58 protein-coding genes and 1 tRNA gene (2 of these 59 cut by a window edge) are annotated in these 55,126 nt (G+C 59.2%); 34 read left to right on the top strand and 25 right to left on the bottom strand.

The annotated features are described in order from the left end of the window. Together thyX and AABB31_RS21285 are read left to right on the top strand one after the other, a co-directional pair. A protein-coding gene (gene thyX / locus AABB31_RS21280; RefSeq protein ID WP_342076260.1) for an FAD-dependent thymidylate synthase crosses the window boundary here: on the top strand, positions 1-380 show its 3' end. Its footprint begins 526 nt before the window's first position; only the last 380 of its 906 coding nucleotides appear in the window; the start codon falls outside the window, past its left edge; its stop codon occupies positions 378-380. Further along, positions 377-1,660, top strand: a complete 1,284-nt coding sequence (locus AABB31_RS21285) for a hypothetical protein (RefSeq protein WP_342076259.1) — start codon at positions 377-379, stop codon at positions 1,658-1,660. Before thyX ends, AABB31_RS21285 begins: the two co-directional genes overlap by 4 nt. 677 nt (positions 1,661-2,337) lie before the next feature. On the opposite strand, the gene AABB31_RS21290 is transcribed toward AABB31_RS21285, so the two are convergent. The 3 genes from AABB31_RS21290 to AABB31_RS21300 form a co-directional block, all read right to left on the bottom strand. Then, positions 2,338-3,981, bottom strand: coding sequence for a CTP synthase (locus AABB31_RS21290; RefSeq protein ID WP_342076258.1), 1,644 nt, complete (start codon positions 3,979-3,981; stop codon positions 2,338-2,340). A 158-nt stretch (positions 3,982-4,139) separates the two neighbouring features. Next, positions 4,140-4,493, bottom strand: coding sequence for a preprotein translocase subunit SecG (secG, locus tag AABB31_RS21295; RefSeq protein WP_342076257.1), 354 nt, complete (start codon positions 4,491-4,493; stop codon positions 4,140-4,142). A 76-nt stretch (positions 4,494-4,569) separates the two neighbouring features. Beyond that, positions 4,570-4,965 carry a DUF6524 family protein gene (locus AABB31_RS21300; RefSeq protein ID WP_342078922.1) on the bottom strand — a complete coding sequence of 132 codons (396 nt, stop codon included), beginning with the start codon at positions 4,963-4,965 and terminating at the stop codon, positions 4,570-4,572. A gap of 143 nt (positions 4,966-5,108) precedes the next feature. Here AABB31_RS21300 and AABB31_RS21305 point away from each other — a divergent pair, with 143 nt between their 5' ends. After that, on the top strand, positions 5,109-6,401 hold the full coding sequence (locus AABB31_RS21305; protein ID WP_373635297.1) for an adenylosuccinate synthase: 1,293 nt from the start codon (positions 5,109-5,111) through the stop codon (positions 6,399-6,401). Next, positions 6,401-6,622 (top strand): DUF2842 domain-containing protein, encoded by a 222-nt coding sequence (locus AABB31_RS21310; RefSeq protein ID WP_342076255.1) that lies wholly within the window; start codon positions 6,401-6,403, stop codon positions 6,620-6,622. The genes AABB31_RS21305 and AABB31_RS21310 overlap by 1 nt, the downstream gene beginning before the upstream one ends. Positions 6,623-6,696: 74 nt before the next feature. Here the strand turns inward: AABB31_RS21310 and AABB31_RS21315 are convergent, their stop codons facing one another. Further along, positions 6,697-8,286 (bottom strand): hypothetical protein, encoded by a 1,590-nt coding sequence (locus AABB31_RS21315; protein ID WP_373635298.1) that lies wholly within the window; start codon positions 8,284-8,286, stop codon positions 6,697-6,699. Between the two features lie 220 nt (positions 8,287-8,506). On the opposite strand from AABB31_RS21315, the gene AABB31_RS21320 reads away from it, so the two are divergent. Next, positions 8,507-9,169, top strand: a complete 663-nt coding sequence (locus AABB31_RS21320) for a thiamine diphosphokinase (protein ID WP_373635299.1) — start codon at positions 8,507-8,509, stop codon at positions 9,167-9,169. Here the strand turns inward: AABB31_RS21320 and AABB31_RS21325 are convergent. Both AABB31_RS21325 and AABB31_RS21330 read right to left on the bottom strand, forming a co-directional pair. Beyond that, positions 9,114-10,025, bottom strand: coding sequence for a DMT family transporter (locus AABB31_RS21325; protein ID WP_342076252.1), 912 nt, complete (start codon positions 10,023-10,025; stop codon positions 9,114-9,116). The genes AABB31_RS21320 and AABB31_RS21325 overlap by 56 nt on opposite strands. Before the next feature lie 55 nt (positions 10,026-10,080). Next, a complete protein-coding gene (locus AABB31_RS21330; RefSeq protein ID WP_342076251.1) occupies positions 10,081-11,454 on the bottom strand; it encodes an L-serine ammonia-lyase in 1,374 nt (457 codons plus the stop codon). A gap of 223 nt (positions 11,455-11,677) precedes the next feature. Between AABB31_RS21330 and rpiA the strand changes: the two genes are divergently transcribed. From rpiA to AABB31_RS21350, 4 genes are all read left to right on the top strand, one after another. Then, positions 11,678-12,466 (top strand): ribose-5-phosphate isomerase RpiA, encoded by a 789-nt coding sequence (gene rpiA, locus AABB31_RS21335; RefSeq protein WP_342076250.1) that lies wholly within the window; start codon positions 11,678-11,680, stop codon positions 12,464-12,466. A gap of 12 nt (positions 12,467-12,478) precedes the next feature. Next, positions 12,479-13,834: a glutathione-disulfide reductase gene (gene gor / locus AABB31_RS21340; protein WP_342076249.1), complete on the top strand. Its 1,356-nt coding sequence runs from the start codon at positions 12,479-12,481 to the stop codon at positions 13,832-13,834. Positions 13,835-13,914: 80 nt separating this feature from the next. Further along, complete coding sequence (hflK, locus tag AABB31_RS21345; protein ID WP_373635300.1) at positions 13,915-15,066, top strand: FtsH protease activity modulator HflK; 1,152 nt, start codon at positions 13,915-13,917, stop codon at positions 15,064-15,066. After that, positions 15,066-15,947 carry a protease modulator HflC gene (locus AABB31_RS21350; RefSeq protein WP_342076248.1) on the top strand — a complete coding sequence of 294 codons (882 nt, stop codon included), beginning with the start codon at positions 15,066-15,068 and terminating at the stop codon, positions 15,945-15,947. Before hflK ends, AABB31_RS21350 begins: the two co-directional genes overlap by 1 nt. Before the next feature lie 56 nt (positions 15,948-16,003). On the opposite strand, the gene AABB31_RS21355 is transcribed toward AABB31_RS21350, so the two are convergent. Then, entirely contained in the window at positions 16,004-16,684 is a 681-nt protein-coding gene (locus AABB31_RS21355) for a cyclic nucleotide-binding domain-containing protein (RefSeq protein WP_373635301.1), read from the bottom strand. A 224-nt stretch (positions 16,685-16,908) separates the two neighbouring features. Between AABB31_RS21355 and AABB31_RS21360 the strand changes: the two genes are divergently transcribed. Next, positions 16,909-18,390: a Do family serine endopeptidase gene (locus tag AABB31_RS21360; RefSeq protein ID WP_373635302.1), complete on the top strand. Its 1,482-nt coding sequence runs from the start codon at positions 16,909-16,911 to the stop codon at positions 18,388-18,390. Between the two features lie 58 nt (positions 18,391-18,448). Here AABB31_RS21360 and AABB31_RS21365 read toward each other — a convergent pair whose 3' ends face one another. Genes AABB31_RS21365 through AABB31_RS21375 form a run of 3 tightly spaced genes read right to left on the bottom strand, consistent with a single transcriptional unit; the run spans position 18,449 to position 21,980 of the window. After that, complete coding sequence (locus AABB31_RS21365) at positions 18,449-18,832, bottom strand: GFA family protein (RefSeq protein WP_342076246.1); 384 nt, start codon at positions 18,830-18,832, stop codon at positions 18,449-18,451. Beyond that, entirely contained in the window at positions 18,825-20,924 is a 2,100-nt protein-coding gene (locus tag AABB31_RS21370) for a TRAP transporter fused permease subunit (protein WP_342076245.1), read from the bottom strand. Before AABB31_RS21370 ends, AABB31_RS21365 begins: the two co-directional genes overlap by 8 nt. 54 nt (positions 20,925-20,978) lie before the next feature. Further along, positions 20,979-21,980, bottom strand: coding sequence for a TAXI family TRAP transporter solute-binding subunit (locus AABB31_RS21375; RefSeq protein WP_342076244.1), 1,002 nt, complete (start codon positions 21,978-21,980; stop codon positions 20,979-20,981). Between the two features lie 319 nt (positions 21,981-22,299). Here AABB31_RS21375 and AABB31_RS21380 point away from each other — a divergent pair, with 319 nt between their 5' ends. Both AABB31_RS21380 and AABB31_RS21385 read left to right on the top strand, forming a co-directional pair. Beyond that, entirely contained in the window at positions 22,300-22,623 is a 324-nt protein-coding gene (locus AABB31_RS21380; protein WP_342076243.1) for a 2Fe-2S iron-sulfur cluster-binding protein, read from the top strand. Further along, positions 22,620-23,366 carry an FG-GAP repeat domain-containing protein gene (locus AABB31_RS21385; protein WP_373635304.1) on the top strand — a complete coding sequence of 249 codons (747 nt, stop codon included), beginning with the start codon at positions 22,620-22,622 and terminating at the stop codon, positions 23,364-23,366. The genes AABB31_RS21380 and AABB31_RS21385 overlap by 4 nt, the downstream gene beginning before the upstream one ends. A 6-nt stretch (positions 23,367-23,372) precedes the next feature. Here AABB31_RS21385 and AABB31_RS21390 read toward each other — a convergent pair whose 3' ends face one another. Beyond that, on the bottom strand, positions 23,373-24,134 hold the full coding sequence (locus AABB31_RS21390) for an adenosylcobinamide-GDP ribazoletransferase (RefSeq protein WP_342076242.1): 762 nt from the start codon (positions 24,132-24,134) through the stop codon (positions 23,373-23,375). Between the two features lie 67 nt (positions 24,135-24,201). On the opposite strand from AABB31_RS21390, the gene cobT reads away from it, so the two are divergent. After that, a complete protein-coding gene (gene cobT / locus AABB31_RS21395) occupies positions 24,202-25,212 on the top strand; it encodes a nicotinate-nucleotide--dimethylbenzimidazole phosphoribosyltransferase (RefSeq protein WP_342076241.1) in 1,011 nt (336 codons plus the stop codon). On the opposite strand, the gene AABB31_RS21400 is transcribed toward cobT, so the two are convergent. Further along, a complete protein-coding gene (locus AABB31_RS21400; protein WP_342076240.1) occupies positions 25,209-27,083 on the bottom strand; it encodes a cation:proton antiporter in 1,875 nt (624 codons plus the stop codon). The genes cobT and AABB31_RS21400 overlap by 4 nt on opposite strands. A 104-nt stretch (positions 27,084-27,187) precedes the next feature. Then, positions 27,188-27,646 carry an Lrp/AsnC family transcriptional regulator gene (locus AABB31_RS21405; RefSeq protein WP_342078919.1) on the bottom strand — a complete coding sequence of 153 codons (459 nt, stop codon included), beginning with the start codon at positions 27,644-27,646 and terminating at the stop codon, positions 27,188-27,190. Between the two features lie 129 nt (positions 27,647-27,775). Here AABB31_RS21405 and hppD point away from each other — a divergent pair, with 129 nt between their 5' ends. Further along, positions 27,776-28,870, top strand: coding sequence for a 4-hydroxyphenylpyruvate dioxygenase (gene hppD / locus AABB31_RS21410; RefSeq protein WP_342076239.1), 1,095 nt, complete (start codon positions 27,776-27,778; stop codon positions 28,868-28,870). Here the strand turns inward: hppD and AABB31_RS21415 are convergent. Both AABB31_RS21415 and AABB31_RS21420 read right to left on the bottom strand, forming a co-directional pair. Next, a complete protein-coding gene (locus tag AABB31_RS21415; RefSeq protein WP_342076238.1) occupies positions 28,867-31,602 on the bottom strand; it encodes a hypothetical protein in 2,736 nt (911 codons plus the stop codon). The two genes, hppD and AABB31_RS21415, sit on opposite strands and share 4 nt — an antisense overlap. A gap of 121 nt (positions 31,603-31,723) precedes the next feature. Beyond that, entirely contained in the window at positions 31,724-33,016 is a 1,293-nt protein-coding gene (locus AABB31_RS21420; RefSeq protein WP_342076237.1) for an O-acetylhomoserine aminocarboxypropyltransferase/cysteine synthase family protein, read from the bottom strand. An 89-nt stretch (positions 33,017-33,105) separates the two neighbouring features. On the opposite strand from AABB31_RS21420, the gene AABB31_RS21425 reads away from it, so the two are divergent. Next, entirely contained in the window at positions 33,106-33,519 is a 414-nt protein-coding gene (locus AABB31_RS21425; protein ID WP_342076236.1) for a VOC family protein, read from the top strand. Between the two features lie 39 nt (positions 33,520-33,558). Then, entirely contained in the window at positions 33,559-34,476 is a 918-nt protein-coding gene (locus AABB31_RS21430; protein ID WP_373635306.1) for an endonuclease/exonuclease/phosphatase family protein, read from the top strand. 10 nt (positions 34,477-34,486) lie between these two features. On the opposite strand, the gene AABB31_RS21435 is transcribed toward AABB31_RS21430, so the two are convergent. Further along, a complete protein-coding gene (locus AABB31_RS21435; RefSeq protein WP_342076233.1) occupies positions 34,487-35,470 on the bottom strand; it encodes a hypothetical protein in 984 nt (327 codons plus the stop codon). Between the two features lie 74 nt (positions 35,471-35,544). On the opposite strand from AABB31_RS21435, the gene AABB31_RS21440 reads away from it, so the two are divergent. Continuing rightward, positions 35,545-36,618, top strand: coding sequence for a sensor histidine kinase (locus AABB31_RS21440; RefSeq protein ID WP_373635307.1), 1,074 nt, complete (start codon positions 35,545-35,547; stop codon positions 36,616-36,618). Between the two features lie 75 nt (positions 36,619-36,693). Here the strand turns inward: AABB31_RS21440 and AABB31_RS21445 are convergent, their stop codons facing one another. After that, positions 36,694-37,587 (bottom strand): hypothetical protein, encoded by an 894-nt coding sequence (locus AABB31_RS21445; protein ID WP_342076230.1) that lies wholly within the window; start codon positions 37,585-37,587, stop codon positions 36,694-36,696. Positions 37,588-37,738: 151 nt separating this feature from the next. Between AABB31_RS21445 and hisB the strand changes: the two genes are divergently transcribed. Genes hisB through AABB31_RS21460 form a run of 3 tightly spaced genes read left to right on the top strand, consistent with a single transcriptional unit; the run spans position 37,739 to position 39,472 of the window. Beyond that, a complete protein-coding gene (gene hisB / locus AABB31_RS21450; RefSeq protein ID WP_373635308.1) occupies positions 37,739-38,326 on the top strand; it encodes an imidazoleglycerol-phosphate dehydratase HisB in 588 nt (195 codons plus the stop codon). Continuing rightward, a complete protein-coding gene (gene hisH / locus AABB31_RS21455) occupies positions 38,323-38,961 on the top strand; it encodes an imidazole glycerol phosphate synthase subunit HisH (RefSeq protein WP_373635309.1) in 639 nt (212 codons plus the stop codon). Before hisB ends, hisH begins: the two co-directional genes overlap by 4 nt. 40 nt (positions 38,962-39,001) lie before the next feature. Beyond that, positions 39,002-39,472: a lytic transglycosylase domain-containing protein gene (locus tag AABB31_RS21460; protein ID WP_342076228.1), complete on the top strand. Its 471-nt coding sequence runs from the start codon at positions 39,002-39,004 to the stop codon at positions 39,470-39,472. A 52-nt stretch (positions 39,473-39,524) separates the two neighbouring features. Here the strand turns inward: AABB31_RS21460 and AABB31_RS21465 are convergent, their stop codons facing one another. Continuing rightward, the gene (locus tag AABB31_RS21465) at positions 39,525-39,914 is read right to left on the bottom strand and encodes a DUF2147 domain-containing protein (RefSeq protein WP_342076227.1); all 390 of its coding nucleotides are present in this window, start codon (positions 39,912-39,914) and stop codon (positions 39,525-39,527) included. Between the two features lie 142 nt (positions 39,915-40,056). Here AABB31_RS21465 and hisA point away from each other — a divergent pair, with 142 nt between their 5' ends. Genes hisA through AABB31_RS21480 form a run of 3 tightly spaced genes read left to right on the top strand, consistent with a single transcriptional unit; the run spans position 40,057 to position 41,504 of the window. Continuing rightward, the gene (gene hisA / locus AABB31_RS21470; protein WP_342076226.1) at positions 40,057-40,776 is read left to right on the top strand and encodes a 1-(5-phosphoribosyl)-5-[(5-phosphoribosylamino)methylideneamino]imidazole-4-carboxamide isomerase; all 720 of its coding nucleotides are present in this window, start codon (positions 40,057-40,059) and stop codon (positions 40,774-40,776) included. 6 nt (positions 40,777-40,782) lie between these two features. Next, the gene (locus AABB31_RS21475) at positions 40,783-41,247 is read left to right on the top strand and encodes a DUF2867 domain-containing protein (RefSeq protein WP_342076225.1); all 465 of its coding nucleotides are present in this window, start codon (positions 40,783-40,785) and stop codon (positions 41,245-41,247) included. After that, complete coding sequence (locus AABB31_RS21480) at positions 41,247-41,504, top strand: hypothetical protein (protein WP_342076224.1); 258 nt, start codon at positions 41,247-41,249, stop codon at positions 41,502-41,504. Before AABB31_RS21475 ends, AABB31_RS21480 begins: the two co-directional genes overlap by 1 nt. Before the next feature lie 2 nt (positions 41,505-41,506). Here AABB31_RS21480 and AABB31_RS21485 read toward each other — a convergent pair whose 3' ends face one another. Further along, on the bottom strand, positions 41,507-41,953 hold the full coding sequence (locus tag AABB31_RS21485) for a DUF302 domain-containing protein (protein WP_342076223.1): 447 nt from the start codon (positions 41,951-41,953) through the stop codon (positions 41,507-41,509). Between the two features lie 100 nt (positions 41,954-42,053). Here AABB31_RS21485 and hisF point away from each other — a divergent pair, with 100 nt between their 5' ends. Both hisF and AABB31_RS21495 read left to right on the top strand, forming a co-directional pair. Beyond that, on the top strand, positions 42,054-42,812 hold the full coding sequence (gene hisF, locus AABB31_RS21490) for an imidazole glycerol phosphate synthase subunit HisF (RefSeq protein ID WP_342076222.1): 759 nt from the start codon (positions 42,054-42,056) through the stop codon (positions 42,810-42,812). Beyond that, on the top strand, positions 42,809-43,114 hold the full coding sequence (locus tag AABB31_RS21495; protein ID WP_342076221.1) for a phosphoribosyl-ATP diphosphatase: 306 nt from the start codon (positions 42,809-42,811) through the stop codon (positions 43,112-43,114). The genes hisF and AABB31_RS21495 overlap by 4 nt, the downstream gene beginning before the upstream one ends. A gap of 10 nt (positions 43,115-43,124) precedes the next feature. Here AABB31_RS21495 and AABB31_RS21500 read toward each other — a convergent pair whose 3' ends face one another. The 4 genes from AABB31_RS21500 to rlmB form a co-directional block, all read right to left on the bottom strand. Then, positions 43,125-43,592, bottom strand: coding sequence for a CoA-binding protein (locus tag AABB31_RS21500; RefSeq protein WP_342076220.1), 468 nt, complete (start codon positions 43,590-43,592; stop codon positions 43,125-43,127). Positions 43,593-43,761: 169 nt separating this feature from the next. Next, positions 43,762-44,211: a YHS domain-containing (seleno)protein gene (locus AABB31_RS21505; RefSeq protein ID WP_342076219.1), complete on the bottom strand. Its 450-nt coding sequence runs from the start codon at positions 44,209-44,211 to the stop codon at positions 43,762-43,764. 108 nt (positions 44,212-44,319) lie between these two features. Then, positions 44,320-44,631, bottom strand: coding sequence for a hypothetical protein (locus AABB31_RS21510; protein WP_342076218.1), 312 nt, complete (start codon positions 44,629-44,631; stop codon positions 44,320-44,322). Positions 44,632-44,644: 13 nt separating this feature from the next. Beyond that, positions 44,645-45,424 carry a 23S rRNA (guanosine(2251)-2'-O)-methyltransferase RlmB gene (gene rlmB, locus AABB31_RS21515; protein WP_342076217.1) on the bottom strand — a complete coding sequence of 260 codons (780 nt, stop codon included), beginning with the start codon at positions 45,422-45,424 and terminating at the stop codon, positions 44,645-44,647. Between the two features lie 233 nt (positions 45,425-45,657). On the opposite strand from rlmB, the gene AABB31_RS21520 reads away from it, so the two are divergent. Then, positions 45,658-45,741: transfer RNA gene (locus AABB31_RS21520), tRNA-Tyr, on the top strand. Positions 45,742-46,333: 592 nt separating this feature from the next. Here the strand turns inward: AABB31_RS21520 and AABB31_RS21525 are convergent. Continuing rightward, complete coding sequence (locus AABB31_RS21525; RefSeq protein ID WP_342076216.1) at positions 46,334-46,549, bottom strand: DUF1127 domain-containing protein; 216 nt, start codon at positions 46,547-46,549, stop codon at positions 46,334-46,336. Between the two features lie 248 nt (positions 46,550-46,797). Between AABB31_RS21525 and AABB31_RS21530 the strand changes: the two genes are divergently transcribed. Together AABB31_RS21530 and AABB31_RS21535 are read left to right on the top strand one after the other, a co-directional pair. Beyond that, positions 46,798-47,871 (top strand): Mrp/NBP35 family ATP-binding protein, encoded by a 1,074-nt coding sequence (locus AABB31_RS21530; protein WP_342076215.1) that lies wholly within the window; start codon positions 46,798-46,800, stop codon positions 47,869-47,871. After that, on the top strand, positions 47,868-48,356 hold the full coding sequence (locus tag AABB31_RS21535) for an N-acetyltransferase (protein WP_342076214.1): 489 nt from the start codon (positions 47,868-47,870) through the stop codon (positions 48,354-48,356). Before AABB31_RS21530 ends, AABB31_RS21535 begins: the two co-directional genes overlap by 4 nt. Before the next feature lie 26 nt (positions 48,357-48,382). On the opposite strand, the gene AABB31_RS21540 is transcribed toward AABB31_RS21535, so the two are convergent. Further along, positions 48,383-48,670, bottom strand: a complete 288-nt coding sequence (locus AABB31_RS21540) for an SH3 domain-containing protein (protein WP_342076213.1) — start codon at positions 48,668-48,670, stop codon at positions 48,383-48,385. 669 nt (positions 48,671-49,339) lie between these two features. Here AABB31_RS21540 and AABB31_RS21545 point away from each other — a divergent pair. The 6 genes in view from AABB31_RS21545 to murF are tightly spaced (at most 10 nt apart) and all read left to right on the top strand, a layout consistent with a single transcriptional unit that may run on beyond the window. Beyond that, positions 49,340-49,855 (top strand): cell division/cell wall cluster transcriptional repressor MraZ, encoded by a 516-nt coding sequence (locus tag AABB31_RS21545; protein ID WP_342076212.1) that lies wholly within the window; start codon positions 49,340-49,342, stop codon positions 49,853-49,855. Between the two features lie 3 nt (positions 49,856-49,858). After that, positions 49,859-50,833: a 16S rRNA (cytosine(1402)-N(4))-methyltransferase RsmH gene (gene rsmH / locus AABB31_RS21550; RefSeq protein ID WP_342076211.1), complete on the top strand. Its 975-nt coding sequence runs from the start codon at positions 49,859-49,861 to the stop codon at positions 50,831-50,833. After that, complete coding sequence (locus tag AABB31_RS21555; RefSeq protein ID WP_342076210.1) at positions 50,833-51,189, top strand: cell division protein FtsL; 357 nt, start codon at positions 50,833-50,835, stop codon at positions 51,187-51,189. Before rsmH ends, AABB31_RS21555 begins: the two co-directional genes overlap by 1 nt. After that, positions 51,186-52,967 carry a penicillin-binding protein 2 gene (locus AABB31_RS21560; RefSeq protein ID WP_342076209.1) on the top strand — a complete coding sequence of 594 codons (1,782 nt, stop codon included), beginning with the start codon at positions 51,186-51,188 and terminating at the stop codon, positions 52,965-52,967. Before AABB31_RS21555 ends, AABB31_RS21560 begins: the two co-directional genes overlap by 4 nt. A gap of 10 nt (positions 52,968-52,977) precedes the next feature. Further along, on the top strand, positions 52,978-54,465 hold the full coding sequence (locus AABB31_RS21565) for a UDP-N-acetylmuramoyl-L-alanyl-D-glutamate--2,6-diaminopimelate ligase (protein WP_342076208.1): 1,488 nt from the start codon (positions 52,978-52,980) through the stop codon (positions 54,463-54,465). Next, positions 54,462-55,126: the beginning of a UDP-N-acetylmuramoyl-tripeptide--D-alanyl-D-alanine ligase gene (gene murF, locus AABB31_RS21570; RefSeq protein WP_342076207.1), read on the top strand. 763 nt of this gene lie beyond the right edge of the window; only the first 665 of its 1,428 coding nucleotides appear in the window; it begins with the start codon at positions 54,462-54,464; the stop codon falls past the right edge of the window. Before AABB31_RS21565 ends, murF begins: the two co-directional genes overlap by 4 nt.

A 55,126-nucleotide genomic window follows, 5' to 3' on the forward strand; every position in this document is an offset into this window, starting at 1 on the left:
ACCACTACGCCGAAATGATCGACCAGGAAGGGCAGCGGGGGCTGGCCCGCGAACTCGCCCGCATGAACCTGCCCGCCAATATCTATACGCAATGGTATTGGAAGGTGGACCTGCACAACCTGTTCCACTTCCTGCGGCTGCGGGCAGACAGCCACGCGCAATATGAAATCCGGGTCTATGCGGAAGAGATCTGTAAAGTCGTCGCCGACTGGGTACCCGCGGCCTACGGCGCGTTCGAGGACTACCGGATGGGCGGCGCCACACTCTCGTCTAAGGCGATTGACTGCGTAAGGCGTATGCTAAAAGGTGAGGAGATAACGCAGGAAACCTCCGGGATGTCTAAGGGCGAATGGAGGGAGTTTGAAGAGGTGATTGGGTGAGAGTATACAAGACCGATGAAGTGTTTGGTGTTTCTAGAGATAAACCCATTAATTATGTAGTGCGCGACTCGGTAGATGAGAAGCTAATCAACGACATTACTCTGAATAAGCATGTGATCATCTACGGTAGTTCCAAACAGGGTAAGACCTGCTTGAGAAAGCACTGCCTCGATGATAGTGATTACATTTTGGTTCAGTGCCAGAATCGTTGGGGTTTGGAAAAACTCGCTGAAGCCATCTTGAAGGAGGCAGGCTTCAAGGTGGAAGTATCTGAAACGAAAACGATTGAGCAAAAGAACAAGCTCGTTGCGAAGATTTCTACTGGGCTAAAGGCTTTGGGTTTTTTTGAGGTCGCTTCAGAAACAGGCGTAGAGACAGAATCTAATGAGTCGAACTCTAAGCAGTTGGCTCCCATAGAACTGGATCCATCAGATCCAAATGACTTGGTTAATGCGCTGGAAGCGATTGGGTTTGATAAGTTTATCGTGCTTGAAGACTTTCACTACTTACCGCAAGAAACCCAAGAGAGCTACGCGTTTTTTCTGAAGACGATACACGAACGCTCCGGAATTTGCTTCATAATTGTGGCTGTTTGGCGCGAGGAGAACAGAATAATTCTTTTGAATGGCGATTTATCTGGCCGCGTTGTTTCAGTTGACGCTGATGAATGGAAGACGGATGAACTGAGGAAGGTAATATCTGAAGGCGAGAGCCTCCTGAATGTTAAGTTTAAGGAAGAGTTTAAGACCGGCCTAATTAAAGGCAGCTTGGGGAGTGTCTATATCGTGCAAGAAAGCTGTTTGCGAGCATGCAAGGCGGGCGAAATCTACCAAACTGAGGCAATGCAAAGGACGGTTGAATCCCATCGTTTAGCTGAGAGCTTCATTGAGGAGGTTGTCGCAGAATCTGGACCTAGGTACTCCACATTTTTGACCAACTTTGCGGCTGGCTTTCAAGATACGGCGTTAGAAATGTATAAGTGGTTACTCCACCCGGTAATAACCAGTTCTATTTCCGATTTAGAAAAAGGTTTGGGCTATCGGCAAATCCGCGAAGCTCTAGAGGCTGTGCATCCAAGTGGTAGCGAGCTAAACGCGGGAAACGTGACACAGGCTTTGTCGGCAATTCCGGCGCTGCAAGCGAAAAAGAAGATTAAACCATTTGTTCTCGACTATGATCAGGCGAACAAGAGGCTTTCAGTTGTAGATCGTGGATTTCTGATCTGGCTATCTACTCAGGATATTGATGCCTTGTGTGCTGATATTGGAATAGCTTCATAGACTCAAACACCCGCCCGGCATCGCCGGGCAGTGCCCGGACCTCCCCCACGGGGAGGGCGCTTCTACATCGTTACACCCTAAAGCATCGTCTCGAATAAATTCCAAGTCCCGTCAAACAAACCCGTTGGCGCGCCATCCCCGAGGTCCGGGCGCTGCCCTCCCGTTGCGCACAACATCAACCACGGCTTTCATGGCAAACCAATGCTTCCGCCGCGCGAAAGCAGCGTCCGGGCCGGCGCTCCGCCCGTTTGGACCTGAAATGGTCCAAACCCTCCCCCACGGGGAGGGCGCCTTTGCAACGTCGCACCCCACACTGCCGTCACCGATAACAACTAAGCCCTGCCAAACAAACCCGTTGGCGCGCCATCCCCGAGGTCCGGGCGCTGCCCTACCGTTCTGCACAACAACAGCCGTGGCTTTTATTGCCACCAAGCGCTTCCATTGCGCGGGGGCAAGACCCGAGCCGGCGCTCCGCCCGTTTGGACCTTAAATGGTCCCCGGACCATTTCCGAGACCGTCCAAACCCTCGCCAACAGGGACGGCGTTTTTGCAACGCCACACCCCACACCGACGTCACGAATGACCGCCAAGCGTCGCCCAACAGACAAGTAAATGCGCCATCCGCGCGCGGCCCTTCGGTTTTGCAAACCACCAGCCGCTGCGTTGGTTTTATGTTCTCAGACCAGCCGCGACACCTCGACCGCGGCACGGACGAAATCGGCGAAGAGCGGATGTGGCGCGAAGGGTTTCGATTTCAGTTCGGGGTGGAACTGAACGCCAATGAACCAGGGGTGATCTTCCCACTCGACGATCTCAGGGAGCTTTCCGTCAGGCGACATGCCCGAGAATTTCAGCCCGGTTTCTTCCAGTTTCTTACGATATTTGATGTCGACCTCATAGCGGTGGCGGTGACGTTCCTCGATGCTCAACCCGTCATAGACCCGGGCCACATGCGACCCTTCGGTCAGGGTGGCGTCATAGGCGCCCAGCCGCATGGTGCCGCCCTTGTCGTCGTCAGCCTTGCGGGCGACCGTGTGGTTGCCCTGCACCCATTCCTTGAGGTGGTAGACAACTGGTTCGAAACGCTTTTTGCCCGCCTCGTGATCAAATTCCTCTGACCCGGCGGTGGTGATACCCGCCACATTGCGCGCAGCCTCGATGACGGCCATCTGCATGCCCAGACAGATGCCCAGATAGGGAATTTTCTTTTCGCGGGCGAATTGGGCCGCCTTGATCTTGCCCTCTGTCCCGCGCTCGCCAAAGCCGCCGGGAACAAGGATCGCGTGATACCCTTCCAGGTGGGGCGTGGCGTCTGCGCTGTCGAACAATTCGGCATCAACCCATTCGATCCGGACCTTGACGCGATTTGCCATGCCGCCATGGGTCAAGGCCTCGGCGATGGATTTATAGGCATCCTCCAGCTGGGTGTATTTGCCGACAATGGCGACTTTCACCTCGCCTTCGGGGTTGTGGATGCGGTCAAACACATCATGCCAGACATCCAGTTTGGGCGCCGGCGCGGGCGAGATGTCAAACGCATCAAGGACCGCCTGATCCAGGCCCTGCTTGTGATAGGCCAGCGGGGCCTCGTAGATTGATTTCAGGTCATATGCGGCGACGACGCAGTCCTTGCGCACATTGCAGAACAGCGCGATTTTCTCGCGTTCCTTTTCGGGGATCGGCTGTTCCGAGCGGCAGACCAGAACGTCGGGCGCGATCCCGATGGATTGCAATTCCTTGACGCTGTGTTGTGTGGGTTTTGTCTTTAGCTCGCCACTGGCCGCCAGATAGGGCAGCAGCGTCAGATGCATAAAGATGCACTGACCTCTTGGCTTGTCGTGGGAAAACTGGCGGATGGCTTCAAAGAAGGGCAGGCCCTCGATATCGCCCACGGTGCCGCCGATTTCGCAGAGCATGAAATCAACCTCGTCTTCCCCGATGGCGATGAAGTCCTTGATTTCATTGGTCACATGCGGAACCACCTGAATGGTTTTGCCCAGATAATCCCCGCGTCGTTCCTTTTCGAGCACGTTGGAATAGATCCGCCCGGAGCTGACCGAATCCGTCTTGCGCGCTGGGACACCGGTAAACCGTTCATAATGCCCAAGATCCAGATCGGTTTCGGCCCCGTCATCGGTTACGAAGACTTCCCCATGTTCAAACGGGGACATCGTGCCCGGATCCACATTCAGATAGGGGTCGAGCTTGCGCAGCCGTACGGAAAACCCGCGCGCCTGCAAAAGGGATCCCAGCGCCGCCGATGCAAGCCCTTTGCCAAGCGAGGATACCACGCCACCGGTGATAAATATGAAACGCGCCATAGCAGGGAGCCCCCGTGAAAATTCCAATAAATGTGGGAAAGCGAATGTCTTAAATTCGCACCATCACGGGATTTGACTACTACCGGATTCGGTTCAATTGCGCAACCGGCAACCCAACATCCTGTTGCCAAACGTGGCCCGGCGGCAACCCCTAGTGGTTACTCGCCCGATGGGACCAATGGCGCATCATCACCCACGGATGGCGGCAGCAGGCTGTCACCCAGATCAGGCACTTCAACCCCGTCCGCCGATGGAACGCCCAGCCGATCAACCACCGAAGACCCGGCCGTGTTGCTGGCCGAGATCAGGGTCAGCGAAATCGAGGTGCAGATAAAGGCGATGGCGAGCATCCATGTAAACTTGCTCATCGCGGTTGGTGCGGGCCGCCCGCCAGTGGCGCCGCCGCCACCGCCGCCCATACCAAGCCCACCACCTTCAGAGCGCTGCAACAGCACGGTACCGATCAGGCTAAGGGCCAGGATCAGATGAATGATGAGGACGACGTTTTCCATAGAGGGCCTTTCGGGGCATGCGCGAACAAGCGGTATCTAAAAGCTACGGACCTATCCCGCAACCCCCCTGGTCCCCTTATTCGTCAACGTCATCTATATCCGCCTGACCCGTCAGCCTGCGTCTGACAATCGACCAGGACAGGCCAACTGCCAGGACAATCGACAGGGCAACAATCACGATCCAGGTGTTGATTGTCGGGTTGTCCAGGCTGATCACACCCTGATCGAACAGGACCCAGAGGATTGTCGCGACAACCGCCAGGATCAGGACCATCCCGAATATCCCGATAGAGCGTAGGGTGGCCCGAAGATAGATGATGTATCCCACCAGCAGGATCAGCCCGAAGAGCACGGTCACGGGCAGATTCGTGTCTGCATTGGCCATGCTCCACCGGACAAAGTTCCATTGTGTGGGATTATAAGTCGCGGCCAGCAGCGCAAATGCAAACACCCAGCGAATGGCGAAACCCATGATAAGCCTCATATCCTTTGATTTGGCGCGGACAATGGCGGGCGTGTGTCGCCCTGTCCAGCCCGGCTGCGTCCAAATTTCAGGTTTCGCCTGCGCGGGCGCGGCGATATAGGACGGGTCGGACATCGAAAAGGATCGCAGTGATGGCAAATGTGGTGGTCGTTGGCGCCCAATGGGGTGACGAAGGCAAAGGCAAGATCGTGGACTGGTTGTCCGAACGGGCAGATGTCATCGCCCGCTTTCAGGGCGGCCATAATGCCGGGCACACGCTGGTGATCGACAAGCAGGTCTACAAGCTGCACGCATTGCCCTCCGGTGTGGTCCGGGGCGGCAAGCTATCGGTGATCGGCAACGGGGTTGTGCTTGATCCCTGGCATCTGATCGAAGAGATCGCAACCTTGCGCGCCCAGGGTGTGGAGATCACGCCGCAGACATTGATGATTGCCGAAAACACCCCGCTGATCCTGCCATTCCATGGCGAACTGGACCGCGCCCGTGAAAGCCAGAATTCGGTGGCCAAGATCGGCACAACCGGTCGCGGTATCGGCCCTGCTTATGAAGACAAGGTCGGGCGGCGCGTCATTCGCGTGGCTGATCTGGCGGATGATGCGACGCTGGAATTGCGTCTGGACCGGGCGCTGATCCATCACGACGCGCTGCGCCGGGGACTGGGCCTTGCGCCGATTGATCGCGACGCGGTGTTGGCGAAACTACGCGCCGTTGCCCCTGATATTCTGCAATATGCCGCCCCGGTCTGGAAAGTCCTGAACGAGAAACGCAAAGCCGGCAAACGGATCCTGTTCGAGGGCGCGCAAGGCGCGTTGCTGGATATCGACTTTGGCACCTATCCGTTTGTGACGTCCTCCAACGTGATCGCCGGGCAGGCCGCGACGGGTGTCGGCATGGGGCCGGGGGCCATCGACTTTGTCCTGGGCATTGTCAAAGCCTACACAACGCGTGTTGGTGAGGGGCCTTTCCCGACCGAATTGGAAGATCAGGACGGCCAAAGACTGGGCGAACGTGGGCATGAATTTGGCACGACAACCGGGCGCAAACGGCGCTGTGGCTGGTTTGATGCCTGTCTGGTCCGCCAGACCTGCGCGACATCGGGTGTTTCGGGGATTTCCCTGACGAAACTTGATGTGCTGGACGGTTTCGAAACGCTCAAGATTTGTGTGGGCTATATGCTGGATGGCGAGAAACTGGACTATCTGCCGACGGCTGCGGACCAGCAGGCGCGCTGCACACCGGTCTATGAAGAAATTGATGGTTGGTCGGAATCCACCGAGGGCGCGCGCAGCTGGGCCGATCTGCCCGCGCAGGCGATCAAATATGTGCGCCGGATCGAAGAGCTGATTGATTGCCCCGTTGCACTGGTCTCAACCTCGCCAGAGCGGGAAGATACGATCCTGGTGACGGATCCGTTCGCGGACTGATGGCGATGGGCTACAAGGCACGTAAGCGTCTGGCGCTCTTTGTTCTGGCTGTTGGTTTGCCGGCCTATATCGTGCTGGCCGCGACGGTGATGAGTGAGGCGGGCCGCTTTCCCAAAGCGATCGAGTTTTTTATCTATGTCGCCTTGGGGATCGGTTGGATATTTCCCTTGAAATGGGTGTTCACGGGGATTGGTCAGCCCGATCCCGATGAGGATGCTTGATCCAAAGGCGCGGTCCTGCGGACCGCATGCGATTTTGAAAGAAAAAAGGCGGGGTTATGACCCCGCCTTTTTTGCTAGCCTTGTGCAACTTTATCGGTGCCTGGCCGAAAGCGCGTGTCCTCCGAGACCCGGAAGCGCCCGTTGCTTAATTTGATGATCCTGCTTTGGCGCAGCAGCCGTCCGAATGAGCGCAGCCCATCTTCGCGGCTGAATTCATCTGCTGCGGCAAGCTGGACCTTCTTCATCACCTGTGGCCGCGAAAAGTCCTCTTCCCCTTCGACATATGCGATATAGGCTGCTGCTGCTTCGAGGAGGTCACCAAGTTCCGTCGCACCATGTGCCGTTGCGAATTCCGCAAAGCCTTCGGGCTGATCGGTGTCGACTTCCTTGACGGCCGCGATCTGGCGCAGCCGGTCGGCAGGCTGGGAAGGGGTGTCGTCTTCGACCCGCTGCGTCGGTACCAGTTTCAGCGGCGCGCCGCCTTTGTCCGCCTCGGCAGTATCGTCGTCGCGCTGAACCTCGTTTAGGTCTTCGCGGAATGCGTCTTTGGGATCGGCCGGTTCGGTCTTGTCCCCCAATTGCCGTGCTGCTTCGGTTGCCGCGACAGCCGCCCGCAATTGCGCAAATGCATCCCGATGCCGGCGTCCTTCGGGTTCGTTGAGCTTTTCATCGGCCCGCGACATGATCTGCGACATCGCATCATCATCGTTCTGCGGCAGGTTCTCGCGCTTGGACAGGTTTTCGCGTCGGCGCGCAACTTCGTCCTTGGCTGCGGACACGATATCAAAATCATCGTCCTCGGCCTCGTCGGTGACAGCCTCATCCGCTGTGGTCTCTTCTACCTCGCCGGGTGTATCTTCGGTCGCAACATCTGCGTCTTCTTCGTCGACCTCGTCACTGTCCTCGGCGTTGGAAAGGACCAGCGGGCTGGCATCTTCGGCCTTGAAGTCGAAATCATCGACCAGATCTTCGGTCTCGGGTTCATCCCGCTTTGGGGTGGCGCCGGTCAGCGCGGTCAGCCGGTCAACAACGCTTTCGCGCGAGACGGATGCCGGGGTGGCGGCCATGTCTGGCTGATCGGTGTTGGCTGCCGGTGCCGCACTTGGGGCGCGACCGACGAGCGAGCGGATACGCTGCAACTTGGCCGCGACGCTGTCATCCTGGTCCGAGGCAGCCTGTTCCGTTGCCGGATCGTAAAAGGGGGTTTCTGTATCGTCTTCGGCGCTGTCATCCGTAGCGGGTACGGGTTCTTGTTCAGCGGACGCGTTGTCGACATAGTCGATTTCTTCGGCTTCAGTCGCATCTTCGTCGGTAAGTGCTTCTGCAGCCTCGGCATCGTCTTCGGCCTGCATTTCGGTGGCATCATGTTCCGCGGCCACATCCGGTGCGTCCTGATCATCGTCAGCAGACAGGATGTCATCCTGATGCACCACAAGCGGTTCGCGGCGCGGTGTCAGGCGCAGACTGGGGCGGGCGGCCGCGTCTTCGTCCGGGCGGTTGATCCGCAGGCTGACGCCTTCATCTGTCATTTCGGCGGCAACAGGGGCGCCATCTTCCTCGACGACCAAGGCGCTGAGCGTGTCGAGATCGGGGGCTTGCGGTTCCATGTCCATGAAACGTTCGTGCCCTGCCAATTCGTGAAAATAGGCGACCACGGTCTTCATCGTTTCGACCGAATCTTCGAAGCCTTCCAACCGGCACGAAAAGGTGCCGTAAGAAACACTCAGAACTTTGTTGTTATCGCCCATCATTACCCGCTTTCTACAGTTTTTTGGCACAGCGCTGCTCGCCATTTACTGGCCTTGCATGCGGAGCATCATCGCGTTGCATTCAGGATCATTTTGTGACCGTTTTGAGGAATGTTTGTGAAGTGAGGTGAATAAAGTGTCAACGCAGGGAATTGTTTCCGCTGAGGATATAGTTTGTCTAGTTGGGGGCGCGCCATTTGACGAGGCAATGCTGCCGCGCGTTTCCGGCTTTGTTTCCAAGTATATAGCGGTTGACGCAGGGGCAGATGCGTTGCGCCGTGCGGGGCTGACGCCCGCGATGGTGATCGGTGATCTCGATAGTCTATCCGCCGACGCCCGCGCCACATTTGCTGACCGGCTTTGCCACATTCAGGAAACGGACACGACGGATTTTGAAAAGGCGCTCAGCCGTGTGGATGCGGCAGGCTTTGTTGCGCTGGGTTTCACGGGCGGCCGTCTGGACCATACATTGGCGGTCTTGAATGTCCTTGCCCGGTTCCAGACCAAGCCGGTAATTTTGCTGGACGCTTCTGATGCAAGCTTTCTGGCGCGCCGCGGCGTGACCCGGTTGGCGCCGCCGGCGGGTAGCCGTATCGCCTTTATGCCATTGGCTGAATTGCGGTGCAGCGTGGCAGGTGCCCACTGGCCTTTTTCCGACCAGCTGATGCATCCGACCGGGTTTATCAGCTCGTCCAACGCGGTGGCTGGGTCTGTTGTGATCCGAACGGATGGCCCGTTGCTTGTCAGTCTGCCGGCTGCGCAGTTTGAGACGGCTGCGAAAGCCGTCTTTCCCGAATGATGATATAGAGGCCCGCGGCCATTGTGATCGCGATCCCAAGCGCGGCCAGACCGTTTGGCAGATCCGCAAAGACCAGCCATCCGATCACCGTACCAAACGGTATTTCCAGATATTGCATCGGGGCCAGGGTTGATGCGGGCGCAAAACGCAGGCTCCACGTCATGAACAGGTGGGCGAGGGTGCCGATGATGCCGAGTGCGGCGAGCAATAAAGCGGTTTGTCCGTCAAGTGCGGCACCAAGCCCGGCGGTTGTTTGTGGGACAAAGAACAGAACCGGCGCGAGGATCAGCATCGCCTGCACCCCGCTGATCGCCTGCAATTTGATTGGGTCCAGCGCGCGCGCAATCCGCCGTGTGACCATCATGAACAGCGCAAAGACCACCGCCACCCCCAGCGGCAAGAGCGCGGGTGCGCCCACTTCGGCAAAATTGGGCTGGATCACCAGCAATGTTCCGACAAATCCGACCAGACAAGCCAGCAGCCGCTGCATCCCAACCACTTCGTTCATCACGAAATGACCCAGCAAAAGCATGATGAAGGGCATCACAAAGGCAATGGCCAGTGCGTCGGCCAAGGGCAGAAACCGCAAAGCGGTGAACATCAGCCCGATCCCCAGAATATGCAGAACCGTGCGCAACAGCGTCCAGCCTAGTATGCCGGGGGGCAGGGCAAACCGTTCACCGTTATAAAGAACAAGCGGTAGCAAAAGTATGGCCTGGATGCCAAACCGGACCATCAGCAACAAACCCAGCGCCACAGTGCCGCCAAGCAGCTTGGCCACGCTGTCGCCCAGTGGCGCCAGAATGCAAAAGGCAAGCATCAGCAGGACGCCAAGAAAGGGCCGATCATGTTGCATATCCGTAACCTAGCCCGCCTGTCCGCTGCCCACAATCATCGTCCGCACGCAGGCTTCAGCAGTTGGGGACGTTGACCGCAAGACCGCCCAATGCGGTTTCCTTGTATTTTTCGCTCATGTCCACGCCGGTCTGGCGCATCGTCTCAATCGCCACATCCAGTGAAACAAGGTGATGTCCATCGCCGCGCATGGCCAGCGAGGCAGCCGAGACCGCCTTGATTGCCCCCAGCCCGTTACGTTCGATGCAAGGGACCTGCACAAGCCCCTTCACAGGGTCACATGTCATGCCCAGATGATGTTCCAACGCGATCTCGGCGGCGTTTTCGATCTGGGCCGGTGTGCCACCCATCACGGCGGCCAATCCGGCAGCCGCCATGGCAGATGCGCTGCCCACCTCGGCCTGGCAGCCGCATTCCGCACCCGAGATCGACGCATTGAATTTGATCAACCCGCCAATGGCCGCAGCGGTCAGCAGGAATTCGGATATTCTGGTTGTGGTCGCACCGGGGACGTGATCCAGCCAGTAGCGGATGGTGGCGGGAACCACGCCGGCGGCGCCGTTGGTGGGGGCCGTCACCACCTGTCCGCCTGCGGCATTCTCTTCGTTCACGGCCATGGCATAGGTGGACATGTAGTCGTTGATGGTATGCGGGGCGGTCAGGTTCATCCCCCGCTCGGCCATCAGCGCGTCATAAATGCCCTTGGCGCGTCTGCGCACGCTCAACCCGCCGGGCAGTATGCCATCTGTGGTCAGTCCGCGGTTGATGCATTGGTTCATGACCTCCCAAATCCGGTCAAGGCCGCGATCAAGATCGGCATCGGGCATGCGCGACAACTCATTGGCGCGTTTCATGGCGGCGATAGAAACCCCGTGCTTGTCAGCCATCTGCAGCATCTCGGCGGCCGTCTGAAACGGGTAGGGAACAGGGGGGCCGTTATCTGTGTCCTTGCCGGCGGCAAGTTCGGCGGCGGTCAGCACAAAGCCACCGCCGACAGAGTAATATGTGATCTCGGTGATGACGTCCCCTTGTGCATCGACCCCGCGCAGGACAAGTCCGTTTGGATGGTCGGGCAGGGGCGGGCCGTAGTCGAAAACCAGATCGTCTTTTGGATGAAATGCCAGCGTGCCAAGGCCGTCGGGCATCACGGTGGCTTCTGTCGCGATCCGGGCAAGTGCCGCCTCGGCCTTGTCGGCGTCATAGTCATCGGCCCTGAACCCGGCCAGCCCCAGGATCACCGCACGGTCGGTGGCATGGCCCACCCCGGTAAAGGCCAGACTGCCATGCAAGGTGGCGCGCAGGCCGTGCAAACGGAACGGTTGGGCGCGCAGGTGATCAAGGAACCGCGCGGCGGCAACCATCGGGCCGATCGTGTGCGAGGATGACGGGCCAACCCCGACCTTGAACATGTCAAAGACTGACAAAAACATCGCGACGTTCCTTTGCTTGCGTGGCCCTTCTTGCGGGGGCTGTGACGGGGACGCTAGCGAATATGGTGGCAATGAAAAGGGTCTAAACCGACCGGTTTTTGCGGATCAGCGTATCATGTGGCGCGCACATTCACGTGACGGCCACGATACGCCGGCATTTCGGGTCTCGCACCTGCCAGCCATCTTGCCTATAAGGCCCCGAGAAGATTGCGGAGCGGCTGATATGTCCAACGAAATGTCCCCGATTGACAAAGCCAAGTTTGTGGCCGCCAAGCAGGCCACGGAATATGTGACATCGGGGATGAAGGTGGGGCTTGGCACCGGGTCCACCGCCGCGTGGCTTGTACAGTGCCTGGGCGAAATGGTCCGTGAAGAGGGGCTGCGCATCAAGGGCGTTCCCACCTCAACCCGCACCGCCAAACTGGCGCGCGAGGTCGGGATTGAGGTCATCACACTGGACGAGGCGAAATGGCTTGATCTGACCATTGACGGCACGGACGAATATGATGCGAACCTGCAGCTGATCAAAGGCGGCGGTGGCGCCCATCTGCAGGAAAAGGTTGTGGCGACCGCCAGCGACCGGATGATCGTGATTGCGGATGCATCCAAAAAGGTCGAAACACTTGGGGCGTTCCCGCTGCCGGTCGAGGTGATCCCGTTCGGGATGCAGACCACCAAGGCCCTGATCGAGGAAACACTGGCGGGCATGGATGTGCTGGGCCAGGAGGTGACACAACGCCAGGCTGGTGACGATCCGTTTGTCACCGATGAGGGGAATTTCATCCTTGATCTGCACCTCAAGCGTATCGGCGCCCCCCAGACATTAAGCCTTGCACTGAACCAGATCCCCGGCGTGGTCGAAAACGGGCTGTTTCTGGATATCTGCGACACCGTGATTGTGGGCCATGGTGACGGGCGGGTCACTGTCCGCGACCTGTCCGATGACGGGGGTGCCGAGATCCACTTTAACGTGCTGGACGACACGAATATCTTTGCCGATCTCAATGACTGATGGAGCTGAATAATGGCCTTTGACTACGACCTGTTTGTGATTGGCGGCGGCTCTGGCGGGGTGCGTGCGGCACGGGTGGCGGCTGCGACGGGCGCCAAGGTTGGTCTTGCCGAGGAATTCCGCATGGGCGGAACCTGCGTGATCCGCGGTTGCGTACCAAAGAAACTGATGGTCTTTGCATCCGGCTTTTCCGAGATGTTCGCGGATGCGGGCGCCTATGGGTGGGATCTGACACCCGGCCCGTTTGACTGGGGCAAATTCCGCCCCAAACTGCATGCCGAACTGGACCGGCTGGAGGGGATCTATCGCAAATTGCTGGGTAATTCGGACGTGACGATTTTTGATGCCCGCGCCGCGCTGAAGGATCCGCATACGGTCACTTTGTCCACGGGTGAGGAGATCACCGCCAAGCATATTCTGGTGGCCACAGGTGGCCGGCCAGTGGTGCCGGACCTGCCCGGGGCAGAGCATGCGATTACCTCGAACGAAGTGTTCCTGCTCGATGATATGCCAAAATCCATCCTGATTGTCGGCGGCGGATATATCGCATCCGAATTTGCGGGGATCATGAACGGGCTTGGGGTCAAAACGACCCAGTATTACCGCAGCGAACAGATATTGCGCGGTTTCGACAATGAGGCCCGCGGGATCGTTGCCGACGGCATGCGCGAGAAAGGCGTGGATCTGCAGGTCAATACCAATGTTGTGTCGATGGAAAAGCGCGACGATGGCATTCTGGTCAAGGATACACATGGGCGCGACCTGCTTTTTGACCAGGTCATGTTCGCCACCGGGCGGCGCCCGAACACCGATGATATGGGGTTGGAAACCGCTGGCGTCCTGCTTGGGCGCGGTGGCGAGGTTGTCGTGGATGAATACAGCCAGACGGGGGTCCCCTCGATCTACGCGATTGGGGATGTGACCAACCGGGTGCAGCTGACGCCTGTTGCAATCCGCGAGGGCATGGCCTTTGTCGAGACCGTTTTCAAAGGGAACCCGACCCCGGTTGATCACGCGTTGATCCCGTCGGCCATTTTCACACAGCCCGAAATGGGGACGGTTGGCCTGTCCGAGGAAGCGGCAAGCGCGCAGGAACCGGTCGAGGTCTATGCCACTACATTCAAACCCATGAACCACGCCTTTGCCGGTCGCGAGGACCGCGTGTTGATGAAACTGATCATCAGCAAGCAAAGCCGCAAGGTATTGGGTTGTCATATCGTCGCGGACCACGCGGGCGAGATGATCCAGATGGCCGGAATCGCGATCAAGATGGGGGCAACAAAAGAGGATTTCGACCGAACGGTTGCAGTTCACCCCACGATGGCAGAAGAATTGGTGACGATGAAGGAACCGGTTCGGACAACTTGATTTCGCCCGAAGACACCACACATGGCATGACAACGGCCCGGTGACGTTAGGGCGATGCATAAGGGAAGCGTAGACATACGATGGCAGGAAATAATGGGGGCCCTTGGGGCGGCGGCGGCAACAATGGATCAGGTGACGACGACAATCGTCCCAATGGCGGGCGCAAACCCGGCGCCGAGGGGCCTGGCATTCCCGAAATTGATGATCTGGTGAACAAAGGCCGCGAGCAGCTGCGCGTTCTGATGGGCGGCGGCGGTGGCGGCAATAACAAGGGAACCGGCGGTGGCGGCGGTGGGCCGCAACTGACACGCGGTACGATTGGGTTGGGTCTGCTTGGTGCTGCGGCGCTTTGGCTCTTTGCCTCATTCTACACCGTGAAACCCGAAGAACAGTCGGTCGAATTGCTACTGGGGCGCTATCTGCAAACCGGCGGTCCGGGCCTGAACTTTGCCCCCTGGCCGATTGTCAGCCGCGAGGTCATCGCGGTGACCTCGGAACGCAACATTGACATCGGCACCAGCCGGGCTGGCATGGATGCGGGCCTGATGCTGACCGGCGACGAAAATATCGTGGATATTGATTTCCAGGTGGTCTGGAACATCACCGACCCGCAGCAATATCTGTTCAACCTGGCCAATCCGCCACAAACAATCGAGGCCGTCGCGGAATCAGCGATGCGCGAGATTATTGCCCAATCGGAATTGGCGCCGATCCTGAACCGGGATCGTGGGGCCATTGCCGATAACCTCAGCACATTGATCCAGACCACGCTCGACAGCTATGACAGCGGCGTCAACATCATCCGTGTGAACTTTGACAAGGCCGATCCGCCGGATCCGGTCATCGACAGCTTCCGCCTTGTGCAGGATGCTGAACAGGAACGCGACCGGGTACAGAACGTGGCTGACGCCTATGCCAACCGGGTTGTCGCCGAGGCACGTGGTAATGCGGCCCAAATTCTTGAAGAAGCCGAAGCGTATCGCGCACAGGTCGTCAACCAGGCCGAGGGTGAGGCAAGCCGCTTTTCAGCCGTTCTCGCAGAATACCGGAACGCGCCCGAGGTGACCCGCAAACGCCTGTATCTGGAAACGATGGAAAAAGTATTGGGCGGGGTCGAAATCATTCTGCTGGACGAAGGTGACGGCAGCGGCCAAGGGGTTGTCCCTTACCTTCCGCTGAACGATCTGCGCCGTAATTCACCCGCAGCACCAGCTGCCGGAGGGTCAAACTAATGAAAAAGAGTATGTTTCTTTTGCCCATCCTGATCGTTCTGGTCGTGGGCGCGATATCGTCGGTCTTCATCGTTGATGAACGCCAAAAGGCGCTGGTGCTGCAATTCGGCCAGATCAAACAGGTCAAGGAGACGCCCGGCGTCGGGTTCAAACTGCCGCTGATCCAGGAAGTGGTGCGCTATGACGACCGGATCCTCAGCCGTGATCTGGAACCGCTGGAGGTCACACCATCTGATGACCGTCGTCTGGTTGTTGATGCCTTTGCGCGCTACCGTATTGCCGATGTCGAACAGTTCCGCCGCGCCGTTGGTGCGGGCGGGGAAGAGGCGGCAGCCCGTCGTCTGGATTCGATCCTGCGCGCAGAAACGCGCGAGGTGCTGGGTTCTGTGACATCAAACGACATCCTGTCGGTTGACCGGGCGGCGCTGATGCTGCGTATCCGCAACTCTGCGATTGCCGAAGCGCAGGCGCTGGGCCTGCAGGTGATCGACGTTCGTTTGAAGCGCACAGACCTGCCGACCGAAAACCTCAACGCCACGTATGAGCGGATGAAAGCGGAACGCGACCGCGAAGCCGCCGACGAAAAGGCACGCGGTGAAGAAGCCGCGCAGCGGATCAGGGCCGGTGCAGACCGGACAGTGATCGAGCTTGTCTCGGACGCAGAGCGTCAAAGTCAGATCATTCAGGGTGAAGCTGATGCGCGCCGCAACGCGATTTTCGCGCAGGCATTTGGGTCGGACCCGGAATTCTTTGAATTCTACCGGTCAATGACAGCTTACGAGCGGTCCTTGCGTCCGGGCAATTCGACCATGGTGCTGTCGCCTGACAACGAGTTCTTTAACTATCTGAAATCGGATTCGGGCGCTGCCGCAGACCAGTAAAGCGCGGCGCTCCTGACGAATTTTGGGGGGCTGGCCATGTGGCTGGCCCCTTTTCGTTATTGACCGACCCACCGCGTATCTGGTGCGACGGCCAGGGCGACCTTGCGGGCCAGATCGCGGGATATGACCGCCTCGACCGCCAGTTTGAAGCGCGGGGACCGTTTGCACCGTCTGGCAAGGTCATAGCGTCGCCAGACCAGCACCTCTAACCCCGCAGGCAGTCTGGTTGTTGCCGCACTTGGCCCGTCGGTCAGAAAAGCAACCTCGCCCGCAAATGTGGGACCGGGGACGTCAAACGCGGCTGTCCCCTTTTGGACGGCGAACGTGCCACCGATGATGAAATAAAGGTGATCAGGCCGCTGCCCTTGGGTTGTTGCGACAATGTCGGCGCGCAGGATCTGGCGCTTTGCGGATGTGACGAGATTGCGAAAATCGCCGGGGGGGAGATCGTCGAATAACGGGTATAGATCGGCATGCGCTTTCGGGATCGCCCAGCGTGCATGTTTTGCATAAAGCCCCACCAGCCCGATCAAGATCGTCAGAACTGTCAGGCTTGAGATCAGTATCGCGCCCCAAAGCGGGGCGTCGGCAACCGTGTAATAATAAGCGATGTAGAAACATGTACCCGCCAGCAGGGTCAGCCGCAGATAGACCTGGTTGATCAGAAGATAGCCGCAAATCTGCAAGGACCCTGCCATGGTGATCAGCAGGGAAGAGGTCGTAAGGTCGGTCAGCATTGGGTGGTCTCAACAGGTAACTGGGTGATGGATCAACAGATCGCGTGCTACTTGACGCGCGAATTGGCCATGTGGCAACTGCTCATTTTGGATAGCACGACAAATCACATCCGGTTGATCATTTGCGACGCATGTTTGTGTTGCACATTCGCCGCCCTACATAGATCATCAGATATCAATCATGCCCCGCAGGTTTCGGGGCCGGATCAACCGAAAAAGGAGATATGCCCGTGAAATCGAAGGCAATCGCAATCCAAAAAGACCAGGGGCAGGCCCGGCGCCTGCTGACTGCGTTGTTTGGCGCCATGGCGCTTGCATTGGCCCTTGTTCTCGCGCAGGCGACCGCGTCGGATGCCCAGACACGTCCGACCACATTCGCCGATCTCGCAGAACAGGTCAGCCCATCTGTCGTGAATATCACGACAAGTACCGTTGTTGCAGGCCGCACCGGGCCGCAAGGCATCGTGCCCGAAGGGTCCCCGTTTGAGGATTTCTTCAACGATCTTGATCGCGGTCCCGGTGACGGCGCGCGCAGGTCATCCGCGCTGGGATCCGGTTTTGTGATCTCTGCGGATGGTTTTATCGTCACAAATAACCACGTGATTGAAGGGGCCGATGAAATCCTGATCGAGTTCTTCTCGGGCGAGGAACTTCCGGCCGAGCTGGTCGGAACCGATCCAAACACGGATATCGCTGTTCTGAAAGTTGACGCGACCGATCTGCCCTTTGTTGAATTTGGTGACAGTAACGGGCCAGGTTCGCGGGTTGGCGATTGGGTGATGGCGATGGGGAACCCGCTGGGTCAGGGTTTCTCAGTCTCTGCCGGTATCGTATCGGCGCGCAATCGCGCGTTGTCGGGGACTTACGATGACTACATCCAGACTGATGCTGCGATCAACCGCGGGAACTCTGGCGGCCCGCTGTTCAACATGGATGGCGAGGTCATCGGCGTGAACACCGCGATCCTGTCGCCCAATGGCGGGTCTATCGGGATCGGCTTTGCGATGTCGTCGGCTGTTGTGACCAATGTGGTCGATCAGTTGAAGGAATTCGGCGAAACCCGCCGGGGTTGGCTGGGTGTGCGCATCCAGGATGTGACGCCTGATATGGTTGATGCCATCGAGGGGCTGGACCTGGCCCGTGGTGCCTTGGTCACTGATGTACCTGCTGGTCCTGCGGAAGATGCAGGCATGCTGTCAGGCGATGTGATCCTGAACTTTGACGGCGTTGAAATCGAGGATACAAGGGAGCTTGTTCGCATCGTAGGCAACTCGCCCGTCGGCAAGGAAGTCCCTGTCGAGGTTCTGCGCGATGGCACGATGGAGCCGCTGACAGTTGTCCTGGGTCGTCGCGAGACATCCGAAGCCGTGGCATTCCCTGCATCAAGTGATGAGCCGGAAAATCCGCAAGAGGCTGATTTGCTGGGCCTGACCCTGTCGGAGATCACGCCAGAGCTTAGCGAACAGTACAGTCTGAACCTTGACGAAGGTCTGGTGATCACCGGGATCAACCCGGATTCGGAAGCCGCCTCAAAAGGTCTGCTGGAAGGTGACGTGATCACCGAAGCCGGCCAGCAGTCGGTCGCATCCATCGCTGATCTGGAAGAGCGGATCACAGCCGCAACCGAAGGTGGGCGCAAGTCCATCCTGCTTTTGGTGCGTCGCGGTGGCGACCCGCGGTTTGTGGCGCTGGTGCTGGAAGAATAAGCGCATCACCGGCCATCAACATTTTCAGGGGCGGTCCGACAAGCGGGCCGCCCTTTTTTCATGTCTGGTTCTGCGGCAACCCATCCGCGATATCGTAATAGTCCCCCTTTTCGGCGACATAGATATGCATCGAGAGTTTGGTCTGGGTGGGGGTGTCAAATGCGCCCATGGCGACCGCTGTCCAGTCCTGAAAAACCGGATCCCAGAACAAGGTTGAACCGCAGGTCCCACAAAAGCCGCGCCGGACTTTGGGGGATGACTGATACCATTTCACCTGTTCTTGTCCTGCGGTGATGTCCAGCGCAGTCCTTGGGATATCAACGGACGCCTCGTAATGCCCTGAATGCTTGCGGCAGGCCACGCAGTGGCAGGCACTGGGGGCGGGCAGGTCACCTGTGACGGTGAACTGCACCACACCGCAGAGGCAACTGCCCTTATGCATGCGACGCCTCGGCCTTGGGCATCTGCCGGATATTCCAGACCAGCAAGGCCACAATCACCACCACCGCCGCTGCGTGAACAAGCAGGGTCGTGGGCCAGATACAGGCGGCACCTGCGATCCCCAATATGATGCGTGTGACAATGCCAATGGGCTGTTCCATACAGCCTTGCAATGCACCGGCAAGCGCGTAGATCCCCACCACCCCGAACAGGAAAATCCCGATCATCACCGGCCAGTCGCCCGCAAGAAACGGGGTATAGGCCATCATTAATGGGACGATATAAAGTCCCTTGGCCAATTTCCAGCTGGCAAAACCCGTGGCCATTGCGGGGGCTTTGGCGATGGCTGCGGCAGTAAAGGCAGCCAAGGCAACCGGCGGGGTGACATTACTGTCCTGGCTCAGCCAGAAGATAATCATATGCGCCGAAAGCACGGCTGCCACGGTGACGTCGGTGGGCACGACAAGGTCACGCAACGGTGCGGCCACTTCCAGGGGCAGTGCCTTGATGATGGCACCCGCCTCTTCAAGGCTTAGCGGGCCTGCAAGCACCGCAGGGTCGGGCACGCCAAACATCAGGATCGCGTCGCCCGCATCCCCCAACGTGCCGGCGGCAAGGGCCTCTATGACAAACCTGTCGGCAATCATGCCTGCAAGGGCAGGGGCCGACAGGGTCGCCAGAACGATATAGGCCGCTGTCACAGGCAACCCCATGCCTAGCACAAGGCTCGCCAGTGCAATCAGGACAATTGCGATCAGCAGATTGCCCCCGGCCCATTCTGCGATCATCAGGCTGAACGTGTTCCCGATCCCGGCGGTGGCGATCACATTCACCACCAGACCAACCGCGCAGAGCAATACGGCCGTCATGATCATGCCCTTCGTACCCATGACCATGGCCTCGAATACGGCGCGTGGGGTCATCGGGTTGCTCGTCAGCCAGCTGGACGCAATCACCGCGATGATCCCGAAGACGGCTGCATAGGCAGGGGTGAACCCCGCCACCAGCATGCCGATCAGCCCCCCGATGGGGATGACAAAGCTTGCGCCGCCTTTGACGAAAGCGGACTTCAACGTCTCGCCATCGCTTTCCATCGGCGGCAGGCCGAGGCGACGGGCCTCGATCCGGACAAAGAACGTGACCGACAGAAAATAAAGCAGGGCGGGCAGGGCCGCGACAGCGACGATGCGCTCGTAGGGGATCTGGGTAAAGCTGGCCATCACAAATGCCCCAGCCCCCATGATCGGCGGCATTAGCTGACCACCGGTGGACGAGGCTGCTTCGACCCCGCCTGCGAATTTCGGCGGGAACCCGGCCCGCTTCATCAGCGGAATGGTGATAACGCCGGTTGATGCGGTGTTCGCCACGGCCGAGCCCGAGATGGTGCCGGTCAATCCAGACGCGATGACAGCGACGATGCCAGGGCCACCAACCATACGACCCGCCACGGCGCGGGCCAGATTGATCACAAAGTCACCCGCACCCGACCGCAAAAGGAAGGCGCCGAAAATGATGAACAGAAAGACATATGTCGAGGATATACGCGCAATGGTACCGAACATCGCATCATCGCCATAGATCGACCGGAATGCGATGGATTCCCAGCTGAGCCCCGGAAACGAAAACACACCGCTGATCAGCTTGCCCCAGAACCCGACATAGCTCAGCGCGATGATGATCAGCAGCGGAATGACCCAGCCGGTCAAGCGTCGTGTCAATTCAATCGCGCCAATGATGCAGATCGCTGCGGCCACCCAGTCAAGGGTATTGAACTTCACACCCCGATCATAGATGCCCTGCTCGGCAAATGGCATGTAGATCGCTGCGAGCGCGACGATCACGCCAAATGTAAGGTCAAAGGCCAGTAGCGGGCCGCTGCGGGTCTTGCCCTTGATCAGCGGATGCAGGACGGCCGCAAGAAAGGCGAAGCCTGCAAAATGGTAGGCATTGCGCTGAAATTCCGACAGGATCGGGTCGAAGGCGACATAGATATGGCCAACCGCGATCACGAAACATAACAGCGTCAGCGCCAGATTTGGCAGGCCGGTCGGTTCACGTAAGGTTGGTCCGTCAACGGACTTTTCGTTTGCCATATCACCCCCCAAATTTGTGATCTGGCCCGCTTCAGGAACGGGCCAGATGATCATTTATTCGGCGATCAGGCGATCAGGGATGTCGATCCCGACTTCCTGATAGTACCGGGCCGCACCGGGGTGAAGTGGCACGGGCAGGCCAGCAATGGCTTGTTCGATGGCCATCACCTTTGTGGCCGGATGGATTGCCTGCAGGAAGGGCAGGTTCTCGTAGATCGTCTTGGTGATCAGGTAGACATTTTCCTCGGGCAGATCCGCGCTGGTGGCGAGGAAATTCGGCTGCGCGATGGTATTCACGTCGGCCGTCTGTCCGGGATAGGTGCCTGCGGGGATCGTGTAAGGCGTCCAGAGGCCGCGACCACCATCGGCGGCTGCGACTTGTTCGTCGGTAAAGTTCAGCATTGTGACACTGTCGCCGGCGGCAGCCATCAACTGACTGATTGCGCCGGTGGGTACACCTGCGGGCGTTCCGATCCCTTTGACCTGACCGTTCTGCAGTGCTTCTGCGGATGGGCCGTAGCCTGCAAAAACAAGCTCGTAATCGGCCTCAATATCAACGCCAAAGCCGGACAGGATCGTGGCGTTCGACCCGATGGTGCCAGAGTTCTGGCGACCCAGCGCCATGCTCTCGCCCTTCAGGGCAACCATATCTTCGATTGTGCCAGTGGGGGCGGCATCAGCGGCAACAACGAATTGTTCCACATTCTGCCACAGCATCGTGACCGAGCGCAGCTTGTCCTGCGGTCCGGATTCCTCAAGCGGGCCGGTGCCGGTTGCCGCGTAATACCCAAACAGGCCCTGCAGGATGCCGAACTGCGCCTCACCTTCGCGGATCAAACGCACGTTTTCGCCTGATCCAGCAGAGCTAATCGCCGACATTCCGATTTTTTCGGCCGGCTCAAGCTTGACCTTCACAAGGGTCGAAAGTGCGACGCCAACCGGATAATAGGTGCCGCCTGTGGATGCGGTCGCCAGAATGTAGCTGGCCTCTTCCGCTTGTGCCGCAGGGCTGGCGAGGACCAGGGTTGCGGCAACTGCCGCCGAAAAATTTCTCATTATATCTCCTCCCTAGAGACTTTCTTGCGCCGCTTTTTGGCAGCGGGTGCATGAAGAAAACCGTGATGCCTTGCGCAGAACAAGTGCAGTCGGCAAAATAGTTTTAACACTTTGAAGTAAAACATATAAACGTGGGAAGGGCCACCGGACCCATGAAAATTGTGCGGATTTTCACACGCCTGACGCGGTTGCGTCCGACTCGCGGGCAGCAAATCGGGTGGTTTGCACAGGCTGTTTTTCTGATTTTGGCTGGCCCATTGTTTATGTGTGATTTACTAACCACGGGGACGATTTCAAAAACCGTGAGGAACGAGGGCAGATGGCCAAGATTACTTATGTAGAGCATGGCGGCAAAGAACATGTGGTTTACGTGGCCAACGGCCTGACGGTGATGGAGGGCGCCCGCGACAATGGTATTCCCGGGATCGAAGCTGATTGCGGCGGTGCGTGTGCCTGCTCGACCTGCCACGTTTATGTCGATGATGCCTGGGTCGAGAAACTGCCCGCCAAGGACGCGATGGAAGAGGACATGCTGGATTTCGCGTATGAGCCTGATGCCACCAAGTCGCGTCTGACCTGCCAGCTGAAAGTCACCGACGCGCTTGACGGGTTGCGTGTGCAGATGCCTGAAAAGCAGATTTGATCAGATCGCTTGCATATGTTTTCGGCCTGTGGTCCGGGATGGCCTGTGCCGAACCGATGATCACCGGTGCTGCATTTGATGACCCGACCAAACGCTATGCCCATGGCATCCTGGGTGACGCGGTCGAGTGGGGCAAGTTGCGCTTTAATACCGCAAATGCGCCCGGTGATGTCGCTGACGCTGGCGAATCCTGGGCTGGTCGCGCGTTCAGCATCACACTGCCCGAAGACCACGTGTTCGAAGATGTCTGGCCCCGGCTATGGGATGTGACCGGCGATGGGTTGCCCGAGATGGTGGTTGTCGAAACAGATGTGACAGCGGGCAGTGCCCTTGCCATCTATAACCATACCGGAAAGCTGGCCGAGACCCCGCATATCGGCCAACCCAACCGGTGGCTTGCGCCGATTGCAGCTGCTGATCTGGATGGCGACGGGCAGATTGAGATCGCCTATATCGACCGCCCGCATTTGGCCAAGACCCTGCGTGTCTGGCGTTTTGCAGATGGTGCATTGGTGCCGGTTGCGGATTTCGAAGGGCTGACAAATCACCGGATCGGTGAGGCCGATATTGGCGGTGGTCTGCGTGATTGCGGCGACGGGCCAGAGCTGATCACAGCCAATGCCGACTGGTCGCAAGTGATGGCCACGACCTTGCGCGACGGGGTGATTGAAACCCGCCCGATTGGCGCACATGTGGATCGCGGGTCATTTGCCACGGCGCTGGATTGTGCGCCTTTGCCCTGATGTTGCTTACCCGATCTGGGTGGACAGCATCAGCAACATGGCGATCTCGCAGAATTGCTGCGTACCGCCAAGGGTGTCGCCGGTTTGCCCACCGATTTTTGTCTGCGCGATCAGGATGCACAGGAATGTGGCCAATCCGGCCATGACAATCAGCCAGCCCTGACCAATGCCAATAGCAACCATCATGGCCATGCCAACGGCAATCGCGGTGGTGGCGGTGGATGGGCGGCCAACCTTCCGGCTCAGCCCGCTGTCGCGCGCATGCGGCAAGGCGCGCATGGACACAACCATCGCCGCCCGGCTGAGCATGCCAACGATGATCAGTGTGCCCCAATATTGCTCCAGCGCGATCACGGCAACCAATGTCAGCCAGCGGATCAGAAGCGACAAGGCCAGCGCGATGGCCCCATACGCCCCCAGATGGCTGTCTTTCATGATTTCCAGGCGGCGGTCACGGTCCCAGCCACCCCACAGACCGTCGGCACTATCGGCCAGACCGTCCTCGTGCATGGCGCCGGTCGCGACGACGGCGATGACCAGAATAAGTGCCGCAACAACACCGATAGGCAACCCCGCCAGCGTCAAAAGGGCCACGGCACTTGCCTGCAAAACACCCACAACAATACCAACCAGCGGATAGGCCCAGGCGGCGCGGGCGCCCCGCGCGGTGGCGCCTTCTTCATCCACAGGGATCGGCAAACGGGTCAGCAAGCCGAAGGCTGCCGGGACATCCTGCCAGTGGATCAATTCGCTGGTATTCTTATCCACAACAGATGCCTTTTCATTGCCGGTACTTTGGTTAGACAGGTGCAAAGATCAACCTAACGAGGACCTGATGCAAGCGCCCTTTAACACCTTGGTAACCTTTCGTGAAACACTGAATGCAGCTCCGGCAATAGATCAACGCGCTTGTGATGATGCGCAGGCCCGCAATGGGCAACTGACAAAGCCGCCAGGTGCGCTGGGCCGGCTGGAAGATCTGGCCATCTGGTATGCGGGCTGGCGTAGCAACCCCAAACCGATGATCGCGCAACCGCAGGTGATTGTTTTTGCTGGAAATCACGGGGTCTGTGCGCAAGGCGTCTCAGCCTTTCCGCCCGAGGTGACCGCGCAGATGGTTGCGAATTTCGAGCACGGGGGCGCCGCGATCAATCAGCTGTCCGCTGCCTTTGGTGCCAAGATGGATGTCTGCCCGCTGACGTTGGATCAGCCAACTGCGGATTTCACAAAATCACCCGCCATGAGCGAGGAGGAGGTTGTGACGGCCCTGCGCACAGGGTGGGAGGCCGTTGATCCAAACGCCGACCTGCTGGTGACCGGCGAAATGGGGATCGGCAATACGACGGCGGCTGCAGCAATTGCGGCCAGGCTTTTTGGTGGCAGCGCCGAAGACTGGACCGGGCGTGGCACCGGGGTGGATGATGACGGGCTTGCGCGCAAGACCCAAGCCGTCGCACAAGGGCTTGCGCTGCATAGCAGTAACGACCCGCTGGAGGTTCTGCGCTGTCTTGGCGGGCGCGAACTGGCCGCGATGGCCGGGGCAATTGCGGGTGCGCGGCATCACAGAATTCCGGTTATCCTTGATGGGTTCATCTGTACAGCTGCCGCATCCGTTCTGGACAGGGCCGCGCCGGGGGCGCTTGATCACGCTGTTGCCGGGCATCTCAGTGCAGAAGGTGCGCATGGCCGGATGCTTGAGGCGCTGGGCAAAGAGCCGCTATTGCGGCTGGGCCTGCGCCTTGGTGAAGGGTCTGGCGCCGCGTTGGCCATCGCTGTGCTGAAAGGGGCCGTCGCCTGTCATTCTGGCATGGCGACCTTTGCGGAAGCGGGGGTTGCCGCAGGCTAGCTTGCCTTGCGGTCACTTGATTGTTCGCGCGCGGCCAATGCGGTTTCCAGCTCATTATTGAGTTCTTTGGCCCGCGCCACATATTCCGGTATTTCGGCAACGGGGACGCCGGGCTTCCACAGCTCGGCCAATTCGCGCATGGCGGTGCGATCATGCTGGTAAAAGAACTGTTCGGCCTCCGCCGCTTCGAAATCCGACAGGCCCAGATTTTCCAGCGCATAGCGTCCCGCGCGCAGCGAACTGTCGAACATTTCCCGCACGATGTCGTTGGCGCCAGCGTTATAAAGCTCGTAGACATGCACACGGTCGCGGGCGCGGGCCACAATATGAAGATCGGGGCGGGCGCGCCGGGCATACGCGACGATCCGGTTGGCTGAGTTCTTGTCATCAACGGCGACAACCAGAACCCTGGCGTCTTCCAACCCTGCCGCATTCAGCAGATCGGGCCGGGTCGGGTCACCAAAAAAGCCCCGATATCCAAATTTGCGCATCATTTGAACGGTCTGCAGGTTGCTGTCGATCACCACGGTCGAAAAACCCGCACTTTGGACCAGCCGGTTAACGATCTGGCCGAACCGGCCAATCCCGGCAATGATCACGGTTCCTTTCTCGTCCACCTCATCCTCGGGGTGCTGGGCGTGATCCCCCATGCGTTTGCCCAGAACGTCATGCAGGATGAACAAGAGCGGGGTGATCAGCATTGACAGCGCGACCACCAGCAGCAGCGTCCCTGACAGACCCGGCGACAGGACCCCCTGTTGCACCGAAAAAGAGATCAGCACAAAACCGAACTCACCCGCCTGGGCCAGACCAAGGGTAAACAGCCAGCGGTCCTTGCCCTTTAGTTTGAACAGTACCGCCAGCCCGAACAGGACCAGCCCCTTGATCAGCATCATGCCCAGGGTCAGGCTAATCAGATAAAGCGGTGCCTCGAACAGCAACGCAAAGTTGATCCCGGCACCAACGGTGATGAAGAACAGCCCAAGCAAAAGACCCTTGAACGGTTCAAGGTCGCTTTCCAACTCGTGCCGAAATTCCGAGTTCGCCAGAACAACACCGGCAAGGAACGTCCCCAGCGCCGGGGACAGGCCAACCAGCCCCATCAGAACGGCGATGGACACCACCATCAAAAGCGCCAATGCGGTATACATCTCGCGCAGGCGGGCATGGTGGATGTAGCGAAACACCGGCCGGGTCAGAAAAATACCCGTCAGGATGACCAGACCAACGGCGCCAAGGGTCACAAGCGTCACGCCCCACCCCGGCAGGCCTTCAACGAGGCTGAGGCTTGCATGTGCCGTGTCGTGCCCATCCGTGATCCGTTCAACAGACCCATCTGCCGTGATCCGCATCGCGACGGGGGCTGCAAGCAGCGGCAGAAAGGCCAGCATCGGGATGACGGCAATGTCCTGCGTCAACAGGACGGAAAATGTCGATCTGCCGCCGGCGGTCTGCATCAACCCTTTTTCGGACAGGGTTTGCAGCACGATGGCGGTTGAAGACAGCGCAATGACAAAACCGATGGCCAGTGACGTCGCCCAATCATAGCCAAGCAGCATCGCAGCCAGCATGATAGCTGTTGTTGTCACGCTGACCTGCAGACCGCCCAAGCCAATCAGCCGGTCGCGCATGTTCCACAACGCGCGCGGTTCAAGCTCTAGCCCGATCAGGAACAGCATCATCACCACGCCAAATTCGGCAAAATGCTGGATATCAACTGTTTCCGTGCCGACCAGGCCGGTTATCGGGCCAATGACGATCCCGGCCAATAGATAGCCAAGCACTGACCCAAGCCCTAACCGGGCGGCCAGCGGGACGGCAATGACCGCAGCACCCAGATAGATTGTCGCCTGAAAAAGAAAGCTTTCCATAATCTTATATCGCAGCCTTGAACCACCGGCGCAACGTGGCAAACCGCGCCTGCGGCTTCAAATAGCCGCCTTTTGTAAACAAAGGATGGCGCGTTCCCGCCCGATCAAACGGGCAATGGCGCGTCGGGTTTGACCCGCTCCATCACGATCTGGCTTTGAACCCTGCTGACCGCTGGATGCGGCAGCAGGACCTGCTGGACCAGCAGGTTCAATGCGGCAAGATCTGCACAATAGACCCGCAACAGGTAGTCCGCCTCGCCCGTCAGGGTCCAGGCGCCGACGATATCCGGGCGCGTGCGGGTCATGCGCACAAAATCTTGTGCATTCTGCGCTGTATGCGTGGCCATCACGATCTGGATAAAGGCCTGCACACGCAGCCCGACCTTTTCCGGCGACAGATAGGCGCGGTAGCCGGCGATGATCCCTTCTGTTTCCAGCCGTTGCCGCCGGCGCCCAGCCTGGGATGGGGACATGTTCAATGCCTCGCCAAGACCATGCGCAGTGATGGTTGAGTCGCGCTGCAGGGCAGCCAACAGTTTCAAATCAATCGGGTCGAGTTCCATGCGGATATCGCGCGCTTTCGGCTTCAATAATGCGCAATACTCGCATATTTTGTCCGATACTTCTACAAGTTTGCTCAACTTCGCCGGAAATCACGCGCTATGATCCCCCTAACAAGAGGAGATGACACCATGGGACCTTTTCCACATGACGCGCCAAAGGCGACAATCACCGATGAGAATCCGGCAGGCACTGACGGGTTTGAATTTGTCGAATTCGCCCATCCCGAGCCCGAAACCCTGCGCGACCTGTTCACCAAAATGGGCTACACGCATACCGCGACGCACAAGACCAAGGATATTCAGCTTTGGCAGCAGGGCGATATTACCTATGTGATCAATAACGAATCGGGCAGTCATGCCCGCGAATTTGTCGCGCAGCATGGCCCATGTGCGCCATCCATGGGATGGCGGGTTGTTGATGCCCAGCATGCTTTTGACCATGCCGTCAGCAAAGGGGCCGTTCCCTATGAAGGGGATGGCAAGATGATGGATGTCCCGGCCATTCAGGGCATCGGCGGTAGCCTGATCTATTTCATCGACCAGTATTACGAGGCGAACCCGTATAACACCGCGTTCAACTGGGTCTCCAAGGCGCATCCCGGCGGCGTCGGCTTTCATTATCTCGACCACCTGACCCATAATGTTCACAAGGGGAACATGGATACCTGGTTCAAATTCTACGGGGACCTGTTCAATTTCAAGGAAATCCGTTTCTTCGATATTGAGGGCAAGTTCACCGGGCTTTTGTCGCGGGCGCTGACATCACCGTGTGGGCGGATCCGTATTCCGATCAACGAAGACCGGGGCGAGACCGGGCAGATCGTGGAATACCTGCGTCGCTACAATGGGGAAGGTATTCAGCATATCGCCGTCGGCGCGCATGACCTTTACGCCGCAACCGACGAGATCGCCGAACGCGGTATCAAGTTCATGCCCAAGCCACCCGAGGCCTATTACGATCTCAGCTATGACCGCGTGGTCGGCCATGACGAGCCCAAGGACCGGATGATGAAACACGGCATCCTGATCGACGGCGAGGGTGTGGTTGATGGGGGCGAGACCCGCATCCTGCTGCAGATATTCTCGAAAACCGTGATTGGGCCGATCTTCTTTGAATTCATTCAACGTAAGGGCGATGACGGATTTGGCGAAGGAAACTTCAAGGCATTGTTCGAAAGTATCGAAGCTGATCAGATCGAACGGGGTGTGCTGAAGGCAGGTTAACCCGAGGGGATCTGGATCGCATAGGTGCGACCGCGCTTGACGTAGTTCAGCGCGTCGTCACCGATGGCGGTCACCTGACCCCCATCAAGTTGGCTGCCGACCTGCACACGCACGTAACGCCCATTTGAAAGCCGCACCAGCGCGCGTCGCGCATTTGGCCGCCCATAGACCCCAATCAGATTGATGTCGCGCAGCCTGATCGCATCTTCGAGTGTTGCGGCCCGTGCTACGCCACCCGGAACGGGCGCAAAGTCGCGTGGGGCGACGGGTGCCGCTGCTGCAGGTTGCTGTACAGGCGGTGGGGCGGGCGTTGCCACGACGGCCGCTGTGCTGGCTTGTTGTGGTGCCGCACTGGGACGTGGCTGTGCGGCTGCAACGACCTGGGCAAAATTGCGCGGCCGCGTGTTTGGGCGGCGTGACTGCGTGACCGCACTGGCCGTTGCATCAACAAAGTCTGTTGCTGCGGTTTCTTCCTCGATCGAGGCGATGATCGAGGTGATATCGGGATTGCTTGGCAAGGCCGATGGCGTGGTCAGCCCCTCAGGCCGCAACCGGGGGCGCAATGTCGCCAATGTGGGATCGGCCGGTGGCAGGTCAGTCGCGTCTTCGGCCGGTTCAGGCTGCAAACCATCAAGTGAAACCGCGCCAGGCGTTGCGTCGAGGCTTGCATCAAGCACGTCGTCGGTGAGATCCTCAGCCGCGCTGCCCAGATTGCCGGGCCGCAGTGGTGGCGTCACGGCAGGCGGGCCTTGGACAAGGATGACACCCTCGGGTGGTGGCGCCAAAACGGCCAGGCGCTCCAGATCGGTTTCGGTGACGGTCGGGCGTGCCCGGACATTCAGATCAGGCAACCCCGCATAGACAATGGCACCTTCCGGCGTCACGGCCCCTTCGGGCGTTGCGGCGATGGCACCATCCGCATCAAGCGTAAATGTCGCATCTGGCGGTGGCGGATTGCTGGGCGCCAGAAAACTAAGGTCAGGTGCCAGTTCCTGTGTCTGTCGCAGCGTTGGCTGGGCGATCCGGGCGGGGGCGGCGATCAGGTCCGGCACCCCTTCGACCGTGGGCGATGTGGTGCGCGGCGCGCCAAGGGGCCGGGGCGCGCGTTGCCACACACCGGTGGTCGCATAGACCTGCTGCGCCTCATCGGGGCTTAGCACCCGGCCGACGACAACCGGCGCGCCTTCGGTAGCAGCCGGGGCGGTTTCAGCGTCCTGTGCGGGCGGGTTGGCAAATGGCGGCAAAACACTGTCCGGCGCGCTGGCGACGGGTAGTGCCGCAAAATCAACGGGTTCGTAAAGGCCCGGTGCAACGGCCTGCGCGGGGGCAGCGGCGACGGCTGTCGGTGCGGGGACAGTCCCTTGATCAAAGACGGGCAATTGCGGGCCTGCACCGGCGGTTGGTGCAGCCACCATTTCAACGTCTGCCGTTGCGGGTATCGCGGCCGCGTCGGTGGGGCCTGCGGGTTCGGGCGCGTCGCCATATTGCGTCCAGGCAAGCAGGCCAAGTGCGGCGATGCCTATGACGGCAGCTGTTCCGACAAGCAATCTGCGATTTGCATTTGCGGGTGGGGCATCCACCACACGTGGCTGACTGCGGCCCGTGGGTTCCGCAATCAGGGACTGCGCGGACCCAAGCGCCGGCGCAGAACTCATATGTGCCGGAACAACCGGTGTGCGCGAGCCTACCGCGCGGCGGCGCAGTCGCTGGGCCTGCCCGGGCTGTCGCGGATGATATTCCGCGATGATCGGATCAGGGGCCAAAAGCGTTGTGGCGCTGGCGGTTTCCGTGACTTTCGGTTTCCGGGGCGGCGTTTTTGCAGCAGGCTCTGCGGCCGCATCCTTGGCCGCTGCAGTTGTCTTCGTCGCCTTGCCCTTTTTCGGCTTTTTCGCCGCCTTGCGCTTTTTAGGCGCGGCAGGTGCAGGGCTGTCGGGCGTTGTCGTTTCAGCCTTTGGTGCGTCCGGCGCGGGCGCGTCTTCAACGGGCGTCACGGCGGTATCGTCTGCTACGGCGGGCGTTTCATCCGGTGCTGGCGCATCTGCCGTCTTTGGGGCAATCGGATCTGGTTGTTTGGCGGGCGCGCTTTCGACCACCGGGTCCGTCGCGACCTCGCTGAGCAGACAGGCGAGGTCGTTTTCCGGCGTCGGAGGCAGCTCGTCTTCGGGAATATCAAAGATCAAAAGCCGGGATTTGATCCGGGTGCCAACGCTCATGACCGGCAGAATATCACGTTCCACCCGACCCTGCGGGCCCAGAACGTCATGCATCATGCGGGTCGGACCAAAGAACACTTCGCTTTGAAAGGTGAACGGTTCCGGGATCGCAACAAATGAGACGGGATTGAAACGATGGGCGCGGGCAAAAGATTCTGCCTCGTCAAGGGTTTCGCGGGCAACGGCGGCAATATGGGTGCGGCCACCCCGGCGATCGCAATCAATGACCAGATCGGCCAGATCATAAGGGGTCGCCCCTTCAAGGGCCGCGTTGATGTCAGCCTCTGTCGTTCGGGTCGTGTCCAGGGCAAGATACTTGATCTGGTCGAGCGGGATGATGAGTTTCGTGATCATCCCGCCGGGTTCAAGTGCCATCGCCTTGCTGCGCAAATCGGCCAGAACATTGTCCAGATCGGGGTCTTCGACGTCAGCTTTTCCAACCAATTGCCAACCGCCCGTCACGCGGTGCAGCAATTCGATCCCGTCAAACGAGAGCGTCAGTGCGAAATTCGTCGTCATTTCGTGCGTCTAACACCTGTTGGTACTGGCAAAAAGCATTTTGCTTAACGTCGGTTAACACTACAGCACAAAGCTGCCGACGCCAAGGGCGGGACCGGCCCCGCAGGACCGGTCCTTTTGGTCAGGCCGAGGCCTTGGCCAGGGCCTGATCCAGATCAGCGATCAGATCGTCAGCATCTTCGATCCCAATCGACAGGCGCACGATGTTCGGACCGGCGCCTGCGGCCTCTTGCTGTTCAGTGGTCAACTGCCGGTGCGTGGTGCTGGCAGAGTGAATGATCAGGCTGCGCGTGTCGCCCAGATTGGCCACGTGGCTGAAAATCTCAAGGCTGTCGACAAGCTTGACGCAGGCATCATAGCCGCCTTTCACCGCAACGGTGAACAATGCGCCAGCACCCTTTGGGCAAATCTTGGGGACCAGCTTGTTATAGGGTGACGAGGGCAGACCAGCATAGGTGACATAATCAACCCGGTCGTCTTTCTCGAGCCATGTGGCAAGCTTCATCGCATTCTCGACATGGCGGTCCATCCGCAGGCTGAGGGTCTCGATCCCCATCAAGGTGTAATGGGCGGCTTGCGGGTTCATTGTCATGCCCAGATCACGCAGGCCGATTGCAATGCCGTGGAACGTAAAGGCCAGCGGGCCAAAGGTCTCGGCGAATTTCAGACCGTGATAGGCGGGCTCGGGCGCGCTGAGCGAGGGGAATTTGTCATTGGCCTGCCAGTCGAATTTGCCGCTATCGACAACGCAACCGCCGGTGACCGTGCCATTGCCCGTCAGGTATTTGGTGGTGGAATGCACCACTAGGGTCGCCCCGTGTTCGATCGGGCGGCACAGATAGGGGGTGGCCGTGGTGTTATCGACGATCAGGGGAATGCCAGCATCATCTGCCACGGCCGAGATCGCATCAAGATCGGTGATATGGCCACCGGGATTGGCGACGGCCTCGCAAAAGACGGCGCGCGTATCGTCGTCGATAGCGTCCTTGACCGCCTTGTGATCGTCAAAATCAACAAATTTGGCAGACCAGCCAAAGCGTTTGATGGTCTGGCTGAACTGCGTCACCGTGCCGCCATAAAGGCGGGTCGACACGACAATGTTGCGGCCCGGGGCCATCAGCGGAAACAGCGCCATGATCTGCGCGGCATGCCCGGACGAGCAGCATACACCACCAACGCCGCCTTCCAGCGTGGCGATCCTTTCGCCCAATGCGGCAACTGTCGGGTTGGTCAGGCGCGAATAAATATAGCCAACTTCCTGAAGGTTAAACAGCGCCGCCGCATGATCGGCATCGCGAAAGACATAAGCAGTTGTCTGGTAAATCGGCACCTGACGGGCCCCTGTTGCGGGGTCCGGGCGGGCGCCCGCGTGGATTTGCAGCGTGTCAAAACCATATGTGGGTTCATCGGCCATGTTTTCTCTCCCTTTGAATTCTTATTGCGCAAGGTGTAGGCGGAAAATGAGAGGCGCTCAACGGCCCGCCCAAAAAAGAGGAACTTTCCATGCCTGTCCCTTTCCATCTGGCGTTTCATGTTTCGGATTTGGATGCCGCCCGAGAATTCTATTCCGGTCCTCTGGGGGCCAAGGAAGGCCGGTCAACGGATACCTGGGTGGATTTCGATTTCTTCGGGCATCAACTTAGCCTGCATCTGGGTGAACCCTTTGCCAATGCGCCGACCGGACAGGTCGGCGATCACATGGTGCCGATGCCGCATTTCGGGGTGGTCCTGCCGCTGGATGACTGGACCGCGCTGGCCGGGCGGTTGGAAGAGTATCAGACCGATTTCATCATTGCCCCCTCTGTGCGGTTCAAGGGTGAGCCGGGCGAGCAATGGACAATGTTCTTCCGCGATCCGTCGGGGAACCCGATCGAGGTGAAAGGGTTTGCCGACCAAAGCGGCGTCTTTGCGAATTGACAAACAACGTGACGCGGGCCGGGCAAGCAGGAGAAAGTGATGATCATCAAGGTATTGCGTCTTCTGGGGCTTGTTTTTGGTGTGCTTCTGGCCGTGGTTGGGTGCCAGACGATCCGCAATTCGGGGGGCGGTGACTTGCCGGACCGGTCTGCGCAAACGCTGCGGGTCGGCACCTATAACGTCCATTACATCATCGTCAGCCGACAGACCGGGGCCTGGTCCGTGGGCGATTGGGAACGGCGCAAGGTACCTTTGGATCAGGCGTTCAAGGCGCTGGATGCGGATATTGTCGGGTTTCAGGAAATGGAAAGCTTTGCGTTCGGCAACGCGCCGGTCACAAACCTGACGCTGGACTGGTTGTTGGCCAATAATCCCGACCACGCGGCCGCCGCAGTTGGCGATCCGGCGGTATTCCCATCGACCCAGCCCATCCTGTACCGGCCCGCACGGCTGCGGCTGATTGATCAGGGGTGGTTCTTTTTTTCTAAGACGCCTGACGTCATCTATTCGCGCACCTTCAACGGGTCTTTCCCGGCATTCGCCTCTTGGGCGCAGTTTCGGGACCTGAAGACTGATCAACAGTTTCGCGTGCTGAATATCCACACCGATTACGCAAGCCGGTCGAACAGATTGCAGTCCATCGCATTGGTCACTGACCGGATCAGGCCATGGATGGATGCGGGCGAAAACCTCTTTGTGATTGGCGATCTCAATGCGCGGCTGGGCGACAGATCAGTGCGTATGCTGGAAACGGCAGGGCTGACATTCGCGCCGGTCAAAGGATCGACCTACCACTTTAACCGGGGGCTGAACCTGTTTGGCGCCATCGACCACATTGCCCATGCGGGGCAGGTGACCCGTGTCGGCGGTCCGCATGTCCTGCGCGAGAGATTTGCGGGTGAGTGGCCAACCGATCACTACCCGGTTGTCGCCGATTTTGTTTTGACCGAACCCTAGGTTCCTGACCCTAGCGCATCCAGAAGCCCGCGGCCTTGATCTTGTTGCGCAGGGCCTGTTCGCGCCGGGGCAGGTTATTCTGATCAAAAAGGGCGCGCACCTTGTGGCCGCGGCCATGATAAATCATCCGTTTGAACGGATCATACCGTTTCAGCCATTTCTTGACCTTGTTGGGGGTGGCCACAGCCTCGAGTGCGGCGATATTGGCGTCAGTTTCACGCGCATAAAAGAGCGGTAGCACACGGTAGTGGCAGCTGAATGCGCCATCCAGACCGTCCAGTTCCGGCCCGGGTCGGCCGCCGCCCAGACTGTGGATCACAAGTGGCAGAACAATCTGGTCCAGCCAGGGATCAAGCGGCTGGATCACCAGCTCTTCGGGCGGGTCGTCGCGCACTGTCTGGGCATAGTGAGTGAAGCGTTCGCAAAACACCGCAGGGTCAGCACCGATGAACCAACCTGCATTGAAATAGAGGTAGCGTTCCCAGTATTCGTCGGGTTGCGACAGGTCCAGCGAGGTTTCGAAATCCAGACCAAACCGGTCATAAAGGGACTTCCAGATCGCCGTGTAGCCGGGCCAGTAGAGTTCCTCGACCGGCCAGGTCCCCTGACGGTTCATCGAGGCGGTGGGCCGGTCGAAATCAAAGGGCAGGGTGCTGATATCACCGGTGATCAGCGTATCGGTATCAAAAAAGACAAATGGCTCACCCGGCGGCAGGATTTGCAGGCCCTCGATCTTGTTGCCTTGCGGATAGGATTGCCCGAAGACACGGGAATCAAATGGGGCAATCTTTGCCCCAAGTGCCGCCAACGCGCCCTTGATATTTTCCGGCATGCGCGGATCGCGGTCCCATAGGGGGCCGGGCTGGGGTTCTGCAACAAAAAGTGTGCCGTCAAAAAGCGGCGCGTTTTGGCGCAATGATGCGGTAAATAACAACGCCTCATAGGCGAGCCGCCCGGATTGGCCCACAATCATGATATTGAAGGGCTGGGCCATTTTGCGTTTGTCCTTTCCTGCGTTATGTTGATCTATCCTTGGCGGGCGCTTGTGACAACCGCGCTGCAATCGGCATGTCCGCGCATATGGATGTGTCTCATATAGAATGGTTTCTGATGGCTGGTGACGATGATGACTTTCGGGCAGCGCTTCGCCTTACGCCAGAGCCGTGTGCCATCGTCGGCTCGGATGGACATGTTCACATCCACAATGATGGTTTTGACGCGCTGAATGACTGGCCGGCAGGGGCGTTGACGATGACCGCCATCGCCGCCTTTTTTTCGGATGCGCAGGATCGGGACCGTCTGAAAACAGCATTTGAGGCCGCAATTGGTGGCAGTGCCACGGTCGTAGAGGATATGCGCCAGACGATTGCTGGCGAACAGGACGATCGTTGGTGGTCGATCCGAATGATCCCTTTGCCGCAAGTTGCGGCGCATGGGCCGATGGTGATGATGCGCTTTGATGATGTCACCGCCCGGGTGCTGGCGCTGCGCCGGCGCGATGGTGTCGTGGACGAGTTGCAGCATCGTATTGGCAACCTGCTGACACTTGTGCGGATTATTGCGCGTCGCACGGTGCAGACCTCGGAGGATCTCGAGGTTTTTCTGACCGCCTTTGACGAGCGTATTGATGCGCTGGGGCGTACGCATGCCTTCTTATCAGGCGAGAACTGGGACGGCATGACGATGCGCCAGATACTCGATCAGCAGATTGACGCAGACCCGGAGGTGCGTGATCAGATATTTGCGCGTGGCCCAAGCTGGCGGTTATCTGTCCGCCATGCGCAAACCGTTGCGATGGCGATCAATGAATTGTTCACGAATGCAAAGACTTATGGCGCGTTGTCTGTTCCCGATGGTCGGGTGGATGTCAGCTGGGATCATCCCAGCGACGGCAGTTACAATTTCATCTGGAAGGAAAGCGGGTTGTCCAGGCAGCTGGCCCCGAAAACCACCGGGTTCGGGATGCAAATCCTGACCCAGTTGCTGCCCCTGCAGATGGGTGGTCGCGCGGTTCACGCATTCACACCAACCGGTTTCCACTATGCACTGTTAGTGGCGGGGGGTGCCGCCGTGCCGGTGGAAATGGCGCCCGATGATCCGCTTCCGGACCTGCCTGAGGATTTTGTGGACCTTCCCGGATAGATGCGGTCGGCGCGCGGCCTTTTTCGGTAGCGCAACCGCGTCGGCGCCCGTTTGCCCACCGGCCCACGACCCGGTCTAAGGAACGCTGCGTCGCAAGGGTTCGGCTGTTTTTCGGCCAGCCATCCGGGTTGCTGCGTGGCTCGGGACCGGCCCAATCGCCGTTGTCTCGGCCGGCGCCGGTATTTTGCCCAAAAGGGCGTCCACTGCCGCCGCATATGCATCATCCATCTCGGGCGCGACAAAACGCGGTGCTGGTCCTGATGCATCATCGGGGAACGAGGGGCCGATGAATGTCGCAACCGGGGGTGTTTCCGCGGCGATATCAGATGCCACGCGCGCAACGGCCGGCCGGAAAATCAGCGTATCAACCAGATCGTCAAGGAACCCGTCACCCGTATCCGCACCAGGTGTGACAACCGGTTCAATAGCGGCGACAAGCGGGGCTTCATCATCGGCAGGCGCATCGTCCGGCATGCTGTCTGCGGGCATGACCGGCCCGTAAATCGCGGGTGCCGGGTGATCAGCGGTATTGTCCCAAAAGATCTGCGCTGTTGCGGCATCACCTGCATCCTCCAATTCCTGGCGCGCGATGCGGGCGGCAATCTCGTCGTAGTTTTCAATCGACGACATCGCCAGACAGCACAGCAATTTTGGCGTCACGTCAGTGCTGAGTTGGGCATAAAGGCTTGGAATAAGGTCATATAATTCATCGGCCTCGCGTCCGGGCCTGTCGGTCAGCATAATGGTGCTGATATAGGGGTTGCGGCGTTCTGCCGACAACAGCAACGCATGTGTCAACCGCCCGTCAATGCGTTCATCCGCCACCATCAGATCAACGGTTTCGACCCTGATCATTTCATGCGCCAATCGGCGGCTTTCGACGCAGACGACCTGGAACCCCTTGTCCATCAGTCCCTTGGCAGCGGCTGCGGTGTCTTCGGCGTCATCGCGCAGGATCAGAGCCTTCATCGGATTCTCCCTCTATGTGGCGGCATCTTTCCGAATCCTACGGACGGACCCTTAAATTTTGCTGAAAATGCACTGCAATCACGCAGGAGGCTTGGCGCTTCTGTCTGATCCCCCTATAGATCGGCCAAAGTGACCGGGAGGTATGCGCAGAATGCGGACCGCAACAATTACACGTAAAACGGCCGAGACGGATATTTCCGTGACCATCAATCTGGATGGGGCGGGTGTTTATGACAACCAGACTGGTGTTGGGTTCTTTGATCACATGCTTGATCAGTTGTCGCGCCATGCGCTGATTGACATGACCGTCCGGGCGACGGGCGATCTGCATATTGACGATCACCACACGGTCGAGGATGTGGGCATTGCGTTGGGGCAGGCCCTGACCGAGGCGCTGGGCGACAAGCGTGGCATTCGGCGTTATGGCAGCTGTCATCTGCCGATGGATGACGCGCAGGTGCGCTGCGCGCTTGACCTGTCCGCGCGGCCCTATCTGATCTGCAATCTGGACCTGCCCTTTGGCAAGATCGGCACATTTGACACCGAACTGGTGCGCGAGTTCTTTCAGGCGCTCAGCACCCATGGCGGGATCACCCTCCATATCGACAAGCTGCACGGGTTCAACGCACATCACATTGCCGAAGCCGCGTTCAAGGCCGTGGCCCGCGCGCTGCGCGAGGCTGTCGAAACCGATCCGCGCAAGGCTGATGCGGTCCCCTCGACCAAGGGTCGTTTATGACAACCGCATTGATCGACTATGACAGCGGCAACCTGCACTCTGCCCATAAGGCGTTTGAGCGGATGGCCGGCGAGGTTGGCGCCGGTCCGATTGTGGTGACGTCTGATCCTGATGTTGTGGCCAAGGCGGACAGAATTGTCCTGCCCGGTGATGGGGCCTTCCCGCATTGCCGGGCCGGGCTTTTTGCACGCACCGGTCTGGCAGAGGCGATCATCGCGGCGGTCATGGAAAAGGGCAGGCCCTTTTTTGGAATTTGCGTCGGGATGCAGATGCTGGCGACGACCGGACATGAATACGCCCCGACGCCCGGATTTGGCTGGATCAGCGGAGATATCCGGCGGATCAGCCCGACGGATGAGACGCTGAAGGTGCCGCATATGGGCTGGAATGACCTGATTTTGGATCACCCGCATCCGGTTCTGGCGGATATCGAGACCGGCGATCACGCTTATTTCGTACATTCCTATGCGATGGACGTCACCGATCCGGCTCATCGTTTGGCGCATGTGGATTATGCGGGCGACATCACCGCCATCGTTGGGCGGGATACGATTATCGGCACCCAATTCCACCCCGAAAAAAGCCAGATGGCAGGGCTGCAGATGATTGGCAATTTTCTGAAATGGACCCCGTAATTTGGATTAAGTCCGTCGTGAAAGCCGTTGAGGTAAAAGCATGATTTCGAAACGTCTTTTTGTGTTGGGCGCCGTGGCGGCATTGGCGGCTTGTGGCGGTCGACCTTCGCCCACACGGGCTGCGCGCCGGGACATCCCGCTATATCCGAACGAAACACCCCAATTGCGCCGGTTGATCAATAAATATGCCGCCATCCACGAGATCCCCGTGACGCTGTTGCATCGGGTGATCATTCGCGAAAGCACGCATAATCCGGCAGCGCGCAATGGGCCCTATTGGGGATTGATGCAAATTTTGCCCGAAACCGCCCGCACGATGGGCTATCGGGGTAGCCCCGAAGGTTTGCTGGACGCGGAAACCAACCTGAAATACGCGGGCAAGTATCTGCGCGGGGCGTGGCTGCTGTCTGACGGGGATGAGGCGACAGCTGTCAGCTGGTACGCCCGCGGGTACTATTTCGAGGCCAAGCGCCGGGGGCTTCTTGTGGAAACAGGCTTGCGTCCCGGTTAAGGCGCGATTGGGGTGCTGGTCCCGGGGATGCCCCGGAACCAGGCAGAATGCGCTATTGCACGCGGACCCATGTGCCGCCGTTGCGGCAGATGCCCAAAACACAGCCCGATACCGATAGCTGATCGCCGTTTAGCTGCAGCTTGGATGAATATGTCTTGTCACGATCAGGCGAATAGACCTTCCCGCTATAGGCGCCGCCGCCATTTGCGACAGTCTCGGAGATGATGTTGCGACCGGTGAAGTTCGACGAGATTTCATTGGCATTGCTGTCAAACGACTTGATCAACGTCCCACACAGCGCGGCCCCACAAGGCGCCACCTGAATGAACCCGAAATTGCCATTGTCGTCCTTGGCCGTCTGCCAGATGCCTTCCAGCGGATCTGCCATTGCCGTCCCGGCCATGCAAAGCGCTGCGGCGGCCGTCATAAGGATCTTCTTCATCTGTCTTCCTCCCTGAGAATTAGGCTTAGCATGCGCCACCCTGTCGCAGCCAATCAAGTCTGACGTTGGGTCGCCGCGGTTCATTGCATTCCGGTCTGCTGCATGCATAAACGCGCACATCCAGACAAAAGGAACCGCCCGAATGATCCTCTACCCTGCCATTGACCTTAAAGACGGAAACGCCGTGCGGCTGGTGCATGGGGATATGGATCAGACGACCGTTTTCAACGATGATCCGGCAGCACAGGCCAAGGCCTTTGTGGCGGCGGGGTGTGAATGGCTGCATCTGGTGGATCTGAACGGCGCTTTTGCGGGCGAGCCGGTGAACGCCGCCCCGGTCGAGGCGATCCTTGCCGCCTGTCCGGTGCCTGCGCAACTGGGGGGCGGCATTCGTGATATGGCCACGATTGAACGCTGGCTGGATAAGGGACTGGCACGGGTCATTCTTGGTACGGTTGCCGTCGAAGACCCCGATCTGGTGCGTGCGGCAGCCAAAGCCTTTCCGGGGCAGGTGGCCGTGGGTCTGGACGCCCGCAATGGCCGGGTTGCAACACGCGGCTGGGCAGAGGAGACCGACATCATGGTGACCGACCTTGCCCGATCCTTTGAAGATGCGGGGATCGCCGCGATCATCTATACGGATATTCTGCGCGATGGGGCCATGAAGGGGCCGAATGTCGATGCAACCGCTGATCTGGCCCGCGCCGTCGACATCCCGGTGATCGCCTCGGGCGGGGTGTCATCCATGGCTGATTTGACCGCGTTGCAGGCGACAGGCGTCATTTCGGGCGCGATCTCCGGCCGGGCGCTTTACGATGGGGCGATTGATTTGGCGGCCGCCCTGGAGACCCTGAAAGGATAGTCACCCATGCCAGCAGATGTCCGAAAGATCGACTTACCAGCGGTCAGCGCCTTGCATCAGCAACGCAAGGCAGGGGATTTTCTGGACTGCTACAGCGTGGCGTCGGACCTGCCCCCGCGCCGGGCCGCCGAGATTGTGACCAGCTTTCCGGGATGGGCGCAGGCGCTGTTGGGGATCAGACGCATTGTGACAGCGCCGTTCGGGTTGGACAATGACGGCCCGCAGACCGCCGACAAGCTTGGCCCGTTTCCGGTACAAAGCGAGACCGAGACAGAAATCCTTGCCGGTTTTGATGACAAGCATCTGAATTTTCTTGTGTCGGTGCTTTCGCATCAGGGGCAGATCAGTCTGGCGACATGGGTTGCCCCGCATCACCTGGGTGGGCGGCTTTACCTAGCTGCGATCATGCCGTTTCATATCGCAATCGCGCGCAATGCACTGGTGCGGGTGGCGGCGGCCTCGCAGACCTGATGCGTATGATTGCTCGCGTCGCCTTTTGGGTGCTGCTTGGAGTGCCAAGTCTTGTGCTGCTGCTGACCTTGGGGGCAGAGCAGGTGCTGACGTGCCAGATGGACCCTTACCAGGGTTTCACCTGTCCGCGCATATTCGGCTATGCCATGCCGCTGGCTGCGCTGGGCATCTTCACGATCATACCGTTTCTGATCATCGGATTCATTTGGCTGGGCATGTCGTCTGCGGCCGCGTTGGCAGGACGCAGACGACGATAGGGTCAGTTCGCGCTCATCGCCTTGTCGGTCAGCGCATTTAGCGCGCCGTTCACCTTTTTGACGACTTCCGCATCAGCGGCGATGTCGAGACCGGCAAACAGGTCTTCTGCCGGGGTCCATGTCATCTGCGTGTTGCCGTCCGCATCCTGATAAGCCAGCACGCGCAGTGGCAGAACGAGACCCGCGCGCAGGTCATCTTCCATTGCCAAAGTACCCAAGGCGGGGTTGCCGAAGATCAGCAATGTTGCATCGGGAATGGATTTGCCGACGCTTTCAGCGCCCTTGGCATGATCCACACGGGCAAAAACGGTGGCGCCTGCGCCGGTGACGGCGGCCTCAAGCCCATCAATGGTTTCGCTGACGGAAAGTGGGGATGCTTTGATCATATTTTCGGCCCAAGCTGCTGTTGTCGAAAGCCCGATAAGGGCGGTTGCGATAAGGTGTTTCATGTGTTGCCTCCAATACCAGTGCGCAACTTAAGCCTGAATTTCGCCGCTGATGCCAGCGCCGCCCTTCCCATTTCGCCGCTTTCCGCCTAAGGATCACGGCATGTTGAAGACCCGGATCATCCCCTGCCTTGATGTCGCCGAGGGGCGCGTTGTCAAAGGCGTGAATTTTGTGGACCTCGTGGATGCGGGCGACCCGGTTGATGCGGCGATTGCCTATAATGCGGCGGGCGCGGACGAGCTGTGTTTTCTCGATATCATGGCCACGCAGGAAAATCGCGGTACGATGTTCGATCTGGCCACCCGCACCGCAGAACAGTGTTTCATGCCGCTGACGATTGGCGGGGGCGTGCGTACCCATGAGGATGTGCGCGATCTGCTGCTTGCGGGGGCGGACAAGGTCAGCTTCAACTCTGCCGCCGTGGCCAATCCTGATGTCGTGGCCGAGGCCGCGATGCGGTTTGGGTCGCAATGTATCGTTGTGGCGATTGACGCCAAGACGGTATCGCCCGGAAAGTGGGAAATCTTCACCCATGGCGGACGGCGCGCGACGGGCATAGATGCGGTCGCATTTGCCAGGACGGTCGTTGAAAAAGGGGCGGGGGAGATCCTGCTGACGTCGATGGATCGCGATGGCACCAAGGCGGGGTTCAATCTGCCGCTGACCCGGGCGATTTCGGATGCGGTCAATGTGCCGGTGATTGCCTCGGGCGGGGTTGGCACGCTGGATCATCTGGTCGAAGGGGTGACGGAAGGCGGGGCATCGGCTGTGCTGGCGGCCTCGATCTTTCACTTTGGGACCTACACGATCGGGCAGGCCAAGGCCCATATGGATGCCGCAGGCATACCGGTGCGGCTATGACGCTCGAAGAACTCGCCGCTGTCATCGCCTCGCGCAAGGATGCCGACCCGGGTAGCAGCTGGACAGCCAAGCTGCTGTCCAAGGGGCCGGAAAAATGCGCCGAGAAGTTCGGCGAAGAAGCGATAGAGGCGATTGTCGAGGCGGTCAAAGGGGACCAGGCGGGCCTGACTGCCGAAGCGGCGGATGTGCTTTACCACTTGCTGGTCATGCTGGCGTCGCTGGATGTACCACTTGATGATGTCATGGCGGAACTGGCCCGACGGCAAGGCATGTCCGGCATCGCCGAAAAAGCCAGCCGCTAGCGTTCTGTCCCTATAGCCTGGACGAAATCACCCCTGTGGCAAAGCCGCCCATCCGTAATTCGCCGAACAACCGCTGATACTCGATTTTCGGGCAGCGATCCTGCACCACATCGACGCCGCGATCCTGTGCGGCTTGCGCGGCTTGTGCATGGCTGACGCCAATCTGCATCCAGATCGTTTGCAGGTCGGGCCAGCGATCCAGTGCCTCGGTCACGATTTGGGGCACCGCCTCGGACCTGCGAAAGATATCAACCATGTCGACCGCGTCAGGGATACTTGCCAGATCAGGATAGACCGTCTCGCCCAGCAATGTCTGGCCAGCCAGCCCCGGATTGACCGGTATGACGCGATAGCCCTTGAGCCCCAGATAGCGGGCGACATAGAAACTGGGGCGCACCTGCTTGGCGGACACGCCAACAACCGCAATCGTGCGGGTTCGTTTCAGGATATTGCGGAGAAAATCATCTGAATACTGCATTGATCCTCTGCATAAACAAAAAGACGCCCGGCGAAAACCGGGCGTAAGTTACGGAACGAGGGACAGTAGCGTGAAGGCCGCTGTTCCAAAACGGCACTTCCACTTACTGAGGTAAGCAATCTGACAGGCAGCAAAAGTACGGCTCAGATTTTTGTGATCGGTCGTTATCTCAACCGGTCTGCAAGCGGGGCCAGTGATCATTGGCAAGGGACATATTGGCCTCGACATCCGTCGACCAGGCCGACAGGGCCTGGGCGGAATGGTTCAGGAACAGCTTGCCGTCATGCAGCATCCATGCCTCGGGATCCGATGGGATCACCTCTCCCCTTGCCATGCCCATGGCGCAATAACCGCCATATTGGGGGGCGAAAGCCTTGGGGTTCATCTCGAAGGTCAGTCTGTGGGACCGGTCGACAAAAAGCCAGGTTGCCCCATGCCAGACCAGCCGATGCGCCATTGACCCGGGTACAGCCGCGCCCCGTGCGAAATAGGCCACCGGATCAATACCGTGAATGGCAAACCCGTTTTTGGAATACACGCGTGATGGGCCGGCATAGGCCGGACGGGTCATCAATGGGGTGCTGGCGATCAATGCCAGCATGTGGCGGCGCGTCATCATTGTCGCGGGGCTCCGGGTCGGGTTTGCGTGTCCATGCCAGCAAAATATGCCGATCTGGCCGCGCAAACGACCCGCCTCGCCAAGTCGTGAGAGACTGTGACATGCGTTTCAGTCGAACACGTCCTCGATCACATCCCATAATTCTTCAAAAACTTTACGCCGGAAGCTTTTGCTTTTCTTGCGCTTTTGCGGCTTTCGGTAAGATTGTGCAGGATAGTGCCGGGCAGGCGGACGGTGTGCCTTTGTCCGTTTTGCATGGTCAGCCGCAGGGGCGCCATGCGGGGCAATCGGTAACATTTTCAGGGCATGAAGCGGCGCACCGCAGTTACTGCAGGTCAGTTCGTGGCGCTCTTTCCCGCGTAGAACCAGCGCAGCCCTGGTGCCGCAATAGCAGCAGGTCGCAATTTTCGTAGCAGCCATATCGTGCCCCTTTTTAGTCGGCCTTGACTGCATATAGGGCCACCGCGGCCGCATTTGAAACGTTCAGCGATCCAAAAGCAGCTGCTGCGTCAATCCGCACCAGCGCGCTGCAGGTGTCCTTTGTCTTTTCGCGCAAGCCTGGCCCTTCGGCGCCCAACACCAATGCGATGGCATGATCCCGCTTGTCGCCGGTTGCCTCGGCGATGGTCTGATCGGCCGTTCCGTCAAGCCCCAGAACCAGATAGCCCATGGATTTCAAGGCCTCAATTGCATCTGCCAGATTGCGCACCCGCAGATAGGGCTGGCGTTCCAATGCACCGCTGGCCGTCTTGGCCAGCGCGCCTGTCTCGGGGGCAGAATGCCGCTGCACCGCAATCACGGCCCGCGCGCCAAACACCTCGGCAGAGCGCAGGATTGCACCCACATTATGCGGGTCCGTGACCCGATCCAGCAGCACAAGGCGTGGCGGGTTCGGCCCGTCGCCCAGAGCGAGGTCTTCAAGACTGCCCCATTGCAGCGGTTTCACCTCAAGTGCGGCACCCTGATGAACCGATTGCGGATCAAGCGGTGCCGCAAATTTGCGTGGATCAGAGATTTCAGGGGTGATCCCGGCGGTGTCCACGACATCCCCCAGTCGCTCAAGCGCGTTGCGGGTCACGACAAGCCGCAACTTGACCCGGTTGGGGTTGGATAAGGCGTCGCGCACCGCATGCAGACCAAAGAGCCACACCGTCTCATTGGCTGCAGCCCGTTTGCCCTGTTCCTTGGCGATCACCCATTTTGGTTTTTTCATCAAGGTTTCCTTTCGGCGAAGATGCGCAATGCGTCTGCGACACCCGCCGCGACCGGTCCGGCGATATCGCAAAGCGGGTGTCTGCACCAGACCCGCCAGCCTGTCTTGCGCCGCAATGCGCGGTATCGGCGCACGGCGGATAGCCCGTCATATTGATAAAACGGCGATGCTGCAAAATGTGGGGTGTTTTGAGGTTGACGCTCAGCAGAGCGGCGGGTAATCAGCCCGCCAGTGGGCGACAGGCCGCAAGGTGTGGCAGGGGACTGTAACTCCCTCGCGGAGACGCACGCCTGGTTCGATTCCAGGGTCGCCCACCATTCTCTCCATAGCGTTGATTTTCCCTGTGCTGCACAGCACCCCGATCAAGCATGTCTGAATTGGATGGAAAATTCTGCAATTCAGGCAAAATGAGTGTGAAGAAGATCAAGCAAAATTGGCCGCTCAGTGCGACGCACTTGATCAATCAGCGCATAGGTCTTCGATCACTCTCTACAAAGCCAGGTTGATCGGACGCCACAGGTCTGTTTGGAAGCCCCCCAAGGCCGGCGCCGATGTCTGTTGCTGTCCGCGGCCGGAAAACCCTGCGTTTCAAATAAAAAACGGCCATGCCCGGGAGGAGGTGGACATGACCGTTCTTATTGATCAGCGCCCGCCTGCGTCTCGGGAGGAGAAGAGCGGGGCGCTTCCTCGCAACCATTGCTCGGGAGGAGGTGAGCGCCGGTCGCGGTATCATCGGTTCCACCCGGGAGGAGGTGGGTGGTCCCGAAACCTTTTGTGAAAGTGGCGACATCCGGGAGGAGGTGGATGTCGCCACCTTATTGGCGACCCCTTGCTCAGGGAGGAGGAGAGAGCGTCGGGGTCTTTTCAGGTCTGCCATTCTGGGAGGAGGGGCAGATCCGATCCGTTGAATTAGTTGCCGTATGCGGCTTCGTATGCGACCGTCTTGATCTGCGACCGGTGCAGGCCCAGATCAGCCAGATCGCGGCTGGACAACGCCGACAGCTCGGTCAGCGTGGTTTTGTAGATTTTGCGCTTTGCAGTGGCCTCGGCCAGATTGGCCCGGAAGTTTGCAAAACGGTCGCCAAGGCTTAGGCTGGCGTTGCGTGTGTCTGTGATGAATGCCATCGTTTTATCTTTCGTCTACTCGTGTATCGGTGTTTCCCCACCGCTTGTGACCAATATGTAGGTGGATGCTGCGGTTGCACAATAACGTTTACGTCAATGCTGCTATGCAGAAAATGCATAAGCGGTGCTGACCTTTCGTTATGATTTTGTCGCAATTGCGGGCACAGCGCCGCATGCCCTTGCGGTTTGCCCAAAACCCGCCCAAAACTGCCTGAAAATCAGACCTTTTGAAAACCGGAGCCTGCACCATGTCCATTTCGCGCGATGAAATATTGGACGCCTTGTCCCGACTCACACTGCCGGGTGGGACGGATCTGGTATCAGCCGACATGATCCGCGCGCTGGCCGTTGACGGGGGCGATGTGCGGTTTGTCATCGAAGCGCCCGATCCAGACACGGCCGCCAAGATGGAAGGGGTGCGATCAGCGGCCGAGCAATTGATCCGCGGGCTTGATGGTGTGGGCAGCGTCTCGGTCATCTTGACCGCACATGGGCCAGCCGCAAAGCCGCAGGCGCCGCCATCGCTGAAAGTCGGGCGCCATCCGACACCACAGGCGGGCCCGTCCAAACCGACAGGTGTTGACAGAATCCTGGCCATCGGATCCGGTAAAGGCGGGGTCGGGAAATCGACCGTTTCCTCAAACCTGGCAGTTGCTTTGGCCAAAGAGGGCCGCCGCGTCGGGTTGCTGGATGCTGATATCTACGGGCCGTCGCAGCCGCGGATGATGGGGGTGAACAAGCGCCCCGGCTCGCCCGACGGTAAAACGATCATTCCGTTGCAAGCCCATGGGGTGACGATGATGTCCATCGGGCTGATGATGGAAGAGGGCAAGGCCGTCGTCTGGCGTGGCCCGATGTTGATGGGGGCGTTGCAGCAGATGCTGGGCCAGGTCCAATGGGGTGAGCTGGATGTGCTGATCGTTGATCTGCCGCCGGGGACGGGGGATGTGCAACTGACCCTGTGTCAGAAAACCGACCTGACAGGCGCCATTGTCGTCAGCACGCCGCAGGATGTGGCCTTGATTGATGCGCGCAAAGCGATTGACATGTTCAACAACCTGCGCACGCCCGTATTGGGCCTGATCGAGAATATGTCGACCTTTGTCTGCCCGACCTGCGGGACGGAAGCGCATATCTTTGGCCATGGCGGCGTGGCCGCCGAGGCGGAAAAGATCGGCGCACCTTTCCTTGGGGCACTGCCGATTGACCTTGATACCCGTCTTGCGGGCGACAGCGGTACGCCTGTTGCTGCCGGTGATGGCCCAATGGCCGACGCCTACCGGCAATTGGCCCGGCGGTTTATCGACGGCGGGATGGCGTGACTATCCGTCTTGCCACTGATGCAGATTTTGACGCGCTCTGGCCGCTGCTGCGCGCGACGTTCAGGGCTGGCGACACCTATGCCGTTGACCCGCAGATCAGTCGCGAGGCCGCCTTTGACTATTGGATGACCCAACCGGCGGCCACCTATGTCGCCGAGGGGCCGGATGGAATTGCCGGCACATATTATATCAGAACCAACCAACCGGGCGGCGGGGCGCATATCTGCAATTGCGGATATATCGTGGCCGAGGCCGCGCGCGGGCAGGGGTTGGCGGCGCAGATGTGTATCACAAGCCAGCAGCAGGCGGCCGCCCTCGGCTATCAGGCGATGCAGTTCAATTTTGTATTGGCGAGCAATGCAGGTGCGGTGCGTCTGTGGCACAGGCTTGGGTTTGATACTGTCGGGACCATTCCAGCGGCGTTCAACCACCCGCAAGCGGGTATGGTTGATGCATTTGTCATGTATAAGCGGCTGGATGGCTGACGATGCCGGTTATGGCGACCCTGCCGCTATTGTTCTGCAAGATAGTCGGCAGAGACGTAGCCGGTGACCTGTGGCGCATCTGCCAGGGACACCTGACACCATAACTGACCGACTTCTGTGACGCAGGTGCGGCGGTTCAACACGGTGCCATCCGGCAGACCCATGATAATGCCAAAGCCCAGCCCGGGGCCTGACCGCAGTTTGAGCAGTTCATCAGGTCCAGTGCCTGTGACGACGGTGCGATCCGTACCCAGAGTGCTACATCCGGCGATCAGTAAGAAGGCAAGAAGTGTCGGAAATGTATTGCGGCGCATGGTCTGCTCATTTTTTTGGTTTTGCCGAACATAGACCGGCGCGGGGCGAATGCCTAGGGTCCTGACCCTAGTGCCCCGCTGTTCGGCAGTACCGCCGCCACCCACAGTCAGAATGCGTATGGGAATTTATGGAATTAAGTACGATCCCGAATCATTATTACGTGATTCACGCTCTCTCTACGGGTCAAACCTGAGCGGATGAGCCCATTTTATGATCGCAATGACGAAGGTATCGACGAAAATGGGAATTTATGGAAGGCCAATCTTGCGGGGCCAATTTTCCTATATGTTGTGTTTATAGACCAGTGAACCACTACAATTGCTACAATTTTGCGGTGTTGGACCCTATATGTTGTTTTTCAGCAGTCCCAAAAACACCATGTAGTACCATGAATTCCCAAATAGTTGTTGATTGGTGATCCGACTGGTGGCACAACAGTCCCACGGTAACGACGGAACGACTTCAAACGGGGCATCTTAAGAACCCCAACCGGCAAAAGCAGGTTTCATACAGGCTTCGTCATTACCCAACCAGATCCGGCGCGTGAGCGAGCAGACATCCCCCCAGGTGGCACGCGCGATCGGACTTTCCCCGCAAGGGGCGGAGACGGCGGATTGATCAGTGGCAGCAGATCAATCCGCCGTTTTCACATCTAAAGCCCGGGGTGAATGAGTGAGGACCGAGGGACAGTGGTTCTGAGTTTTACAGGCGAACACACCTTGAAGGTGGACGGTAAGGGACGCATGTCGATCCCTGCCGATTTTCGTCGTGTGCTTGAAGCCGGTGACCCCGAATGGACCCCCGGTTTGTCGCCTCGCCTTTACCTGCTTTATGGCAACCACCTCAAAGACCAGCTTCACGGGTACACCGTCAGCGAATTCAACGCGTTGGTTGACAGTATTAACGCGATGCCCCGTGGGTCCGTGAACCGCAAGAAATTGTCGCGTCTGATTATCGGGCAGTCGATCAAGCTGGATGTTGATAAGGACGGGCGCACTGTCATGCCGCTTAAGCAGCGCCAAAAGCTGGGTATCACCGATGGCGAGCTGACATTCAGCGGTGTTGGTGATCACTTTGAAATCTGGAAGGCAGACGTCTTTACCGAAGAGGTTGCCGACGGGCTGGATGATTGGCTGGACGAGCAGGACGCGGAATTCGAACTGCTTAGCCTGCTGGACGAGTAGGCTATGACCGTCGCTGCCGCGCCTCATATTCCTGTTTTGATTGAACCGCTCATCGCAGCGGTTTCGCCCGTTTCTGGGGTCTGGCTTGATGGGACCTTTGGCAATGGGGGCTACACCCGCGCACTCTTGGCGGCGGGCGCTGATAAAGTGATCGGTGTGGACCGCGATCCGCTCGCGTTTGAAATGGCCGCCGGTTGGATCGGTGATTATGGCGACAGGATCGAGACGATTGCGGGCGTGTTCTCCAGGCTTGATGAATACGGGGCCGATCTGGATGGCGTGGTGCTGGACCTTGGCGTCAGCTCGATGCAACTCGACATTGCTGAACGAGGTTTTTCCTTCATGCGCGACGGGCCGTTGGACATGCGTATGTCACAAGAAGGCACCTCAGCCGCCGATCTATGCAATGATATGGATGAAGGCGAGCTGGCCGATATCATCTACCTCTACGGCGAAGAACGCGCCTCGCGCCGCATTGCCAAGGCTATTGTCGCGGCGCGGCCGGTCACAACCACCGGGCAGCTTGCCAAGATCGTCGAAGGCTGCCTGCCGCGCGCCAAACCGGGCCAATCGCACCCGGCCACACGCACCTTTCAGGCGCTGCGGATCGCGGTGAACAACGAATATGGCGAATTGGCCGAGGGGTTGATGGCCGCTGAACGGGCGTTGAAACCCGGCGGGCAATTGGCCGTCGTGACCTTTCATTCGGTCGAGGATCGGATGGTCAAACGGTTCCTGCAGGCCCGATCCGGGAACACCGCCAACGCCAACCGCTACGCACCCGAGGTCGCACAGATCACGCCGGCCTTCCGGATCGAAAAGCGCAAGGCGATTGGGCCAGACGCAACAGAGCTTGCGGAAAACCCGCGCGCGCGTTCCGCAAAACTGCGTGTCGCGATCCGTACCGATGCGCCGGCGCAGGATATCGACCCGGCAACGCTTGGCATGCCGATGAAAAAGACAAAGGGGGGCAGGTAATGCGTAGCTTTTTATATGTCATGGCCGCTTTTGTGGTGATGGCCCTGGGGTTTTGGGCCTATCAGGAAAACTACAAGACGCAGCAGGCGATCAAGGATGTGCGTGGCCTGCATGCGCAGATCGGTGCCGCGCATGAGCGGTTGGGCATGCTGCGGGCGGAATGGGCCTATCTGAACCGCCCTGATCGGCTGGCAGATCTTGCCGAACTGAATTTCGACCGTCTGGGGCTTTTGCCGCTGATGCCGGATGCTTTTGGGGCGGTGGATCAGATTATCTATCCGATCCCGCCCATCAGCCCGATCATCAACCCGATCGAGCTGTCTTTTGATCCTGCCGATGTGGAGAACCCGCTATGAGAACGCCCCTGCGTCCGCTTGCCCGTATTCTCAAGGCCCGCGCCCAGGGCGAAAACCCCGACAAGATCGAGGCCGAGAACAAGCGCATTCGCCACGAGGAAATGGCCGACAAGTCCCGGCAACGCGCGGAAGGGCGGCTGCTGGTTCTGGGGCTTGCGTTTTTCTGTGCCTTTGTGGTGATTGGTGGGCGGATGGGCACATTGGCCGCATCTGTCCCTGAAGAGCCGCGCGCGAGTGCGCTGGGTAACCCGATTATCGGGCAACGTGCTGATATTGTTGACAGAAACGGGCGTATTCTGGCGACAAACCTGCAGACACATTCGCTTTATGCGCATCCGCAGGAAATGATTGATCCGCTGCATGCGGCTGCCGGTCTGGCCGAAATCTTTCCCGAACTGGATGAGGAAGAGCTGATCGCCGATTTCTCGGGCGAGCGGAAATTCATGTGGATTCGCCGCCAGATCAGCCCCGAGCAGATGCAGGCCGTCCACGATATCGGCTCGCCGGGTCTGCTTTTTGGGCCGCGCGAGATGCGTCTTTACCCCAACGGCCCGATTGGTGCGCATGTGCTGGGCGGGGCAAGTTATGGTCGCGAGGGCGTGGCCAGTGCCGAAGTGATCGGCGTGGCCGGGGTCGAGCGGCATTTTGATGCCTTCCTGCGCGACCCGGCCAATGAGGGCGCGCCGCTGGAATTGTCGCTGGATCTGACTGTGCAGGCCGCCACCGAACAGGTGCTTGCGGGCGGTATGTCGATCATGAACGCCAAAGGGGCGGCTGCCATTGTCATGGATGTGCATACCGGCGAGATCATCTCCCTGGTGTCCCTGCCGGATTTCGACCCGAACAACCGCCCGCGCGTTCTGACCAAGGGTGATCAGTCGGACAGCCCGCTTTTCAATCGGGCGGTGCAGGGCGTCTATGAACTGGGGTCGGTTTTCAAGATATTCACTGTCGCGCAGGCGATGGAGTTGGGGTTGGTCAATCCCAACACGATGATTGATACCCAAGGGCCGCTGACCTGGGGCCGCTTCCGGATCCGTGATTTCCACGATTACGGGCCAGAGTTGTCCTCTACAGATGTGATCGTGAAATCCTCGAATATCGGGACCGCCCGGATCGCGATGCAGATCGGCGCCGCCCGGCAGCGCGAATTTCTGGGCTCTCTGGGCTTTCTCGAGGCGACACCGGTCGAGATGGTCGAAGGTCCGACGGGCAAGCCGCTTTTGCCGCCCAACTGGTCGGAAATTTCAACGATGACAATCTCTTACGGGCATGGTTTGTCTTCCTCACCCCTTCATCTGGCGGCAGGATATGCGTCATTGGTCAACGGTGGAACGCGGGTGGCGCCTACCTTGTTGCGTCAGGATGATGTCGCACCCGGCGAACGGGTGGTCAGCGCCGCGGTCAGCCGTCGGTCGATGGATATGCTGCGTCAGGTTGTGTCGCGCGGAACAGCATCTTTCGGCGAGGTGCCTGGGTACGAGGTCGGTGGCAAAACCGGTACGGCGGACAAACCCCGCGCCAGCGGCGGTGGCTATTATGATGACAAGGTGATCGCGACATTTGCATCCGCCTTTCCAGCCGATGACCCGCAATATGTGCTGATCGTCACCCTTGATGAACCATCCGAGAATTCAGGGGACAAGCCGCGTCGGACGGCTGGTTGGACAGCCGTACCGATTGCTGCCGAAATTATCCGCAGGGTCGCACCCTTGCTGGGCCTGCGACCACAAGTGGACACGCCGCAATCGGTGGGTATAACACTCACCGCAAATTGAGGGGCGTTGCATGACCACATTGGCGGAACTGGGGCTAACGGCCCAAGGCGGGGCAGAAGCACAGGTCACAGGGCTTGCCGTTGATAGCCGCGACGTCAAGGATGGGTATCTCTTTGCGGCTCTGCCGGGCGCGCAGGTTCACGGGGCAGAATTCATCCAATATGCCTTGCGCATGGGGGCAGGGGCGATCCTGACCGATGCTGCGGGGGCCGCGATTGCATCGGAACATCTGGCTGGTGCGATGGCCGCCGTGATCATCGCCGAGGATCCGCGCCAGACGCTGGCGCAGACCGCGTCGCTCTGGTCGGGGGCGCATCCGGGCACTGTCGTTGCGGTGACGGGGACAAACGGCAAGACGTCGGTGTCCACCTTCTGCCGCCAGATTTGGGAACAGATGGGCATTGCGGGCGTCAATCTTGGCACAACCGGGGTTGAGGGGGCCTGGACCCATCCGCTGAAACACACCACACCTGAACCGATCACGCTGCACCGCGTTCTGGCGCAGGCGACCGAGAACGGGATCACCCATGTCGCGATGGAGGCGTCCTCGCACGGGTTGGATCAGCGCCGGCTGGATGGCGTGTTGCTGACGGCTGCGGGCTTTAGCAATTTTTCGCAGGATCATCTGGATTATCACAAGACCTTTGACGCCTATTTCGAGGCCAAGATGGGCCTGTTTGATCGGGTATTGTCCGAGGATGGCGTCGCCGTCATCAACCTTGATGACCCCAAAGGTCAGGAGGTGGCAGATCGCTGTACCGCCCGCGGGCAAGAGGTGATCGGCGTCGGTCGCGATGCGGGCGCACGTCTGCAACTGACCGGGCAGCGCTTTGACGCAACCGGGCAAGAGGTGCTGTTTTCGTGGCAGGGGCAGGCCTATCAAGTGCATCTTGATCTGATCGGTGGATTTCAGGCGGAAAACGTCCTGCTGGCAGCGGGCCTTGTGATTGCCGCAGGGGCAGAGCCGTCGACGGTTTTCGAGGTGTTGCCAGAACTTGGGACGGTCCATGGCCGGATGGAACTTGCCGCGACCCGCGACAATGGGGCGACGGTTTTTGTGGATTACGCACATACACCCGACGCGGTATCGACCGCCCTGCAGGCGATGCGCCTGCATGTGATGGGCCGGATCATCGTTATTGTTGGCGCGGGCGGTGACCGCGATGCCACCAAACGCCCATTGATGGGGGCGGCGGCGGCGCGCCATGCCGACAGCGTGATTGTGACCGATGACAATCCGCGTTCCGAAGACCCCGCCACAATCCGCGCGGCCGTCATGGCCGGCGCTGTCGAGGCGGGGGCGACTGACAGCATCACCGAAGTCGGCGACCGGGCCGAGGCCATCCTGCGTGGGATCGACATGCTGGCGCCCGGCGACGCCCTGCTGATTGCGGGCAAGGGCCATGAGACCGGTCAGGTCATCGGTGACACCGTTTTGCCCTTTGACGATGTCGAGCAGGCCAGCGTGGCCGTGGCCGCGCTTGAGGGGCGGATATGAGCCTGTGGACCGCGCAGGATGCGGCTGCCGCGACCGCGGGTCAGGTCGCGTCCGATTGGACGGCCACAGGCGTGTCGATTGATACCCGGACCTTGCAGCCAGGCGACTTGTTCGTGGCATTGAAAGATGTCCGGGACGGCCATGATTTTGTGGCAGCGGCCCTAGAAAAAGAGGCGGCTGCGGCTTTGGTCAGCCGGATCCCTGACGGTGTCTCAGCCGCGCGTCTTTTGATCGTTGAGGACGTGTTGGACGGGCTGGTCGCGCTGGGGCAGGCAGGACGGCAGCGTACCCGCGCCCGTGTGGCCGCGATTACCGGGTCGGTGGGCAAGACATCAACCAAGGAAATGTTGCGCGCGGCCCTGGCCGGGCAGGGTAAATGCCACGCAGCCGAGGCATCCTACAACAACCACTGGGGGGTGCCGCTGACATTGGCGCGCATGCCTGCCGATACGGATTTTGCCATAATCGAAATCGGTATGAGCAACCCGGGCGAGATTGCCCCCCTGTCAAAATTGGCCCGCCCGCATGTGGTGATGGTCACAACAGTTGCGGCAGCCCATCTGGCTGCCTTTGACAGTCTGGCGGGTATCGCGACAGAGAAGGCCAGCATCATGGACGGGGTGGCACCCGATGGTGTCGCGATCCTGAATGCCGATATCGA

This window comes from Yoonia sp. SS1-5 (assembly GCF_038443705.2).
GTDB lineage: Bacteria > Pseudomonadota > Alphaproteobacteria > Rhodobacterales > Rhodobacteraceae > Yoonia > Yoonia rhodophyticola.

Excerpts from the sequence above, each read along its gene's own strand:
- AABB31_RS21290 (WP_342076258.1), bottom strand. The coding sequence starts at position 3,981 with ATGGCGCGTTTCATATTTATCACCGGTGGCGTGGTATCCTCGCTTGGC.
- secG (WP_342076257.1), bottom strand. The coding sequence starts at position 4,493 with ATGGAAAACGTCGTCCTCATCATTCATCTGATCCTGGCCCTTAGCCTG.
- AABB31_RS21300 (WP_342078922.1), bottom strand. The coding sequence starts at position 4,965 with ATGGGTTTCGCCATTCGCTGGGTGTTTGCATTTGCGCTGCTGGCCGCG.
- AABB31_RS21305 (WP_373635297.1), top strand. The coding sequence starts at position 5,109 with ATGGCAAATGTGGTGGTCGTTGGCGCCCAATGGGGTGACGAAGGCAAA.
- AABB31_RS21310 (WP_342076255.1), top strand. The coding sequence starts at position 6,401 with ATGGCGATGGGCTACAAGGCACGTAAGCGTCTGGCGCTCTTTGTTCTG.
- AABB31_RS21315 (WP_373635298.1), bottom strand. The coding sequence starts at position 8,286 with ATGAAGACCGTGGTCGCCTATTTTCACGAATTGGCAGGGCACGAACGT.
- AABB31_RS21325 (WP_342076252.1), bottom strand. The coding sequence starts at position 10,025 with ATGCAACATGATCGGCCCTTTCTTGGCGTCCTGCTGATGCTTGCCTTT.
- AABB31_RS21330 (WP_342076251.1), bottom strand. The coding sequence starts at position 11,454 with ATGTTTTTGTCAGTCTTTGACATGTTCAAGGTCGGGGTTGGCCCGTCA.
- rpiA (WP_342076250.1), top strand. The coding sequence starts at position 11,678 with ATGTCCAACGAAATGTCCCCGATTGACAAAGCCAAGTTTGTGGCCGCC.
- gor (WP_342076249.1), top strand. The coding sequence starts at position 12,479 with ATGGCCTTTGACTACGACCTGTTTGTGATTGGCGGCGGCTCTGGCGGG.
- hflK (WP_373635300.1), top strand. The coding sequence starts at position 13,915 with ATGGCAGGAAATAATGGGGGCCCTTGGGGCGGCGGCGGCAACAATGGA.
- AABB31_RS21350 (WP_342076248.1), top strand. The coding sequence starts at position 15,066 with ATGAAAAAGAGTATGTTTCTTTTGCCCATCCTGATCGTTCTGGTCGTG.
- AABB31_RS21355 (WP_373635301.1), bottom strand. The coding sequence starts at position 16,684 with ATGCTGACCGACCTTACGACCTCTTCCCTGCTGATCACCATGGCAGGG.
- AABB31_RS21360 (WP_373635302.1), top strand. The coding sequence starts at position 16,909 with ATGCCCGTGAAATCGAAGGCAATCGCAATCCAAAAAGACCAGGGGCAG.
- AABB31_RS21365 (WP_342076246.1), bottom strand. The coding sequence starts at position 18,832 with ATGCATAAGGGCAGTTGCCTCTGCGGTGTGGTGCAGTTCACCGTCACA.
- AABB31_RS21370 (WP_342076245.1), bottom strand. The coding sequence starts at position 20,924 with ATGGCAAACGAAAAGTCCGTTGACGGACCAACCTTACGTGAACCGACC.
- AABB31_RS21375 (WP_342076244.1), bottom strand. The coding sequence starts at position 21,980 with ATGAGAAATTTTTCGGCGGCAGTTGCCGCAACCCTGGTCCTCGCCAGC.
- AABB31_RS21380 (WP_342076243.1), top strand. The coding sequence starts at position 22,300 with ATGGCCAAGATTACTTATGTAGAGCATGGCGGCAAAGAACATGTGGTT.
- cobT (WP_342076241.1), top strand. The coding sequence starts at position 24,202 with ATGCAAGCGCCCTTTAACACCTTGGTAACCTTTCGTGAAACACTGAAT.
- AABB31_RS21400 (WP_342076240.1), bottom strand. The coding sequence starts at position 27,083 with ATGGAAAGCTTTCTTTTTCAGGCGACAATCTATCTGGGTGCTGCGGTC.
- AABB31_RS21405 (WP_342078919.1), bottom strand. The coding sequence starts at position 27,646 with ATGGAACTCGACCCGATTGATTTGAAACTGTTGGCTGCCCTGCAGCGC.
- hppD (WP_342076239.1), top strand. The coding sequence starts at position 27,776 with ATGGGACCTTTTCCACATGACGCGCCAAAGGCGACAATCACCGATGAG.
- AABB31_RS21415 (WP_342076238.1), bottom strand. The coding sequence starts at position 31,602 with ATGACGACGAATTTCGCACTGACGCTCTCGTTTGACGGGATCGAATTG.
- AABB31_RS21420 (WP_342076237.1), bottom strand. The coding sequence starts at position 33,016 with ATGGCCGATGAACCCACATATGGTTTTGACACGCTGCAAATCCACGCG.
- AABB31_RS21425 (WP_342076236.1), top strand. The coding sequence starts at position 33,106 with ATGCCTGTCCCTTTCCATCTGGCGTTTCATGTTTCGGATTTGGATGCC.
- AABB31_RS21430 (WP_373635306.1), top strand. The coding sequence starts at position 33,559 with ATGATCATCAAGGTATTGCGTCTTCTGGGGCTTGTTTTTGGTGTGCTT.
- AABB31_RS21435 (WP_342076233.1), bottom strand. The coding sequence starts at position 35,470 with ATGGCCCAGCCCTTCAATATCATGATTGTGGGCCAATCCGGGCGGCTC.
- AABB31_RS21440 (WP_373635307.1), top strand. The coding sequence starts at position 35,545 with ATGTCCGCGCATATGGATGTGTCTCATATAGAATGGTTTCTGATGGCT.
- AABB31_RS21445 (WP_342076230.1), bottom strand. The coding sequence starts at position 37,587 with ATGAAGGCTCTGATCCTGCGCGATGACGCCGAAGACACCGCAGCCGCT.
- hisB (WP_373635308.1), top strand. The coding sequence starts at position 37,739 with ATGCGGACCGCAACAATTACACGTAAAACGGCCGAGACGGATATTTCC.
- hisH (WP_373635309.1), top strand. The coding sequence starts at position 38,323 with ATGACAACCGCATTGATCGACTATGACAGCGGCAACCTGCACTCTGCC.
- AABB31_RS21460 (WP_342076228.1), top strand. The coding sequence starts at position 39,002 with ATGATTTCGAAACGTCTTTTTGTGTTGGGCGCCGTGGCGGCATTGGCG.
- AABB31_RS21465 (WP_342076227.1), bottom strand. The coding sequence starts at position 39,914 with ATGAAGAAGATCCTTATGACGGCCGCCGCAGCGCTTTGCATGGCCGGG.
- hisA (WP_342076226.1), top strand. The coding sequence starts at position 40,057 with ATGATCCTCTACCCTGCCATTGACCTTAAAGACGGAAACGCCGTGCGG.
- AABB31_RS21475 (WP_342076225.1), top strand. The coding sequence starts at position 40,783 with ATGCCAGCAGATGTCCGAAAGATCGACTTACCAGCGGTCAGCGCCTTG.
- AABB31_RS21480 (WP_342076224.1), top strand. The coding sequence starts at position 41,247 with ATGCGTATGATTGCTCGCGTCGCCTTTTGGGTGCTGCTTGGAGTGCCA.
- AABB31_RS21485 (WP_342076223.1), bottom strand. The coding sequence starts at position 41,953 with ATGAAACACCTTATCGCAACCGCCCTTATCGGGCTTTCGACAACAGCA.
- hisF (WP_342076222.1), top strand. The coding sequence starts at position 42,054 with ATGTTGAAGACCCGGATCATCCCCTGCCTTGATGTCGCCGAGGGGCGC.
- AABB31_RS21495 (WP_342076221.1), top strand. The coding sequence starts at position 42,809 with ATGACGCTCGAAGAACTCGCCGCTGTCATCGCCTCGCGCAAGGATGCC.
- AABB31_RS21500 (WP_342076220.1), bottom strand. The coding sequence starts at position 43,592 with ATGCAGTATTCAGATGATTTTCTCCGCAATATCCTGAAACGAACCCGC.
- AABB31_RS21505 (WP_342076219.1), bottom strand. The coding sequence starts at position 44,211 with ATGATGACGCGCCGCCACATGCTGGCATTGATCGCCAGCACCCCATTG.
- AABB31_RS21510 (WP_342076218.1), bottom strand. The coding sequence starts at position 44,631 with ATGGCTGCTACGAAAATTGCGACCTGCTGCTATTGCGGCACCAGGGCT.
- rlmB (WP_342076217.1), bottom strand. The coding sequence starts at position 45,424 with ATGAAAAAACCAAAATGGGTGATCGCCAAGGAACAGGGCAAACGGGCT.
- AABB31_RS21525 (WP_342076216.1), bottom strand. The coding sequence starts at position 46,549 with ATGGCATTCATCACAGACACACGCAACGCCAGCCTAAGCCTTGGCGAC.
- AABB31_RS21530 (WP_342076215.1), top strand. The coding sequence starts at position 46,798 with ATGTCCATTTCGCGCGATGAAATATTGGACGCCTTGTCCCGACTCACA.
- AABB31_RS21540 (WP_342076213.1), bottom strand. The coding sequence starts at position 48,670 with ATGCGCCGCAATACATTTCCGACACTTCTTGCCTTCTTACTGATCGCC.
- AABB31_RS21545 (WP_342076212.1), top strand. The coding sequence starts at position 49,340 with ATGAGTGAGGACCGAGGGACAGTGGTTCTGAGTTTTACAGGCGAACAC.
- rsmH (WP_342076211.1), top strand. The coding sequence starts at position 49,859 with ATGACCGTCGCTGCCGCGCCTCATATTCCTGTTTTGATTGAACCGCTC.
- AABB31_RS21555 (WP_342076210.1), top strand. The coding sequence starts at position 50,833 with ATGCGTAGCTTTTTATATGTCATGGCCGCTTTTGTGGTGATGGCCCTG.
- AABB31_RS21560 (WP_342076209.1), top strand. The coding sequence starts at position 51,186 with ATGAGAACGCCCCTGCGTCCGCTTGCCCGTATTCTCAAGGCCCGCGCC.
- AABB31_RS21565 (WP_342076208.1), top strand. The coding sequence starts at position 52,978 with ATGACCACATTGGCGGAACTGGGGCTAACGGCCCAAGGCGGGGCAGAA.